The organism is Streptomyces sp. NPDC093109 (assembly GCF_040701725.1).
Lineage (GTDB): Bacteria > Actinomycetota > Actinomycetes > Streptomycetales > Streptomycetaceae > Streptomyces.
The window spans coordinates 1-57,671 of the sequence record NZ_JBFBEZ010000036.1; the positions used below are offsets into that span (position 1 = coordinate 1).

44 protein-coding genes, 3 pseudogenes and 1 riboswitch (1 of these 48 running past the window's edge) are annotated in these 57,671 nt (G+C 71.0%); of the genes and pseudogenes, 26 read left to right on the forward strand and 21 right to left on the reverse strand.

The window, feature by feature from the left end:
- Positions 1 to 185: 185 nt before the first annotated feature.
- The 10 genes from AB0389_RS28420 (at position 186) to AB0389_RS28465 (ending at position 10,340) form a co-directional block, all read left to right on the forward strand.
- Entirely contained in the window at positions 186 to 794 is a 609-nt protein-coding gene (locus tag AB0389_RS28420; RefSeq protein ID WP_366398361.1) for a CDP-alcohol phosphatidyltransferase family protein, read from the forward strand.
- 129 nt (positions 795 to 923) lie between these two features.
- A complete protein-coding gene (locus AB0389_RS28425; RefSeq protein ID WP_366398362.1) occupies positions 924 to 3,419 on the forward strand; it encodes a mannose-1-phosphate guanyltransferase in 2,496 nt (831 codons plus the stop codon).
- A gap of 111 nt (positions 3,420 to 3,530) precedes the next feature.
- Positions 3,531 to 4,463, forward strand: coding sequence for a DUF881 domain-containing protein (locus tag AB0389_RS28430; protein ID WP_366398363.1), 933 nt, complete (start codon positions 3,531 to 3,533; stop codon positions 4,461 to 4,463).
- Positions 4,460 to 4,792, forward strand: coding sequence for a small basic family protein (locus AB0389_RS28435; protein WP_023543062.1), 333 nt, complete (start codon positions 4,460 to 4,462; stop codon positions 4,790 to 4,792). The genes AB0389_RS28430 and AB0389_RS28435 overlap by 4 nt, the downstream gene beginning before the upstream one ends.
- Before the next feature lie 89 nt (positions 4,793 to 4,881).
- Positions 4,882 to 5,739 (forward strand): DUF881 domain-containing protein, encoded by an 858-nt coding sequence (locus tag AB0389_RS28440; protein ID WP_366398364.1) that lies wholly within the window; start codon positions 4,882 to 4,884, stop codon positions 5,737 to 5,739.
- A 130-nt stretch (positions 5,740 to 5,869) separates the two neighbouring features.
- On the forward strand, positions 5,870 to 6,715 hold the full coding sequence (locus tag AB0389_RS28445) for an FHA domain-containing protein (RefSeq protein ID WP_366398424.1): 846 nt from the start codon (positions 5,870 to 5,872) through the stop codon (positions 6,713 to 6,715).
- A gap of 16 nt (positions 6,716 to 6,731) precedes the next feature.
- A complete protein-coding gene (locus AB0389_RS28450) occupies positions 6,732 to 7,469 on the forward strand; it encodes a MerR family transcriptional regulator (RefSeq protein ID WP_366398365.1) in 738 nt (245 codons plus the stop codon).
- A gap of 53 nt (positions 7,470 to 7,522) precedes the next feature.
- A complete protein-coding gene (locus tag AB0389_RS28455) occupies positions 7,523 to 7,996 on the forward strand; it encodes a bifunctional nuclease family protein (protein ID WP_006123076.1) in 474 nt (157 codons plus the stop codon).
- Positions 7,997 to 8,177: 181 nt separating this feature from the next.
- On the forward strand, positions 8,178 to 8,747 hold the full coding sequence (locus AB0389_RS28460) for a MerR family transcriptional regulator (RefSeq protein ID WP_366398366.1): 570 nt from the start codon (positions 8,178 to 8,180) through the stop codon (positions 8,745 to 8,747).
- 60 nt (positions 8,748 to 8,807) lie between these two features.
- Positions 8,808 to 10,340: a DNA polymerase IV gene (locus tag AB0389_RS28465; RefSeq protein WP_366398367.1), complete on the forward strand. Its 1,533-nt coding sequence runs from the start codon at positions 8,808 to 8,810 to the stop codon at positions 10,338 to 10,340.
- Here the strand turns inward: AB0389_RS28465 and AB0389_RS28470 are convergent.
- The gene (locus tag AB0389_RS28470) at positions 10,235 to 10,633 is read right to left on the reverse strand and encodes a PRC-barrel domain-containing protein (RefSeq protein WP_366398368.1); all 399 of its coding nucleotides are present in this window, start codon (positions 10,631 to 10,633) and stop codon (positions 10,235 to 10,237) included. The two genes, AB0389_RS28465 and AB0389_RS28470, sit on opposite strands and share 106 nt — an antisense overlap.
- A 149-nt stretch (positions 10,634 to 10,782) precedes the next feature.
- Positions 10,783 to 10,880: riboswitch (glycine riboswitch) on the forward strand.
- Between the two features lie 178 nt (positions 10,881 to 11,058).
- Here AB0389_RS28470 and gcvP point away from each other — a divergent pair.
- Positions 11,059 to 13,944, forward strand: a complete 2,886-nt coding sequence (gene gcvP / locus AB0389_RS28475; RefSeq protein WP_366398369.1) for an aminomethyl-transferring glycine dehydrogenase — start codon at positions 11,059 to 11,061, stop codon at positions 13,942 to 13,944.
- A 110-nt stretch (positions 13,945 to 14,054) separates the two neighbouring features.
- Here gcvP and AB0389_RS28480 read toward each other — a convergent pair whose 3' ends face one another.
- On the reverse strand, positions 14,055 to 14,261 hold the full coding sequence (locus tag AB0389_RS28480) for a DUF5999 family protein (protein WP_366398370.1): 207 nt from the start codon (positions 14,259 to 14,261) through the stop codon (positions 14,055 to 14,057).
- Positions 14,262 to 14,528: 267 nt separating this feature from the next.
- Positions 14,529 to 15,140 (reverse strand): hypothetical protein, encoded by a 612-nt coding sequence (locus tag AB0389_RS28485; protein ID WP_366398371.1) that lies wholly within the window; start codon positions 15,138 to 15,140, stop codon positions 14,529 to 14,531.
- A 505-nt stretch (positions 15,141 to 15,645) separates the two neighbouring features.
- Between AB0389_RS28485 and AB0389_RS28490 the strand changes: the two genes are divergently transcribed.
- Entirely contained in the window at positions 15,646 to 17,166 is a 1,521-nt protein-coding gene (locus AB0389_RS28490; RefSeq protein ID WP_366398372.1) for a glutamate--cysteine ligase, read from the forward strand.
- Positions 17,167 to 17,267: 101 nt separating this feature from the next.
- Here the strand turns inward: AB0389_RS28490 and AB0389_RS28495 are convergent, their stop codons facing one another.
- Positions 17,268 to 19,067 (reverse strand): substrate-binding domain-containing protein, encoded by a 1,800-nt coding sequence (locus AB0389_RS28495; protein ID WP_366398373.1) that lies wholly within the window; start codon positions 19,065 to 19,067, stop codon positions 17,268 to 17,270.
- A 294-nt stretch (positions 19,068 to 19,361) separates the two neighbouring features.
- Here AB0389_RS28495 and AB0389_RS28500 point away from each other — a divergent pair, with 294 nt between their 5' ends.
- Positions 19,362 to 20,126 carry a CPBP family intramembrane glutamic endopeptidase gene (locus AB0389_RS28500; RefSeq protein WP_366398425.1) on the forward strand — a complete coding sequence of 255 codons (765 nt, stop codon included), beginning with the start codon at positions 19,362 to 19,364 and terminating at the stop codon, positions 20,124 to 20,126.
- 35 nt (positions 20,127 to 20,161) lie between these two features.
- Here AB0389_RS28500 and AB0389_RS28505 read toward each other — a convergent pair whose 3' ends face one another.
- Positions 20,162 to 20,899 (reverse strand): helix-turn-helix domain-containing protein, encoded by a 738-nt coding sequence (locus AB0389_RS28505; RefSeq protein ID WP_366398374.1) that lies wholly within the window; start codon positions 20,897 to 20,899, stop codon positions 20,162 to 20,164.
- Between the two features lie 197 nt (positions 20,900 to 21,096).
- Here AB0389_RS28505 and AB0389_RS28510 point away from each other — a divergent pair.
- Positions 21,097 to 22,617, forward strand: a pseudogene (locus tag AB0389_RS28510) (MDR family MFS transporter); the annotation flags it as partial.
- Positions 22,618 to 22,765: 148 nt separating this feature from the next.
- Here AB0389_RS28510 and AB0389_RS28515 read toward each other — a convergent pair.
- Together AB0389_RS28515 and AB0389_RS28520 are read right to left on the reverse strand one after the other, a co-directional pair.
- Entirely contained in the window at positions 22,766 to 23,467 is a 702-nt protein-coding gene (locus tag AB0389_RS28515; RefSeq protein ID WP_366398375.1) for a hypothetical protein, read from the reverse strand.
- Between the two features lie 11 nt (positions 23,468 to 23,478).
- A complete protein-coding gene (locus tag AB0389_RS28520) occupies positions 23,479 to 24,789 on the reverse strand; it encodes a 2-isopropylmalate synthase (protein WP_366398376.1) in 1,311 nt (436 codons plus the stop codon).
- A gap of 364 nt (positions 24,790 to 25,153) precedes the next feature.
- Between AB0389_RS28520 and AB0389_RS28525 the strand changes: the two genes are divergently transcribed.
- The 3 genes from AB0389_RS28525 to AB0389_RS28535 all read left to right on the forward strand — a co-directional run bounded on the left by AB0389_RS28525 (position 25,154) and on the right by AB0389_RS28535 (position 27,531).
- Positions 25,154 to 25,768 (forward strand): PadR family transcriptional regulator, encoded by a 615-nt coding sequence (locus AB0389_RS28525; RefSeq protein ID WP_366398377.1) that lies wholly within the window; start codon positions 25,154 to 25,156, stop codon positions 25,766 to 25,768.
- Between the two features lie 157 nt (positions 25,769 to 25,925).
- Complete coding sequence (locus tag AB0389_RS28530) at positions 25,926 to 26,468, forward strand: peptidase (RefSeq protein ID WP_366398378.1); 543 nt, start codon at positions 25,926 to 25,928, stop codon at positions 26,466 to 26,468.
- Between the two features lie 31 nt (positions 26,469 to 26,499).
- Positions 26,500 to 27,531 carry an EamA family transporter gene (locus AB0389_RS28535; protein WP_366398379.1) on the forward strand — a complete coding sequence of 344 codons (1,032 nt, stop codon included), beginning with the start codon at positions 26,500 to 26,502 and terminating at the stop codon, positions 27,529 to 27,531.
- An 18-nt stretch (positions 27,532 to 27,549) separates the two neighbouring features.
- Here the strand turns inward: AB0389_RS28535 and AB0389_RS28540 are convergent, their stop codons facing one another.
- Positions 27,550 to 28,278: a pyridoxamine 5'-phosphate oxidase family protein gene (locus AB0389_RS28540; protein WP_366398380.1), complete on the reverse strand. Its 729-nt coding sequence runs from the start codon at positions 28,276 to 28,278 to the stop codon at positions 27,550 to 27,552.
- 35 nt (positions 28,279 to 28,313) lie between these two features.
- Between AB0389_RS28540 and AB0389_RS28545 the strand changes: the two genes are divergently transcribed.
- Positions 28,314 to 29,645, forward strand: coding sequence for an aminotransferase class I/II-fold pyridoxal phosphate-dependent enzyme (locus AB0389_RS28545; RefSeq protein ID WP_366398381.1), 1,332 nt, complete (start codon positions 28,314 to 28,316; stop codon positions 29,643 to 29,645).
- A 186-nt stretch (positions 29,646 to 29,831) separates the two neighbouring features.
- Here AB0389_RS28545 and AB0389_RS28550 read toward each other — a convergent pair whose 3' ends face one another.
- The 7 genes from AB0389_RS28550 to AB0389_RS28580 form a co-directional block, all read right to left on the reverse strand.
- A complete protein-coding gene (locus AB0389_RS28550; RefSeq protein ID WP_366398426.1) occupies positions 29,832 to 30,281 on the reverse strand; it encodes a Rieske (2Fe-2S) protein in 450 nt (149 codons plus the stop codon).
- Positions 30,282 to 30,356: 75 nt separating this feature from the next.
- Positions 30,357 to 32,669 (reverse strand): prolyl oligopeptidase family serine peptidase, encoded by a 2,313-nt coding sequence (locus AB0389_RS28555; RefSeq protein WP_366398382.1) that lies wholly within the window; start codon positions 32,667 to 32,669, stop codon positions 30,357 to 30,359.
- Between the two features lie 67 nt (positions 32,670 to 32,736).
- Positions 32,737 to 33,840 (reverse strand): peptidase C39 family protein, encoded by a 1,104-nt coding sequence (locus AB0389_RS28560; protein WP_366398383.1) that lies wholly within the window; start codon positions 33,838 to 33,840, stop codon positions 32,737 to 32,739.
- Between the two features lie 45 nt (positions 33,841 to 33,885).
- The gene (locus AB0389_RS28565) at positions 33,886 to 35,979 is read right to left on the reverse strand and encodes an iron ABC transporter permease (RefSeq protein WP_366398384.1); all 2,094 of its coding nucleotides are present in this window, start codon (positions 35,977 to 35,979) and stop codon (positions 33,886 to 33,888) included.
- Positions 35,976 to 37,046: an iron-siderophore ABC transporter substrate-binding protein gene (locus AB0389_RS28570; protein ID WP_366398385.1), complete on the reverse strand. Its 1,071-nt coding sequence runs from the start codon at positions 37,044 to 37,046 to the stop codon at positions 35,976 to 35,978. Before AB0389_RS28570 ends, AB0389_RS28565 begins: the two co-directional genes overlap by 4 nt.
- The gene (locus AB0389_RS28575) at positions 37,043 to 38,020 is read right to left on the reverse strand and encodes an ABC transporter ATP-binding protein (protein WP_366398386.1); all 978 of its coding nucleotides are present in this window, start codon (positions 38,018 to 38,020) and stop codon (positions 37,043 to 37,045) included. The genes AB0389_RS28570 and AB0389_RS28575 overlap by 4 nt, the downstream gene beginning before the upstream one ends.
- 78 nt (positions 38,021 to 38,098) lie before the next feature.
- A complete protein-coding gene (locus AB0389_RS28580; RefSeq protein ID WP_366398387.1) occupies positions 38,099 to 38,974 on the reverse strand; it encodes a helix-turn-helix domain-containing protein in 876 nt (291 codons plus the stop codon).
- A gap of 219 nt (positions 38,975 to 39,193) precedes the next feature.
- Between AB0389_RS28580 and AB0389_RS28585 the strand changes: the two genes are divergently transcribed.
- The 5 genes from AB0389_RS28585 to AB0389_RS28605 all read left to right on the forward strand — a co-directional run bounded on the left by AB0389_RS28585 (position 39,194) and on the right by AB0389_RS28605 (position 48,084).
- Positions 39,194 to 39,439 (forward strand): acyl carrier protein, encoded by a 246-nt coding sequence (locus AB0389_RS28585; RefSeq protein WP_366398388.1) that lies wholly within the window; start codon positions 39,194 to 39,196, stop codon positions 39,437 to 39,439.
- A gap of 175 nt (positions 39,440 to 39,614) precedes the next feature.
- Positions 39,615 to 41,207 (forward strand): amino acid adenylation domain-containing protein, encoded by a 1,593-nt coding sequence (locus AB0389_RS28590; protein WP_366398389.1) that lies wholly within the window; start codon positions 39,615 to 39,617, stop codon positions 41,205 to 41,207.
- A 76-nt stretch (positions 41,208 to 41,283) separates the two neighbouring features.
- Positions 41,284 to 45,900, forward strand: coding sequence for an amino acid adenylation domain-containing protein (locus tag AB0389_RS28595; RefSeq protein ID WP_366398390.1), 4,617 nt, complete (start codon positions 41,284 to 41,286; stop codon positions 45,898 to 45,900).
- A 73-nt stretch (positions 45,901 to 45,973) separates the two neighbouring features.
- The gene (locus AB0389_RS28600; RefSeq protein WP_366398391.1) at positions 45,974 to 47,680 is read left to right on the forward strand and encodes a right-handed parallel beta-helix repeat-containing protein; all 1,707 of its coding nucleotides are present in this window, start codon (positions 45,974 to 45,976) and stop codon (positions 47,678 to 47,680) included.
- Positions 47,677 to 48,084, forward strand: a complete 408-nt coding sequence (locus AB0389_RS28605; protein WP_366398392.1) for a hypothetical protein — start codon at positions 47,677 to 47,679, stop codon at positions 48,082 to 48,084. Before AB0389_RS28600 ends, AB0389_RS28605 begins: the two co-directional genes overlap by 4 nt.
- Positions 48,085 to 48,436: 352 nt before the next feature.
- On the opposite strand, the gene AB0389_RS28610 is transcribed toward AB0389_RS28605, so the two are convergent.
- The 6 genes and pseudogenes from AB0389_RS28610 to AB0389_RS28635 form a co-directional block, all read right to left on the reverse strand.
- Positions 48,437 to 49,081, reverse strand: coding sequence for a dihydrofolate reductase family protein (locus tag AB0389_RS28610; protein WP_366398393.1), 645 nt, complete (start codon positions 49,079 to 49,081; stop codon positions 48,437 to 48,439).
- 1,521 nt (positions 49,082 to 50,602) lie between these two features.
- Complete coding sequence (locus tag AB0389_RS28615; protein ID WP_366398394.1) at positions 50,603 to 51,163, reverse strand: GNAT family N-acetyltransferase; 561 nt, start codon at positions 51,161 to 51,163, stop codon at positions 50,603 to 50,605.
- Positions 51,164 to 51,420: 257 nt separating this feature from the next.
- Positions 51,421 to 51,647: pseudogene (locus AB0389_RS28620) on the reverse strand (IS256 family transposase); the annotation flags it as partial.
- Between the two features lie 294 nt (positions 51,648 to 51,941).
- A complete protein-coding gene (locus AB0389_RS28625) occupies positions 51,942 to 52,676 on the reverse strand; it encodes an alpha/beta hydrolase (protein ID WP_366398395.1) in 735 nt (244 codons plus the stop codon).
- A 439-nt stretch (positions 52,677 to 53,115) separates the two neighbouring features.
- Positions 53,116 to 55,155: a KedN5 family methylcobalamin-dependent radical SAM C-methyltransferase gene (locus AB0389_RS28630; protein ID WP_366398396.1), complete on the reverse strand. Its 2,040-nt coding sequence runs from the start codon at positions 55,153 to 55,155 to the stop codon at positions 53,116 to 53,118.
- A 266-nt stretch (positions 55,156 to 55,421) separates the two neighbouring features.
- Positions 55,422 to 55,817: pseudogene (locus tag AB0389_RS28635) on the reverse strand (serine hydrolase domain-containing protein); the annotation flags it as partial.
- A gap of 373 nt (positions 55,818 to 56,190) precedes the next feature.
- Here AB0389_RS28635 and AB0389_RS28640 point away from each other — a divergent pair.
- The 3 genes from AB0389_RS28640 to AB0389_RS28650 form a co-directional block, all read left to right on the forward strand.
- Positions 56,191 to 56,925 (forward strand): translation initiation factor IF-2, encoded by a 735-nt coding sequence (locus tag AB0389_RS28640; RefSeq protein ID WP_366398397.1) that lies wholly within the window; start codon positions 56,191 to 56,193, stop codon positions 56,923 to 56,925.
- A 90-nt stretch (positions 56,926 to 57,015) separates the two neighbouring features.
- Complete coding sequence (locus AB0389_RS28645; RefSeq protein WP_366398398.1) at positions 57,016 to 57,171, forward strand: hypothetical protein; 156 nt, start codon at positions 57,016 to 57,018, stop codon at positions 57,169 to 57,171.
- Between the two features lie 131 nt (positions 57,172 to 57,302).
- A protein-coding gene (locus AB0389_RS28650; protein WP_366398399.1) for a HipA family kinase crosses the window boundary here: on the forward strand, positions 57,303 to 57,671 show its beginning. Its footprint extends 534 nt past the window's final position; the window shows 369 of its 903 coding nt (coding positions 1–369); its start codon is at positions 57,303 to 57,305; its stop codon lies beyond the right edge, outside the window.

Here is a 57,671-nt window from a genome sequence, read left to right on the forward strand (position 1 = left end):
GATGGTACTGCAGGGGGGACCCTGTGGGAGAGTAGGACGCCGCCGAACAATTATTGTGGGAATGCCCCGCACCAGGTATCTGGTGCGGGGCATTTCTGCGTTCAGGACCCCCCTCCCGTCGGCCGGCGGCTCTGAGGGTAAGGTCAGGAGGCATCGTTGGCACGTTCCACACAGGAGGCCCCCGGGTGGAGGTCCAGGAGACTCGCGTTCAGACGGACCGGGTACTCACCATCCCCAACATCCTCAGCATGGCCCGTCTCGTGGGCGTGCCGCTCTTCCTGTGGCTGATTCTTCGCCCCGAGTTCGGCGGGCCCAACAGCGACCTGTGGGCATTGCTCGTCCTGATGCTGAGCGGGATCAGCGACTATCTCGACGGCAAGCTCGCCCGCCGCTGGAACCAGATCAGCAGCCTGGGGCGGCTTCTCGACCCCGCCGCCGACCGGCTGTACATCCTTTCCACCCTGGTTGGCCTCACCTGGCGCGAGATCCTGCCGCTCTGGCTCACAGCCGCGCTTTTGGCCCGTGAGCTGATGCTTCTGGTCATGGTGGCGATCCTCCGGCGGCACGGATATCCGCCGCCCCAGGTGAACTTCCTCGGGAAGGCGGCTACCTTCAACTTGATGTACGCCTTCCCGCTTCTGCTCCTCAGTGACAGAAGTGGATGGCTCGCGTCACTCGCCGAAGTTTTCGGATGGGCGTTCGCAGGATGGGGTACAAGTCTGTATTGGTGGGCAGGAGTCCTCTATGTGGTCCAGGTCCGCCGGCTCGTGAAGGCGGACACAGAGGCCGATTGAGCTCGTCGATGTGGTGCCGCGCAGCGTCGCCCGGCCCGCGCTTGACCGCCAAGGGACCTCGGTCCTGCCCCGGACGCCCCAGACGGGTGAAGTCGGCGAGTCCGTCTCTTCAAGGAGGACGCTTCCGACATGAAGGCCGTCGTGATGGCCGGTGGCGAAGGAACTCGACTTCGCCCCATGACCTCAAGCATGCCCAAGCCGCTCCTGCCGGTCGTGAATCGGCCAATCATGGAGCATGTGCTGCGGTTGCTCAAGCGTCATGGGCTCAATGAGACCGTCGTAACCGTTCAATTCCTGGCCTCCCTCGTCAAGAACTACTTCGGCGACGGTGAAGAGCTCGGCATGGAGCTGAGCTACGCCAACGAGGAGAAGCCGCTCGGAACCGCAGGGAGCGTCAAGAACGCCGAGGAGGCGCTGAAGGACGACACCTTCCTCGTTATTTCCGGCGACGCGCTCACCGACTTCGATCTGACCGACCTCATCGCATTCCACAAGGAGAAGGGCGCACTGGTCACGGTGTGTCTGACCCGGGTGCCGAATCCGCTGGAATTCGGGATCACGATCGTGGACGAGGAAGGAAAGGTCGAGCGCTTCCTGGAGAAGCCCACCTGGGGCCAGGTCTTCTCGGACACCGTGAACACCGGCATCTATGTGATGGAGCCCGAGGTCTTCGACTATGTCGAGGCCGATGTCTCGGTCGACTGGTCCGGCGATGTCTTCCCGCAGCTCATGAAGGAGGGCAAGCCGATCTTCGGCTATATCGCCGAGGGGTACTGGGAGGACGTCGGCACGCACGAGAGCTATGTCAAGGCGCAGGCCGACGTGCTCGAGGGCAAGGTCGACGTGGAGATCGACGGCTTCGAGATGTCGCCCGGGGTATGGGTCGCCGAGGGCGCCGAGGTGCACCCCGACGCCGTACTGCGCGGCCCGCTCTATATCGGTGACTACGCCAAGGTCGAGGCCGACGCGGAGATCCGCGAACACACCGTGGTCGGATCCAATGTGGTCGTCAAGACCGGTGCCTTCCTCCACAAGGCCGTGGTCCACGACAACGTCTACATCGGACAGCACTGCAATCTGCGCGGCTGCGTCATCGGCAAGAACACCGACATCATGCGCGCGGCCAGGATCGAGGACGGCGCGGTCATCGGCGACGAGTGTCTCGTCGGCGAAGAATCGATCATCCAGGGCAATGTGCGGGTCTACCCGTTCAAGACCATCGAGGCCGGCGCGTTCGTCAACACCTCGGTGATCTGGGAATCCCGGGGCCAGGCGCATCTCTTCGGCGCCCGCGGAGTCTCCGGCATCCTCAATGTCGAGATCACACCGGAAGTCGCGGTGCGGCTGGCCGGCGCGTATGCCACCACCCTCAAGAAGGGGTCCACCGTCACCACGGCGCGTGACCACTCGCGAGGGGCGCGCGCGCTCAAGCGGGCCGTGATCTCGTCGCTCCAGTCCAGCGCCATCGACGTACGGGACCTGGAGAACGTCCCGCTGCCGGTGGCCCGCCAGCAGACCGCCAGGGGCAGTGCGGGCGGCATCATGATCCGTACCTCGCCCGGGGTTCCCGACTCCGTCGACATCATGTTCTTCGACGAGCGCGGCGCGGACCTGTCGCAGGGCGGCCAGCGCAAGCTGGACCGGGTGTACGCGCGGCAGGAGTACCGGCGTGCCTTCCCCGGCGAGATCGGGGATCTGCACTTCCCGGCCAGCGTCTTCGACTCGTACACCGGATCGCTGCTCCGCAACGTCGATACGACGGGGATCTCCGAGGCCGGGATGAAGGTCGTGGTCGACGCGTCCAACGGCAGTGCGGGGCTCGTGCTGCCCAGCCTGCTGGGCAGGCTCGGGGTCGACGCGCTGACGATCAACCCCGGTCTCGACGAATCCCGGCCGACGGAAACGGCCGAATCCCGTCGCTCCGGGCTGGTCAGGCTCGGGGAGATCGTCGCCTCGGCGCGTGCCGCGTTCGGCGTGCGGTTCGACCCGGTCGGGGAGCGGCTCTCGCTCGTCGACGAGCGCGGCCGGATCATCGAGGACGACCGGGCCCTGCTGGTCCTGCTCGATCTGGTCGCCGCCGAGCGGCGCAGCGGGCGGGTGGCGCTGCCGGTGACCACCACCAGGATCGCCGAGCAGGTCGCCGCGTACCACGGGACGCAGGTGGAGTGGACGACCACATCGCCCGACGACCTGACCCGGGTGGGCCGTGAGGAGACCACGATCTTCGGCGGTGACGGCCGCGGTGCGTTCATCGTGCCGGAGTTCAGCAGCGTGCTCGACGGTACGGCCGCCTTCGTACGGCTGATCGGCCTTGTCGCGCGTACGCAGCTGACGCTGAGCCAGATCGATGCCCGGATCCCGCGCGCCCATGTGCTACGACGTGATCTGGCCACCCCGTGGGCCGTCAAGGGGCTGGTGATGCGCAGCGTCGTCGAGGCGGCCGGGGACCGGCAGGTGGACACCACCGACGGGGTGCGTGTGGTGGAGGCCGACGGTCGCTGGGTGATGGTCCTGCCCGATCCCGCCGAGGCCGTCACCCATCTGTGGGCGGAGGGTCCTGACGACGCGTCCGCCCAGGCGCTGCTCGACGAGTGGTCGGCGGTGGTGGACGGCGCCGGGCATTAGGGCCGTTCGGAACGTGTGACAGCAGTGTGCCGGACGGTGTCCACGGACGCCGTCCGGCACGCGTGTGGGGCCATTCGGCGGTAGCGCCACCGACGTGCGACGATGTGCGGCATGTCGCAGCAGTCCCCCGATCGGAGCACCGGTTCTCCGCCCCCGCGTCCCGACGCGTCGATGTCGCTGCTGAACAGTGTGATGAACCACAGTCTGGACGAGGGCTACGCGGAGGCGGCGGCCCGCAGGGACGCCGAGGGGGGCGGACTGCCCCGGACGCTCAAGGCGAAGCTGGGGCTCGCGGCAGGACTGGTGCTGGCCGCCCTGGTGGTCACCGTCGGCGCGGCCCAGGCGCGGATCTCGGCGCCGGTCGTGGCGAAGGAGCGCGAGGAGCTCATCGACCGGATCAACTCCGAGACGGCCGCGGCCGACTCGCTGGCGCGCACGGTCGAGAAGCTGCGCGGCGAGGTCGGCGACCGGCAGCGGGCCGCCCTGCGGACGCGGGGCGGCGACCAGGGGGAGCTGGTGGCGCTGCTCGCCGGCGCGACCCCGGTGCGGGGTCCCGGTGTGCGACTCGTGGTGGACGACGCGAAGGACGCCTCGGCGGGCGACGGCGGCGGACCGCGCGAGAGCAGTGGTTTCGCCGACACCGGACGGGTCAGGGACCGGGACATGCAGCGGGTCGTCAACGGCCTCTGGGAGTCGGGCGCGGAAGCGATCGCGATCAACGACCAGCGGCTGACCTCGCTCTCCGCGATCCGGGCCGCGGGCGACGCCATACTGGTCGACAACAGGCCCCTGGTGCCGCCGTACACGGTGCTCGCTGTGGGTGATGCCAAGAAGCTGAGCAGCGCGTTTCAGGCCAGTGCCGACGGTCGCTATCTGCGCTCGCTGCACGAGGACTTCGCCGTCCGTACCAAGATCTCCGAGCAGGCGGAGGTGCGGCTGCCCGCCGCGCCGAGCCTGATCGTACGTACCGCAGAACCGAAGGCCGCCGCCCGTGGGAAGGACAACGGGCAGAGCGCGGCCGACACCGAGAAGGGCACATCGTGATCGCCGTACTGGGCCTCGTCGTGGGAGTCGTGGTCGGACTGTTGGTCCGGCCCGAGGTGCCGGCAGTGGTCGAGCCCTACCTGCCCATCGCCGTCGTCGCCGCGCTCGACGCGGTCTTCGGCGGCCTGCGTGCCATGCTCGACGGGATCTTCGTCGACAAGGTGTTCGTGGTCTCCTTCCTGTCGAACGTGGTCGTCGCCGCGCTCATCGTCTTCCTTGGCGACAAGCTGGGCGTGGGCGCCCAGCTCTCCACCGGAGTGGTCGTCGTGTTCGGCATCCGGATCTTCTCCAACGCTGCCGCGATCCGCCGGCACGTGTTCCGGGCGTGAGGCCGATGAACAGCGAGAACAAGCCGGGCGGAGAGACACCGGGGAGTCCCGACAGTTCCGGGACTCCCGAGACGCCCGAGATTCCTGGGGTGCCGGAGGCTCCTGGGGCGCCGGGGGCGCCGGGGGCGCCGGGGACGCCGCTGGGCGAGCCCTCGGGCGCCACGCCGGGCGAGGAGGCCCCTCAGGCTGCCCCGGAGGCTCCGGAGACCGCCGAGCGGCCCCAACAGCTCACCGGACGCCAGCGGTTGGCGGCGGGGCTGTGGCCGCCCCGGGTGACACGGGCTCAGCTCGTGGTGGCGCTGCTGCTGTTCGGGCTGGGGCTCGGTCTTGCGATCCAGGTCGCGTCCAACAACGACGACACCGCGCTGCGGGGAGCCCGGCAGGAGGACCTGGTGCGGATCCTCGACGAGCTGGACAACCGTACGCAGCGGCTGGAGGACGAGAGACAGCGCCTGGACGACCAGCGCACCGAGCTGGAGAACAGCTCGGACCAGGCGGAGGAGGCGCGCAAGCAGACCCGGGAGAAGGAACAGCAGCTGGGCATCCTGGCGGGCACCGTCGCCGCGCAGGGGCCGGGGATCACGCTGACCGTCGACGACCCGAATGGGACGGTCACGCCCGACATGCTGCTCGACGCCCTCCAGGAGCTGCGCGCAGCGGGCGCCGAGGCCATCCAGGTCAATGACGTCCGGGTGGTCGCCGGTACATTCTTCTCCGGTACGGGGGGTGACGTACAGGTGGACGGCAAGGCGGTCGGCGCGCCGTACAGCTTCAAGGTCATCGGCAAGCCGCAGGATCTGGAACCGGCCCTCAACATCCCCGGCGGAGTGGTTCAGACGCTGGAGAAGGAGCAGGCCACGGCCACCGTGACCCGGGCTGAGAAGATCATTGTGGATGCCTTGCGAGCGGCGAAGCGACCTGACTACGCTCGGTCGTCATCGCGGTGAAGCGGGGGTGCATGGCAGCTGTCGTACGCGGGCATGAGGTTGCGGGGGGTCGGCGCACGATCAGCGTGGTGAGTGGTGGAAACTGTCGGGTGGATACGGACGTTGTCATGATGTCCGCGCCGGCAGGTGTATTCATTCAGGGTTCGTCCTGCCCCACGGGCGGGTCTGTTTCGGTCAAGGGGAATCGCCCGTGAAGTTGTTTGGGAAGTTGTTCGGCAAGAGCGCGCGCGAGGACGGCGGCGCCAACCGCCATCGCGCCTCGCGCCAGGGTGGGAGTGAGGAGTCGAGCGGTGAGCGCCCGCTCTTCCGTGACCAGGTGGGGGGCGGGCCGGCGGAGGGCCACGGCGCGTCGTCTGTTGACCCTGCCGGTTCCGGCCGCATAGGTTTCGGGGAATCATCTGCCCCCGGTGGGCAGTCGCGGCAGGAGGGTCCCACGATGGCGGGCTTGCCGGTCTGTACGAGATGCGGTCACGAGAACACCGCCGCGAGCCGGTTCTGCTCCAACTGCGGTGCGCCGCTGCGGGGCGGGGTTCCCCCGGAGCGTGCTTCGGAGCAGACCTCGACGATCTCCATCTCGGGTCTTGAGGCGTACGACTCCGAGGTGACGGGGCAGACGTCGCTTCCGTCGCTGACCCCGGAGGCGCAGGCGGCGGTCGACGCGCTGCCGTCCGGCTCGGCGCTGCTGGTGGTGCGCCGCGGTCCGAACTCGGGCAGCCGCTTCCTGCTGGACGGTGAGCTGACCACGGCGGGCCGTCACCCGGAGAGCGACATCTTCCTGGACGATGTGACCGTGTCGCGTCGCCATGTCGATTTCCGCCGGGGCGCGGACGGGCACTTCACCGTCTCGGACGTCGGCAGCCTGAACGGTACGTACGTCAATCGTGAGCGGATCGATTCGGTCCTGCTGGCGAACGGCGACGAGGTCCAGATCGGTAAGTACCGGCTGGTCTTCTACGCGAGCCAGCGGGGCGTGTGACCCTCAGGGAAGGTCCATGCCGCGTACATCGAGGGGCGGTGCCGGATCCGGCACCGCCCGGGCACCCGAGCCGCTGATCAGCATCGGCGCGGTGCTGGCCAGGCTGCGGGACGAGTTTCCCGAGGTCTCGATCTCCAAGATCCGCTTTCTGGAGGCCGAGGGGCTCGTCGAACCGCGCAGAACGCCTTCCGGCTACCGCAAATTCAGTCCCGACGACGTGGAGCGGCTGGCGCGGATCCTGCGGATGCAGCGGGACCACTATCTGCCGCTCAAGGTCATCAGGGAGCATCTGGACGCCCTGGGGCGGGGCGAGCACGTCCAGCTGCCCGCGCCGCAGCGGGGGCCGCTGGAGGGCCTTCCCGAGGCGGAATCGGGGGCTCCCACCGTCGCGCGGATCGGCCGGGAGGAGCTGCTCGCCGCCGCCGGGGCCGAGGAGGGCATGCTCGCGGAGTGGGAGTCGTACGGGCTCATCACCCCGATGCCGGACGGCGGATACGACCCGGAGGCCGTCACCGTGGCGAAACTGGTCTCGGATCTCGCCAGATTCGGGCTGGAACCCAGGCACCTCCGGGTGATGAAAGCGGCCGCCGAACGCGAGGCCGGACTGGTCGAACAGGTGGTCGCGCCGCTGCGGCGGCACCGTAACCCGCAGACCAGGGCCCATGCCGAGGCGACCACGAAGGAACTCGCCACGCTCTCCGTACGGCTGCACCAGGCGCTGTTCCACACGGCTCTCGGGGACCGCCGGTACTGATCATGGGGGAGCCCGACTACCCAAACCTGCCGGGCACGTCCTAGGGTTGCTGTGTGAACGAGCTCGACGTTGTGGGTGTCCGGGTGGAAATGCCCTCCAACCAACCGATCGTGCTCCTGCGTGAAGTGGGAGGCGATCGGTACCTCCCCATCTGGATCGGACCGGGGGAGGCGACCGCGATCGCCTTCGCCCAGCAGGGCATGGCCCCGGCCCGGCCGCTGACCCATGATCTCTTCAAGGACGTGCTGGAGGCGGTCGGCCAGGAGCTGACCGAAGTCCGGATCACGGACCTGCGGGAAGGGGTCTTCTACGCGGAGCTGGTCTTCGCGAGCGGGGTCGAGGTGAGCGCCAGGCCGTCGGATGCCATAGCGCTGGCACTGCGCACGGGCACGCCGATCTACGGCAGTGACGGGGTTCTGGACGATGCCGGCATCGCCATCCCGGACGAGCAGGAGGACGAGGTGGAGAAGTTCCGCGAGTTCCTCGACCAGATCTCGCCGGAGGACTTCGGTACCAACAGCCAGTGACCGTCCCGGGGAGCACCGTAAGGTGCTCCCGTCAGGGCATTCGGTCAGCCCTTCCCCGGAACGGGACACGGGAAACCACTCTCAGGGTGATTATCACTCGGCGTGGCGAGTGTGGCGATCGTTGACGCACCCCGGGTGACTGCCTACCTTCGACAGGGCAGGTCAAGGACGGAGGGTCGGCGTGAGAAGCATCGGCGACGGTACGGCGGCGGGCGGTCCGTATCCGCTTCACAGCAGCGCGCCAGGACCCGGTGCGGAGACGGTCGGATACCGGGGTCCGACCGCGTGCGCGGCGGCGGGCATCACGTACCGCCAGTTGGACTACTGGGCGCGTACGGGGCTGGTCGAGCCGTCCGTGCGGCCGGCGCACGGATCGGGCACGCAGCGGCTCTACAGCTTCCGGGACGTGGTCGTCCTCAAGATCGTGAAGCGGTTCCTGGACACCGGCGTCGCGTTGCAGAACATCCGGGCGGCCGTCCAGCATCTGCGGGCCCGGGGCTTCCAGGACCTGGACCGGATGACGCTCATGAGCGACGGCGCGACCGTCCACGAGTGTTCCTCGCCCGACGAGGTCGTGAGCCTGCTCCAGGGCGGGCAGGGAGTCTTCGGGATCGCGGTCGGGGTGGTGTGGCGGGATGTCGAGGCCGCGCTGTCCCAGCTGCACGGGGAGCGCGTCGACACGGGCGAGACGCTGATCGGGCACAATCCGGCCGACGAGCTGGCGCGAAGACGCCGCGACCGGGCCGTCTGACGCGGGCCTCCGGCGGCGCCGGAGAGCCCGTTGTCAGTGGTGTGAGGCAGCATCGGAGAGGTGAGAGCCGCACCGACGATTCTGCATCTCGACATGGACGCGTTCTTCGCCGCCGCAGAGCAGGCGGCGAAGCCGAGCCTGCGCGGAAAACCGGTGGTGGTCGGCGGGCTGGGTCCGCGCGGGGTGGTCTCGACCGCCTCGTACGAGGCCAGGCGGTTCGGGGTGCATTCGGCGATGCCGATGGCGCAGGCGAGACGGCTGGCGCCGAACGCGGCGTATCTGGTGCCGCGCTTCACGGTCTACCGGGAGGTCAGCGACCGGGTGATGGCCCTGCTGCGGGCGCTGTCCCCGCTGGTGGAGCCGCTGAGCCTGGACGAGGCGTTCGTGGACCTGGAGGCGGGCGGCACGGCCCACGACACCGCCTCGGCGCTCGCGGCCGGTGAGCGGCTGCGCGAGGACATCAGGGCGGCCACCGGGCTGGCCGGGTCGGTGGGGCTGGCCGGCTCGAAGATGCTCGCGAAGATCGGCTCCGAGCGGGCCAAGCCCGACGGGCTCGTCCTCATAGAGCCGGGCACGGAGCGTGAGCTGCTGGGGCCCCTGTCCGTACGGACCCTGCCCGGGGTGGGACCCGCCACCGGGGAGCACCTGCGGCGGGCCGGGATGACCACCGTCGCCCATCTGGCCGAGGCGGGCGAGGACGAACTCGTACGGCTGCTGGGGAAGGCGCACGGCGCTTCGCTGTACCGGATGGCGCGGGGGTACGACGACCGGCCCGTGGTGTCCGAGCGCGAGACCAAGTCCGTGTCGGTGGAGGACACCTTCGACGTCGATCTGCACGACCGGGTCCGGGTGCGCGCGGAGGTCGACCGGCTCGCCGAGCGGTGTGTGGAGCGGCTGCGGGCGGCCGGGCACTCGGGGCGCACCGTGGTCCTGAAGGTCCGGCGGTACGACTTCTCGACGTTGACCCGTTCGGAGACGCTGCGCGGGCCCACGGACGATCCAGGGGTGGTGCGGGAGGCCGCCGGGCGGCTGCTGGAGGCGGTGGACACCACCGGCGGGGTACGGCTGCTGGGGGTGGGGGTGACCGGTCTCGCGGACTACACGCAGGAGGACCTGTTCGCGCAGGCGGCCGCCGCGGGCCGCGAGGCTGCCGAGCAGGCCGGCCGGAGCGCCGGGGAGCCGGGCGGCGCGGCGCCGGGGGAGCAGGCGGCCGGGGAGGCGGACGGTGCCGGGGAGACGCCGGTGGCGGCCGTGACGCCGGAGGCACCGGAGCCGACCGAGGACCGGCGGTTCCCGGCCGGGCACGATGTGCGCCACGCCGAGTTCGGGCCGGGCTGGGTGCAGGGCAGCGGGCTGCGGAGAGTGACCGTACGGTTCGAGGAGCCGGGGTCCGCGCCGGGGTGGGTGCGGACGTTCTGGGTCGACGATCCCGATCTGGTGCTCTCCGAGCCGCTGCCCCTGGTGCCGTCCACGGCGTGCGCGCCGGTTCAGTCCTCCTGTCCGGCCAGCCGCCCGAAGTTCCGTTCCGCGTCCCGGTCGGAGAGGGACGCGGGCCGCTCGGGCGGGCCGGGTTCGGGGAGGGCGAGGCCGTAATGGCGGTAGAGCTGGAGCTCCTGGTCGGGCGAGAGATGACGGCCCACCCCGAAGTCGGGCGCGTCCTTGATGAGCGCGCGGTCGAACGGGACCCGCAGCCCGTCGTCGGCCAGGGTGCTGGGGGCGAGGGGGACGAACGCGTCGCGGCTGAACAGGCCGGTGCGTACGGCCGCCCACTCCGGTACGCCGGTGGCGTCGTCGAGATACACCTCGTCCACCGTGCCGAGTCTGTGGCCGTCCCGGTCGAACGCCTTGCGCCCTATCAGGCTGCGCGGATCGATATCGGTCTCCACGGTCCCTCCAACTGGTCGCGGCTGCTCCTGGTGCCCACAGAAGTCCTGGTGCTCACAGAAGTCCTAGTGCCCACAGAAGTGCAGATCCGGGACGGCGGCCACTCGAAAGCCGCCCGAAGAGGGCCGCTGGTAGGCTGGCGAACGGCTGCTGACCCCGTGCGGGAGAGTCCTCCGGAGAGATCTCCGGAGGCGCCGAAGGAGCAACTCCTCCCCGGAATCTCTCAGGCCCCCGTACCGCGCGGACGAGGTCACTCTGGAAAGCAGGTCGGTGCCCGGTGGGCATCCGCCCTCACCGACGGTGAAAGCCGGACCGCCTCGCGGCGGCCCGGTGAAGCTCTCAGGTCAGATGACAGAGGGGGAGGCCGTCCGGGCACCCGCGTCCTGGTGCCCCTCGCAGGTCGTAGCAGACCAGGAGGCCTTCCGTTATGAACGCCCATCGCATTCCGCTCGCCCAGCTGGAGCGAGGCATTCCCTTCGAGCAGCGCCACATAGGCCCCGACGCGGGCGCGCAGGCGAAGATGCTGGCGCAGGTCGGCTACGGCTCGCTCGACGAGCTGACCGCCGCCGCCGTGCCCGACGCGATCAAGAGCGCCGAGGCGCTGCGGCTGCCCGACGCCCGTACGGAGGCCGAGGTACTGGCCGAGCTGCGCGCGCTCGCCGACCGCAACCAGGTGCTGGCGCCGATGATCGGCCTCGGCTACTACGGGACGTTCACCCCGCCGGTGATCCTGCGCAACGTGATGGAGAACCCCGCCTGGTACACGGCGTACACCCCGTACCAGCCGGAGATCTCGCAGGGCCGCCTGGAGGCCCTGCTCAACTTCCAGACCGTGGTGGCCGAGCTGACCGGGCTGCCGACCTCCGGCGCCTCGCTGCTCGACGAGGGCACGGCGGCGGCCGAGGCGATGGCGCTGTCGCGGCGCGTCGGCAAGGTCAAGGGCGGTGTCTTCCTGGTCGACGCCGACAACCTGCCGCAGACCATCGCCGTGATCGAGACCCGCGCCGAGCCCACCGGCGTGGAGGTGGTGGTCGCGGATCTCGGCGAGGGCATCCCGGCGGAGATCGCCGAGCGGGGCGTCTTCGGTGTGCTCCTGCCGTACCCGGGCGCCTCCGGCGATGTCCGGGACCTGCGCGCCGTGATCGAGCGGGCGCACGAGCTGGGCGCGGTCGTCACCGTCGCCGCCGATCTGCTCGCGCTGACCCTGCTCGCCTCCCCCGGCGAACTGGGCGCGGACATCGCCGTCGGCACCACCCAGCGCTTCGGGGTCCCGATGGGCTTCGGCGGACCGCACGCCGGATTCATGGCCGTACGCGAGCAGTTCGCGCGCAGCCTGCCGGGCCGGCTCGTCGGTGTGTCGGTGGACGCCGACGGCAACAAGGCGTACCGGCTGGCGCTCCAGACCCGCGAGCAGCACATCCGGCGCGAGAAGGCCACCAGCAACATCTGCACCGCGCAGGTGCTGCTCGCCGTGATGGCCGGGATGTACGCGGTCTACCACGGTCCTGAGGGGCTGCGGTCCATCGCGCGGCGCACGCACCGGTACGCGGCGCTGCTCGCCGCCGGGCTGCGCGCGGGCGGCGTACGGCTCGCGCACGACACGTACTTCGACACGCTGACCGCGGTGGTGCCCGGCCGGGCCGCCGCCGTCGTGGCCGCCGCCCGCGAGGGCGGGGTCAACCTGCGGCAGGTCGACGCCGACCGGGTCTCCATGGCCTGCGACGAGACCACCGGCCGCGACCAGCTGGCCACGGTGTGGGCCGCGTTCGGCGTCGAGGCCGACGTCGAGGCGCTGGACGCCGGCACGGACGACGCGCTGCCGGGCGCCCTGCTGCGGACCGACGACTATCTGACGCACCCCGTCTTCCACCAGTACCGCTCCGAGACGGCGATGCTGCGCTATCTGCGCCGCCTCGCCGACCGGGACTACGCGCTGGACCGCGGGATGATCCCGCTCGGCTCCTGCACGATGAAGCTGAACGCGACCACCGAGATGGAGCCGGTCACCTGGCCCGAGTTCGGCGCGCTGCACCCGTTCGCCCCGGCGGAGCAGGCGCGGGGCTATCTGACGCTCATCGGGGAGCTGGAGGAGCGGCTCGCCGAGGTCACCGGCTACGACGCGGTCTCCCTCCAGCCCAACGCCGGTTCGCAGGGCGAGCTGGCCGGGCTGCTGGCCGTCCGGGCGTACCACCGGGCCAACGGGGACACCGGGCGTACGGTCTGCCTCATCCCGTCCTCCGCGCACGGCACGAACGCGGCGAGCGCGGTGATGGCAGGGATGAAGGTCGTCGTCGTCAAGACCCGCGAGGACGGCGACGTCGACGTCGAGGATCTGCACGCCAAGATCGACAAGTACGGCGCGGAGCTGGCCGTCCTGATGGTCACCTACCCGTCCACCCACGGGGTGTTCGAGGAGCACATCGGCGACATCTGCGCGGCGGTGCACGACGCGGGCGGCCAGGTGTACGTGGATGGCGCCAACCTCAACGCGCTGGTGGGGCTCGCGAAGCCGGGCAGGTTCGGCTCGGACGTCTCCCATCTGAACCTGCACAAGACGTTCTGCATCCCGCACGGCGGCGGCGGTCCCGGTGTCGGTCCGGTCGGCGTACGGGCCCACCTCGCGCCGTACCTGCCCAACCACCCGCTCCAGCCGGCCGCTGGGCCCGCGACCGGTGTGGGGCCGATCTCGGCCGCTCCCTGGGGCTCGGCCGGCATCCTGCCGATCTCGTGGGCGTACGTACGGCTGATGGGCGGCGCGGGCCTCAAGCGCGCGACGCAGGTCGCCGTGCTCGCCGCGAACTACATCGCCAAGCGGCTGGAGCCGCACTACCCGGTGCTCTACACCGGTCCGAACGGGCTGGTCGCGCACGAGTGCATCGTGGATCTCCGGCCGCTGTCCAAGGCCACCGGCGTCAGCGTCGACGACATCGCGAAGCGGCTGATCGACTACGGCTTCCACGCGCCGACGATGTCGTTCCCGGTGGCGGGCACGCTGATGATCGAACCGACCGAGAGCGAGGATCTCACCGAGATCGACCGCTTCTGCGAGGCGATGATCGCCATTCGTACGGAGATCGAGAAGGTCGCCTCGGGCGAGTGGCCCGCCGACGACAACCCGCTGCGCAACGCCCCGCACACCGCGGCGGCGCTGGGCGGCGAGTGGGAGCACGCGTACACGCGGAACGAGGCGGTCTTCCCCGCCGGTGTCTCCGCCGCGGACAAGTACTGGCCGCCGGTCCGCCGGATCGACGGCGCGTTCGGCGACCGCAACCTGGTCTGCTCCTGCCCGCCGCTGGACGCGTACGACCACTGACCGGAGAGACCGCCGGCCCGAGCGGAAGCGCGTCGGGGCGGAATGTGCGTCGGGGCCGGTGCGGAGGAGGTTCTCCGGGCCGGCCCCAGGTCTTCGGGGTGCGGGCGGTGTCAGGCGGCCGTCACCACGCGCTCGGTACGCTGCGGCCGGTGCGGGGCGATGATCTTCCCGTTCGGCAGCAGTTCACCGGTGTCCTCGAAGACCAGAACGCCATTGCACAGCAGACTCCAGCCCTGCTCCGGGTGGTGCGCCCGCAGTCGGGCGGCGTCGCGGTCGGCGGAGTCGGCTGTCGGGCAGGATGGCTGGTGCTGGCACATGGGCGAGTTCTTTCGCTGTGTCGTCGTGAGTGTCCCGCGGCTCGATGTGGTCACGGCCGCCCCCCGTATCTGTCGTGTCCTGTCACAGTGTTGCCCCACGGAGAGCAATCCGCAGGGATTTCACGGCAGTACTTCCTCTTGCTCAAGGACGCGTCACCCGGCCGGACGGTTCAGGTCAACTGCACCGACTTTTCGGGTGGTTCTGGGTAGCCCCTCCGGACTAGTCCGGACGGGCGGCCGGGGGGCGGCCGGCGAAACCGGGCCGGATCAGGCCGGCGTGCGCAGCAGCGGAGGCGGGGTGAGCCGCAGTCCGATCATCGGCAGCAGCTCGGCGACCCGGTGCGGACGGTGCGCCGCGATGCCCGGCGGCGCGGGCGCCAGCGGCACCAGGATGTCGGCCGGGTCCGGGCTGCCCGTGGCGGCGTCCGCGGACATGTCCCCGTGCAGCCAGAGAGTGAGCATGTACAGCTCGGGCACCGACAGCAGCCGTGGCTGATAGGTGGTCGTCAGGGAGTCGGCCTGCCGCAGCGCGCGCTCCGTGGCGGTGAGGTACGGGCCCTCGAAGAAGCGGGAGAAGGTCCAGCCGTCGGCGGTGAGCATCGTGTCGGCGGCGGCCACGGTGCGCTCACCGCTGCGGATCAGGAAACGCCAGCCCGCCAGCCGGGTGCGGGGCGTGCGGCCGTCGGGTCCTGACGTACGGCCCCCCGAGGGGGTGACGTGGTCGAGGACATGGACGGGGAGAGGGAGTTCCGGGGTCAGAGGTCCCTGGACGGACTGGAGGGCCGGGGTGCGGGCATCGCGCACGGCGGTGGGGGAACTGAGTGCCGCGAGAACGCTGCGCAGAGCGGGCGCCGGGGCCGGGGGTACTTGCAGCGGCATGGTGGGTTGCCTCTCACTCAGGAGACAGGGTGACGCGTGAGGTGGTGCATGACTGTTGCGGACGTCGCTGTCGGCATGCGGGGTCAGAGGTGGGCTTCGGGGTGTACGCCCGGCCGCCGACTCTCTGCCTCGTACGCGGAGTTTATACGACACGTGTTCACGTCATGTTTCTTCTAGCTGTCCCGGATATTGCGGGCAAGGCACTATTAAGTCCATCTCTCCCGGACTTTTCACGGATAAAACCGGAACGAAGGGTGCCTGGCCTGGGATGATTCATCCAGCGGGGACGGCTGAAACCCGACGGCGTTTTTCGCGGACAGTCGGGCAGTGGAAACGGGAGTACCACGCCTTGCCAAAGGAATGTGCCGCACGACCGATGGCCCACACTACCCCTCGCGGCGCGCCGACGGGACGGATGACGTTACGGATCACACGGTGTGGGCATTATCGATCGTGACGCGAGCGGCCGGTGCCGCGGGCTGCCCACTCGAGGAGGGACACTTCGATGGGGGAGAAAGTCGAGTCGGACGGTTCGGAGCTGTCCGATCGGCAGAGATACCGCAGGAAGCTCCAGCAGTGCCTGACGGTGCTGGAGCGGCTCCTGGCGGAGGAGAGGTTCGATCGGCCCAAGAACCTGATGGGCCTGGAGATCGAGCTGAATCTGGCGGGCTCCGACGGGATGCCCCGCATGATGAATGCGGAGGTGCTGAAGCGCATCGCGAGCGGCGATTTCCAGACCGAACTCGGAATGTTCAACCTGGAAGTGAATGTGGCGCCCCACAGGCTGGGGGGACGGGTTCTCGACCAGCTCGTGGAAGAACTGCGCACCGGCCTCGGATATGCGCACCGCAAAGCGACCGAGGTCGACGCCGGGATCGTGATGATCGGAATTCTGCCGACGCTCACCCGGCACGACGTGGTCTCCGCGAACCTCTCCGACGCCGACCGCTACGCACTCCTCAACCAGCAGATGACCGCGGCCAGGGGAGAGGATTTCACCCTCGACATCGAGGGGGTGGAGCGGCTCTCCTGCACCTCGTCGTCGATCACCCCGGAAGCCGCCTGCACCTCCGTACAGCTGCATCTCCAGGTCACCCCCGACCGGTTCGCCGATGTGTGGAACGCGGCCCAGTGCGTGGCCGCGGTGCAGGTGGCACTGGGTGCCAACGCGCCCTTCCTGTTCGGCCACGAGCTGTGGCGGGAGTCCCGGCCGCCGCTCTTCGAACAGGCCACCGACACCAGGCCGCCGGAGCTGAAGGCCCAGGGGGTGCGCCCCCGGACCTGGTTCGGCGAGCGCTGGATCGGCTCCGCGTACGACCTCTTCGAGGAGAACGTCCGCTACTTCCCGCCGCTGCTGCCGATCTGCGGCGACGAGGACCCGCTGGCGGTGCTGGACCGCGGGGGCGTGCCGGACCTCCAGGAGCTGGTGCTGCACAACGGCACGGTCTACCGCTGGAACCGGCCGGTGTACGAGGTGGCCGACGGCGCACCGCATCTGCGCGTGGAGAACCGGGTGCTGCCCGCGGGCCCCACGGTCACCGATGTGATCGCCAACGCCGCCTTCTACTACGGGCTGGTGCGCGCGCTCGCCGAGGACAGCCGGCCGGTGTGGAGCCGGCTGCCCTTCGCCGACGCCGCCGCGAACTTCGACGCCGCCTGCCGCCACGGCATCGACGCCGAGCTGCGCTGGCCGCGCCCGGGGCGGGCGGCGGGCATCACGACGGTGCCGACGGTGAAGCTCGTACGGGACGAGCTGCTGCCGCTCGCCGCGGCCGGGCTCGACGCGTGGCACATCGAGCCCGCGGACCGGGACTTCTACCTCGGAGTGATCGAGGAGCGGTGCAAGCGGCGGGTGAACGGGGCCTCCTGGCAGGTGGACACCTTCCACCGGGCGCTGGAGGCCGGGCTGGAGCGGGACGCGGCCCTGGCGGCCATGACCCGCCGGTACTGCGAGCTGATGCACGAGGGAGAGCCGGTGCACACGTGGCCGGTGGGGTTCCCGGGGCGGTCGCGTGGAGTGGGGTGAGGCGGGGGTGAGGTGACGAGGCGGGCGGTGCGGTGACGGGGTGGGCGATGCGGTGGCGGGCGCCGGTGCCGGGCGTACCGTACCGGCTCGGAACGTACCGTTCAGGGGGTGGTCGACGCGGCCGAGAGCATGATCGCCTTGAGCAGTACGGACTGGATGTCGGCCGGATCGCTCACCTCGTACCCCGCCCCGCCCGTGGCCTTCGCGATCCTGTCGACCTCGGCCCGGTCGGCGTCCGGGCCCACCGCGACCGCGATCAGCGGCACCGGGCGCGCGGGGTCGGCGAGCGCCTTCAGCCGCTCGATCAGATTGGCGCGCGAGATGCTGTCGTCGTCCTTGTTCGAGCCGTCGGTGAGGATGACGAGCGCGTTGAACTTGCCGCTCACATAGGAGGACCGCGCCTCCTTGTAGGCGGCCAGCGTCGTGTCGTACAGCCCGGTGTCACCGTCCGGTACGGGGCGGAGCGCCGCGAAGGCGTCGGACAGCCGCTCGCGGTGGGTGCCGCCGCCCGTGACCCGCTCCCCGAGCCGGGCCGTCCGCTCCAGCACGCGGTAGTCCTTCGAGCCGTCGAGCCGGGTGGCGAACTCCCACAGGCCGATCTCGTCCTCGGCGGTGAACTGGGAGAGCGCCCGCAGCAGCGACGCCTTCGTGACCTCCATCCGGCTCTGGCCGGAGCGGCCGGGCACCGGCGCCGCCATCGATCCGGAGGCGTCGACCACCGTCGTCAGCCGGGCGCTGCGCACCGTCACCGTCCACAGCCCGAGCGCGCGCTGCACCGCCTCCGCCGATGGCGGCCTGGCGTCCTCGCCGCCGTACGGCTGGGGTGAACGGCCGCCCGCCGTCCGCAGCACCTCGTCGGTCGCCGGTGCGTTCGCCGCCCGGAAACCGTACCGCTCCAGCGTGCGGTACGAGCGCTCCTCGCCGAGCAGCGCCATGAAGCGCATCGCGGCGCGGCTCTGGTCCGTGGTCAGTTCGGTCTGATTGACCAGGCTGTACGGATAGTCGAGCGCGGGCGCGCCGTCCGTGGGATAGAAGAGGTTGAGGCCGGCCACGCCGTTGCCCTCGGCGTTGTGGGTGAACGCGGCCTGTTCGGAGATCAGTACCGCCTCGTTGCGGCGCGGATTGCCCTTCTCCGCGCCCGAGTCGTCCTGCGCCAGGGTGTCCAGCAGCTGGAGGTCCGAGTCGGCGACGCGCTCGGAGAGGAGCTTGGCGGTGGCGGCCGTACGTGTGTCGCCCTCGGCGCCGTCCTGCTGCGACGACTCCGCCATGGCGCTCAGCGCGAGCAGCCCGGAGGCGCTGCGCGCCGGATCGGCCGAACCGACGCGCGGCAGGCCGCCGCCGGTCGCGGCCTGCGCCAGATCGGACCAGGTGTACGTCTTCCTGGGCCAGCCCAGGGTCCGCGCGGAGGCGGGTACGGCGGCCAGCGTCACCGGGGAGGACGCCACGTTCCCGGCCGGGGTCAGCGGGATGCCGTCGCCCGCGCCCTTGGCGCGGTCCACCCAGACGCCGGAGTCGGGTATCCATACCTGGTACGTGGGGGCGCCCGAGCCGCTGGTGGTGCCGGCGGCGCCGGTGGCGAGTGCGCGCGCCACCTTGAAGTTGTCGCGGGCGGTGACCCGTACGGCGAGACAGCGGCCGTCGGAGGTCACCTTGTCCCGCCCCGCGCGGTCGGCCGTCTCGCGGAGGGCGGGCGCGATGTCCGGGGACGCGACGATGTCCAGCCGTACGGGATCCCGGTCGCAGGGTGCGCCGAAGGAGAGCAGACCGGCGCGTGCCGCGATTCCGGTGCCTGCAGCCACGGCCAGCACGAGCGCGGCGGCTGTGGCGACGTTGCGACGGCGCGGCGAACGGGCCCTGCCCGCGCTCGCCGGCCGCACATCGGGCAAGCTGTGACGTCCCATGACGGTGACGCCCCTCCTTTGCGGAAGGTGGGAGAGGGGGATGGTGGGGAGTGCTGGAGGTGCGGGTCCGGCGCGATCTTCGTACTCGTATGCGAGACCCTAGCGGCACGGTGCGCGGGATGAGACCCGGATTCCTCACCGGGATGAATTGAACTGGAGGCCGGTGTGCGGGCGGAGGCGGGACAGGTGGACGGTCCGGAGCAGGGGCGGGATCGCGGGCCGGACGAGGGGACCGAGCAGCGGATGGAGCCGGGGCCGAAGCCCGGTCCTGGGACCGAGGCGCGGGGGGCCGTGATGCCGGGGGCCGTCGCGCGCCGGACCCTGCGGTCCGAGACCCTGCTCGTCCTCGCGCTCTCGCTGGGCGCCAGCGGCGTCGGGGCGCTGATCCGGTTCATCGGGTCGCTCACCGCGCCCCAGGCGCTGAACGAGCAGGCGGCCAGGCTCAATTCGTCGGCCGCCCCGGGACGGCCCTGGCTCGACCTCTCCCTTCAGCTCTTCTACATCAGTACGGCCCTGGTGCCGGTCGCGCTGGTCGCGCATCTGCTGCTGCGCGAGGGCAGCGGGATACGGGACATCGGCTTCGACGGCCGGCGGCTCTGGCCGGATCTGGGGCGCGGCACGCTGGTGGCGGCCGGGATCGGCAGCGCCGGGCTCGCGTTCTACCTGGTGATGCAGGCGACCGGCTTCAATCTGACCGTCCAGCCGGAGTCGCTGCCGAATGTGTGGTGGAAGTTCCCGGTGCTGATTCTCTCTGCGGTGCAGAACTCCGTGCTGGAGGAGGTGATCGTCGTCGGATATCTGCTGCGCAGGCTCGGGCAGCTGGGCTGGACGCCGATGGCGGCGCTCGTGGGGAGCTCGGTGCTGCGCGGCTCGTACCACCTCTACCAGGGCATCGGCGGCTTCCTCGGCAACATGGTGATGGGCGTGGTGTTCGTCCTCCTGTACCGGCGCTGGGGGCGGGTCGGACCGCTGGTGGCGGCGCACGCGCTGCTCGACATCGGGGCGTTCGTCGGGTACGCGCTGCTGGCGGGGAAGGTGGACTGGCTGCCCACGGTGTAGCCGGCGCCGGGGCCCGGGTTCTCCGGGGCCGGCGTTCAGGGGACGGGAGCCGCCGGGGGTGACTGCCGCATGCGGGCCCGGTGGGCCTCCGCGGCGCGGCGCAGCTGCATGGCGGTGGGCGCGGTGGGCAGGGGATCGGCCGGGCCGCCAGCCCCGGTCGTACGGAACGCCTCCAGCTGGTACGCGAGCATCCGGCGCCACGCGTGGGGCGCGGCATCGCGGGTGACGCGCAGGATTCCCCCGGTGGCCATCATGAGGATCGTGATGTCCTCCAGGACGAAGTCGTCGCGGAGGGTGCCCTCCTCCTGGGCGCGCTGGATGAGCGCCGCGAGGTTCGAGCGCAGCCGCTCGCGGTGGGCCGGCGCGTCCGTCGCGAGCGGCAGCGCCATGATGACGGCGCTGCTGAAGCCGCGGTTCTCGGCCTGCATCGTGCAGAAGCGCTCGATGCAGTCGCGCAGGCCCGTCCAGGCGTCGGGCGTGCGCAGCGCCTCCTCGGTGATGTCGGCGATCTCGGCCATCTTGGCCTCGTAGGTCGCGGCGACGAGCTCCTCGCGTGTCGGGAAGCGGCGGTAGAGCGTCGCGATACCGACGCCCGCGCGCTCGGCGATGTTCTCCAGCGGGCTGTCGACACCGGTCTCCGCGAAGACGCTCCGCGCCGCCTCGACGAGCCGGGCGCGGTTGCGTTCGGCGTCGGCCCGCAGTGCGCGCGAGGGGGCGGCTCCGGCAGCGGCTCCGACGGATCCCGCGCCGGACTCCTGGTGCTGAGAACTCATCGCTCCATGCTACGTGCCGGAGTGCGCCCTCCGTTTTGCGCCAGGACGGGGGAGGTGAAGCGTCCCGTATTTGGTGATATGCAGGCTTTTCTGGCTATGTCCTGGAGGGTGGCGGTCTTGTATCGGAGGTTATCCTCCACTTATGTTAAGTTGCCTCGGGCAATCAGGTGATTGTCGGGCGAAGCGAGAGGGCCACGATGAGTACGACCTCACCACCACCACCGATGGAACACCGGCAGATCATGTCCGCGCTGGGCGGGCTCCTGCTGGGCATGTTCGTCGCGATGATCTCGTCCACGATCGTCACCAATGCCCTGCCGAAGATCATTTCTGATCTCGACTCCGGGCAGAGCGCGTACACATGGGTGGTCACCGCCGCGCTGCTCGCGATGACCGTCTCCACGCCGCTGTGGGGCAAGCTCGCCGACCTGATCAGCAAGAAGCTGCTCGTCCAGATCGCGCTGGTGGTCTTCCTGGTCGGCTCCCTGGGGGCGGGGCTGTCGCAGAACGTCGCGACGCTGATCGTCTTCCGGGTGTTCCAGGGCATCGGTACGGGCGGTCTGACGGCCCTGGTGCAGATCGTCATGGCCGCGATGATCTCGCCGCGCGAGCGGGGCCGGTACAGCGGCTACATCGGTGCCACCATCGCGGTCTCCACGGTGGCCGGGCCGCTGCTGGGCGGTGCCATCGTGGACACCAGCTGGCTGGGCTGGCGCTGGTGCTTCTACATAGGTGTGCCGTTCGCGGCGATCGCCTTCGCCGTGGTGCAGCGGACCCTGCGGCTGCCCGTGGTCAGGCGGGACGTGAAGGTCGACTGGACGGGCGCGTTCTTCATGAGCGCGGCCGTCAGCCTGCTGCTGATCTGGGTCACCTTCGCGGGCAGCAAGTTCGACTGGGCCTCCTGGCAGACTGCCGCCATGACCGGCGGCGCCCTGCTGCTCGGCGCGGTCTTCGTCCTGGTGGAGAGCAGGGCGAGCGAGCCGATCATCCCGCTGCGGCTGTTCCGCAACAAGACGATCACCCTGGCCTCGGTCGCGAGCCTCTTCGTCGGCGTCGGGATGTTCGCCGGCAGCATCTTCCTGAGCCAGTACTTCCAGATGGCCCGCGGCGAGACGCCGACCATGGCCGGGATCATGACCATTCCGCTGATCGGCGGGCTGGCGGTCTCCTCCACGCTCTCCGGGCAGATCATCACCAAGACCGGCAGCTGGAAGATCTGGCTCGTCTCCGGGGGCGCGCTCGTCACCGCCGGTCTCGGTCTGCTGGGCACCATCCGCGCCGACACGCCGTACTGGCGGACGGCCGTCTTCATGGCGCTGGTGGGGCTCGGCGTCGGCATGATGATGCAGAACCTGGTGCTCGCCACCCAGAACCAGGTCGACCAGCGGGACCTCGGCGCGGCCAGCTCGATGGTCAGCTTCTTCCGCTCGCTCGGTGGCTCCGCCGGTGTCGCCGCCCTGGGCGCGATGCTCGGCACGCGCGTCACGCACTACATGGCGGACGGGCTGAAGCAGCTCGGCGTCACCAGCACCGGCTCCGGCAGCGGCTCCATCCCGGACCTCGCGCTGCTCCCGGCTCCGGTGCGCGCCGTCGTGGAGAGCGCGTACGGGCACGCCGTCGCCGACACCTTCCTGTACGCGGCGCCGCTCGCGCTGGTGGCGTTCCTGATGGTGCTGTTCATCAAGGAGGTGCCGCTGCGGCGCGACACCGGTACCGAGCCGATCGCGACGGGGGCCACGGCCTCGGCACCGGCTTCGGCGTCGGCACCGTCGTCGGCACCTGTCCCGGCTCCGGCCTCGGCGCCGAAGGGGTAGCCGTACCGCGGCATTCGCGTTCGACTTCGCCTTTGTGGCGCGCGGCGGTACGTCAGGACGTGCCTGCCGCGCGCAGCCTTTCGAGGTAGGCGGTGGGGTCGGATCCGTGCGCCCGGTCCTGGGCTCCGTGGCGGATGTGGGTCAGAGTGCCGTCGGGCGCGATCCGCAGTGTGGTGGTGGCGGCGTGCGGGGTGCCGGTGCCGGTGCCGGAGCCGGAGCCGGTGTCGCGCAGGATGTCGGCGTCCGTGACGGGGACATCGGGGCCGAACATCTCCGCGGCCCGGGCGGCGGTGGCCGCCGGGGCCTGTCCTGTGCGGTTGGCGCTGCTGACGTACAGGCGTGGGAAGCGTGCCAGCAGCGGGGCCAGGGGCTCCCAACGGGCGCCGAAGAGCAGGAGGTTGCCGTCGCGCAGCGCGGGGAGGGCCCAGGCCGGTGGCGGGGCGTCGGTGCGTACGGGCACCAGCAGTGTGACCAGTTCGACGCGGAGCAGGGTCACCGCTGTGCTGAGGGCGGCAGGTGTCAGGTCGAGCGCGGTGGTGAGCTCGGTCCATGTGGTGTCGTCGTGGACCCAGAGTGCGACCTCCTGGTTCGCGGGCCGGGCCTTGGCGCTGTTGACGGCCCGCGGGCCGGTGGCGGTGACGACGTAGGTCAGCGGGCTGGGGTTGGGCAGGATCGCGGCCCGTCCGGCGGTCAGGGCGTCGGCTGCGGGGCCGGTGTCGAGGGGGCCGGTGTCGAGCGGGGCGGTGGCCGGCATGGAGTGTCCGTTCAGGAAGCGGGTGCGGGTGCGGGTGCGGGGGCGGATGTTGTTGTGAGTGCAGGGGTGGGTGCGGGTGCGGAGGCCGTGGTGTCGGCGGTGAGGCCGTCCAGGTAGGTGGCGAAGTCGGCGTCGGGGACGACGGCCCGGCCGAGCCGGTAGGCCCGGTCCTTGACCCAGGCCAGGGCGGTACGGGTGCGGGCCGGGTCCAGGTCGTACCCGAGGCGTTCGGCGACCGCGCGCAGGACACGTTGGCTGGCGAGGTGTGTCAGGACCACGGTGGGGGCCAGACCCAGGTGGTGCTGGGGGTCGTACGGCTGGAAGGTCCGCGGGTGGGTGAAGGGGGTCCCGGTGGAGATCGTGGCGACGCCGGTGCCCACGATGGGCGTGGTGACGGTGAGCGGGACACCGGTCTCGGCGGACACCATCCCGGCGATTCCAGGCAGCCGGGTCAGGTCCGGTGCCGTCCACCACAACTCGTTGTCGGAACCGAGGAGTTGCTCGGTCTTGGCCGGGTCGTGGGCGAGCAGGAAGAGCAGTTGCTCGGTGGCCGCCATGCCACTGCGCTCGGCCATGCCGAGCCACGAGCAGGCCGCCACCCGCACTCCGCTCTCCAGCGCGGCCAGGGTGTTGGCCAGGCCGAGGCCGAGGTCGTTGTGCAGGTGTGACACCAGGACCGCCTCCGGTCCCGCCCCGGCCGCGACCCGCTGGAACAGGGCGCGGGCCTGGCCGGGCAGCAGATCGCCGACCGTGTCGGCCAGTACGACCGTCCCCGCGCCCCGTGCCGTCATCGCCCCCGCGTACTCGGCCACCAGCGCGTGGTCCGCGCGGGGCGCGTCCACCAGGCACACGTCCACCGCGACATCGCCGCCCGCCAGTCCCACGGCCTCCTCGACCACGTCCAGGCCGGCGGCCAGGGCCGTACGGGCATCGCTGTGCACCAGGGCGCGCGCGGTCGCCTCCGAAGCCGCCACGATCACCATCACCCGCGCGCCCGCCGCGCCCCGTACCGCACGAAGCGCCAGCCGTACGTCCGCCACCGTGCCCCGGCAGATCGCCGCCGGACTCACCGATTCCTGTGTCTCCAGGGCGACTTGACGCGTCGCCTCGAACTCCTGCGCGCATACCGAGGGGAAACTCGCCGCGAACACCACGTGCCGCGGCCCGTCCGCGCCGAAGATCGCCCCCTGCTCCCGGGCCAGCCGCACCCGGAAACCGGCGCTCATCAACGTCTTGGCCTGGGCCCCGTCCCGCGCCGACTCCTCGAAGAACACCATCCGGCCCGCCCGGGCCGACTCCCGCACCACGTCCACTGCCGACACCGCTCGACCCCCGTCCCGGCGAGGCGGTCGTCCGCCCCATGGACCCAGGGGCGGTACCTCGCTCGCTCGGATCGTAAACGACGTCATCACCAAGGGTGTTGGCAGGGTGACGGAACGGCCCGGGGGTGCACACGCTGCCCACTGCCGCTCGGGCGGCGAGTCGATAGCGTGCGCGGCCATGACGGATCACGCGGAGACCCCGCTGCTCTTCCTGGACCCTCCACCGGGTGGATTCGCCGGCCGGTCTCGCCGATGCGGACTTCGCCGTGCTCGGCCGCTGGCTGCGGGGCTGTTGCCATGCGAAGTATTCCGATATATCGTTGACGCATCGCGACAGATCAACGATAGAAGGAGAAGAGTAGCGATGCGTTCACATGGACACGAGCAAGGACCGGGAGCCGGACGCTGTGGCCCCGGGCAGCGTGAGCGGGGGGACTTCGAGGGGCGGCGTGGGGCCTTCGGGGCCTTCGGGCCGCCGTTCGGCGGTCCCTTCGGTGGGTCGTTCGGCCGCGGGCGGGGGCCCGGCGGTGGCCGGGGGAGGGCGCGGCGCGGTGATGTGCGGGCGTCGATCCTGGCGCTGCTGAAGGACCGGCCGATGCACGGTTACGAGATGATCCAGGAGATCGGCGAGCGCAGCGGCGGGGCCTGGCGACCCAGCCCCGGGTCGGTGTACCCGACGCTCCAGCTGCTGGAGGACGAAGGGCTGATCACCAACCGGAGCGAGGGCGGAAAGAAGCTGTTCACCCTCACCGAGGCCGGTACGGCGGAGGCCGAGGCCGGGGCGGAGGCGCCTTGGGAGGAGGCCGGCCGCGGGTTCGACCGGGAATCCGTGGATGAGATCCGGCAGGCCGGATTCGGACTGATGGAGGCGTTCGGGCAGGTCTGGAAGACCGGTACGCCCGAGCAGCGCGAGAAGGCCCTCGCGGTCATCAACGAATCGCGCAAGAAGCTCTATCTGATCCTCGCCGACGAAGGGTGACGGAAGGTGAGGACGTCCGGGAGGCCCGTGGCAGCTGCCACGGGCCTCTTCTCCTCCGTAAGGAGGAGAAAGTGCGCAGATGTACTACTCTCCGCCGGGTCCCAAGATGCTCCCCCGCGTGGATGTCGCGGACGCCGGGGACTGATGGGGTGAAGGAGTGCGAAACCCTCCATCGCGAGTACCCCACCAGTCGGCGCCGGCCCGGATCGACGAACTCGAGGCCCAGCTCGCTCCCGAGCTGATGTCGGTGGTCGCGGGCGCCCGCAGACGGGCCCACCGCGGCGCCGACGCGCAGATCGACACGGCGCACCTGCTGCACTCCCTGCTGGAGGCGGACCCCGAGGTGCGGGCCGTGTTCGACGGTGAGCCCCAGCTGACCCGGGTGCTCGGCTATCTCGTCCAGCGGAGCATCGGGTACGGGCTGCGCTGGCAGGGGACCGTGGAGGACTCCGGCGCGCTGCCCGTCGTACGGCGGCGCGAGGTGCCGGGCTGGTCGCCGCCCGCCGCGACCGCCATGGCCGCCGCGCTGAACCGGGCGGCGCTGCGCGGCGCTCCCCGGGCCCGCGGGCTCGATCTGCTGGCGGCGCTCGCCGCCGACGCGTCCTGCCGGGCGGTCGAGGTGCTCGAACGGGCCGGGGTCGACACCCTGTCGCTGACCGATCGTGTCTCCGCCGCGTCTCGACAGGTGTCATGGGAATGAGGCTCCTGACGCGAGCTGTCATGATGACGCCATGCAGGTGTCTCGGGAGAGGAGCGGCGGCCTGGGGCTCGCCCTGGTGTCGGCGTTCGCGTTCGGCGGTTCGGGTGTCGCGGCCAAGCCGCTGATCGAGGCGGGGCTCGATCCGCTCCATGTCGTCTGGCTCCGGGTCACCGGCGCCGCCCTTGTCATGCTCCCGGTCGCCTGGCGCCACCGCGCGCTGCTCGTGCGCAGGCCCGCGCTGCTCGTCGGCTTCGGGCTGCTGGCCGTCGCGGGCGTCCAGGCCTTCTACTTCGCCGCGCTCTCCCGTATCCCCGTCGGGGTCGCGCTGCTCATCGAGTACCTCGCGCCCGCGCTCGTGCTGCTCTGGGTCCGGTTCGTACGGCGCCGGCCGGTCACCCGCGCCGCCGCCGTCGGGGTCGTTCTCGCGGTGGGCGGGCTGGCCTGCGTGGTCGAGGTGTGGGCCGGGCTCGGTTTCGATCCCGTCGGGGTGCTTCTCGCGCTCTGCGCGGCCTGCTGCCAGGTCGGCTACTTCGTCCTGTCCGACCCGGACGGTGACGGCGAGGACGCGGCGGATCCGCTGGGCGTGATCGCGTACGGGCTGCTCGTCGGCGCTGTCGTGCTGACCGCCGTCGCCCGCCCCTGGCGGATGGACTGGTCGCTGCTCGGCGGCAGCGCCGTCATGGGCGGGTCGCGCGTCGCGGTCTGGGTGCTGCTGGGCTGGATCGTGCTGATCGCCACCGTCCTCGCGTATGTCACCGGGGTGGTCTCCGTACGCAGGCTCTCCCCGCAGGTCGCGGGTGTCGTCGCCTGTCTGGAGGCGGTCGTGGCGACCGTCCTGGCGTGGGTGCTGCTGCGGGAGCACCTCTCGGCGCCGCAGATCCTCGGCGGGGCGGTGGTGCTGATCGGCGCGTTCATCGCGCAGTCGTCGACCCCGAAGGCGCCGCCCGCCGGGCCGGTGGCCGGTGGCGGGACGGGCGCGGGGACGGGGGCGGGCGAGGGCGAAGGGGGCGCGGCGGGGGACGGCGGTCCGGCGCGGGTTCCGGCCGGACCGGCCGCGTCCTAGCCGCATACGCCCGCAGTTTCAGTGCCTGGCCAGGTAGCCGGGCAGCGGGACGGCCGGGTCCAGGTCGTCCGCCGGTACGGGCGTTCCGTAGCCCGGTGCGAGCGGTACGACCCCCGCCCAGTACGGGAGCGCGAGGTCCTCGGGGTCGTCGTTGGGGCCGCCCGTACGGACCTTGGCGGAGACCTCGCGCAGATCGAGGCCGATCACGGCGGTCGCCGCCAGCTCGCGGTCGTTGGCCGGGCGCGAGTCGCGCGAGCGGCCGGGGGTGACCTGGTCGACGATCGCGTCGAGGGCCGTACGCCGCTCCTCCGGCGAGGTGATCCGGCGGGCGGTGCCGTGCACCACCACGGAGCGGTAGTTCAGCGAGTGGTGGAAGGCGGAGCGCGCCAGCACCAGACCGTCGACATGGGTGACGGTCACACAGACGGCCAGCCCCGGGTCGTTCTCCGTCTCGGGGTGCGCGCCTGTCCCGCCTGTCCCGCCCGTTCCTCCCGTCCCGCCCGCCATGCGCAGCGGGCGCGATCCGGTGGAGCCGTGGAGGTAGAGCCGCTCGCCCACGCGCGCGTAGAGCGTCGGAAGCACCACGGGAGCGCCGTCGCGGACGAAGCCGAGATGGCAGACGTACGCCGCGTCGAGTATCCCGTGCACCAGCTCGCGGTCGTACGAGGCCCGCTCGCGGGCCCGGGTGGGGACGGTACGGGAGGAGGACGGGTAGGCGCTGGGCTCCGGCACGGTGTTCTCCTTCATTGCGTTCTCTTTTGCTCTAGTGCATAATATTCTTTGTGCTAGGAGAGTATCGGATTACGGGACGCGGCGCCGCGGAGATTTCCGCGAGCGTCGAACGGGCGGTTGGCGCCGGAGAGCTGGTTCCTGGGCAACTTCTGCCGCCGATGCGGGAGTTGGCGACGGAACTGGGGGTCAACCCGAATACCGTCGCCGCCGCCTACCGCACCCTGCGCGAGCGCGGGGTGATCGAGACGTCAGGGCGCCGGGGCAGCCGGATCCGGCCGCGTCCCGCCAGTACCGTCCGCGGCTCGATCCGGGTCGAGGTGCCGCCCGGCGTACGGGACGTCTCGGAGGGCAACCCCGATCCCGCCCTGTTGCCTCCGCTGCACGAGGCCCTCGCCGCCGCGGCCCGCCATGGCGCGGAGCGGCCAGGGCTGTACGGGCAGGCGCCCGTCGACCCGGAGTTCGCCCGGCTGGCCCGGGCCGGACTGGACGCCGACGGGGTGCCCCCGGGGCCGGTCGCCGTCACCTCCGGATCGCTGGACGCCATCGAACGCGTACTGGCCGCGCATCTGCGGCCCGGCGACGCCGTCGCCGTCGAGGACCCGGGCTGGGGCGCCCTGCTCGACCTCGTCCCCGCGCTCGGGCTGCGGCCGGTGCCGATGGGGGTGGACGACGACGGGCCGCTGCCCGGCGCGCTGGCGGAGGCCCTGCGCGCGGGCGTACGGGCGGTCGTCGTCACCGACCGCGCGCAGAACCCGACCGGCGCGGCGATCGGTGCCGCGCGCGCCGCCGCCCTGCGCGCCCTGCTCGCCGCGCACCCGGGCGTCCTGCTCATCGAGGACGACCACGGCCACCACATCGTGGATCTGCCGCTGCATCCGCTGGCCGGGGTCACCGACCGCTGGGCACTCGTACGGTCGACGGCGAAGGCGTACGGGCCCGATCTGCGGCTCGCCGTGCTGACCGGCGACGCGCTGACCGTGGACCGGGTGGCGGGACGGCAGCGGCTCGGCCCCGGCTGGGTGAGCCGGATCCTTCAGCACGCCGTCGTTCACCTGTGGACCTCGGGCGCGGTCGACGCGGCGGCCGTGGCCCGGGCGTACGGCGAGCGCCGTGACGCGCTCGTCGCGGCGCTCGCCGACCGGGGCGTCGAGGCGCACGGCCGCAGCGGGATGAACGTCTGGGTGCCGGTCGCGGACGAGACCGGCGCGGTGACGCGGCTGCTGAACGCCGGCTGGGCGGTCGCGCCGGGGGCGCGCTTCCGGCTGGCGGCGCCGCCGGGCGTACGGCTGACGGTGTCCGAGCTGACGGCCGGCGACATCGGGCCGGTCGCGGACGCGCTGGCCTCGGCGGCCGGGCCGGCTCCGGCCCGTACCCACGGCTGATTCGTCGAGGCAACGAGCGCCGGAAGCGAAACGCCGGAAGTGAAACGCCGGAACGAAAGGCCGGAATGAAGGCCGAACAAAGAGGACGGCCGGCCGGTCCCACCTTCTGCCGACGAAGGGTGGGGCCGGCCGGCCGCCGTTCAGGGGGGAGCGGGTCAGCTTGGGACGCCGCTCGTACCGGTCACGTCACGCCAGGCTGATCTCCGTGCCGCTGACCTTGATGGTCTTGGCGGGCAGCGGTGTGGTCGCGGGGCCGGCCTGGACACTGCCGTCCGTCGCGCTGAACTTGCTGCCGTGGCACGGGCAGTTGATGACCCCGTCGGCGATGCCCTTGACGGCGCAGCCCGAGTGGGTGCACACGGACGAGAACGCCTTGAACTCGCCGGCCTGAGGCTGGGTGACGACCACGCCCTGGTCACCGAAGACGACCCCGCCGCCCTCCGGGATGTCGGTCGTCTTGGCGAGCACAGTGCCCGAGCTGCCGCCCGAGCTGCTGCCCGCGCTGTTGTCCGAACTGCTGCCCGAGCTGTCGTCCGAACCGCACGCCACGAGCGCCGCGCCCAGCCCCGCCGCACCGGCCGCCGCGACCACGGTCCGGCGTGTCACGATGCGCGCGTTGCCGTACGTTCCCGTCATACCGAACTCCCGTGTTCCCGCCCGGCGCTCGCTCGGCCGGTTCATGGGGAAGTACGGTACCGGGCGTTCCTGTGTTCAATCGGCCGTGGATTTACCGGCCGGCGGAACCCCGGCGCCGAGCGCTTCCCGGAAGAAGGCGAGCTCCCGCAGCAGCAGGGCGTCGGCCGTCCCCTCCCGGTTGACGAGATGCCCGGTCCCGGGCAGCGGGAGTACGGAGTGCGGCCGGCCGGCCGCGAGCAGCGCGGCGGAGAGCCGCAGGGTGTGCAGCGGAAAGACGTTGTCGTCGAGGAGTCCGTGGACGAGCAGCAGCGGCGGGACGGGCGCGTTCGGGCCGCTCGGGCCGTTCACGTCGTTCGGGCCGTTCAAGTTGCTCGCGCCGTTCACGTCGTTCGGGCCATGCGGGCCGTTCGCTTCGCTCGGGTACGGGAGCAGCGACGAGCGCGCGTAGCCCTCCGGCTGGATGTCCGGGTGCCCGAGATAGCGTTCCTCCCAGTACGTGTCGTACAGCCGCCGGTCGGTGACGGACGCCCCGGCGACCGCCGCGTGGAACACATCGGGCCTGCGCAGTACGGCGCCGGCCGCCAGATAGCCGCTGAACGACCAGCCCCGGATGCCGACCCGCGTCAGGTCCAGGGCGCCGTCGTACCGCTCGGCCGCCGCGTGCAGCGCGTCGATCTGGTCGTCGAGCACGGGTGTCAGCCGGTCGCCGATGATGGCCTGCTGCCAGGCCACCCCGCGTCCGGGCGTGCCGCGGCCGTCCACCACCAGCACCGCGAAGCCCTGTTCGGCGAACCACTGGCGCGCCGCGGAGTGCCAGGAGCCCGCCCGGGTCACGACCTGCATGCCGGGGCCGGCGTACGGGCTGAGCAGCACCGGGAGTCGGCCCGAGCCCGGTTCGTACCAGGACGGCAGATGGAGCTGGCCGCGCGACTCGCGCTCGCCGAGGACGAGGGGGATGGGCGCGGGGGTGACCACGGGCCGCTCGGTGAGGACCGCGATACGGCCGACGGCCTCACCGCCTCGTACCACCGTCACCGTATGGGCGGTCGGAGTCCGGCTGTCGAGGACGAGGGTCTCGCCGCCGGTGGTGTCGCCGCCGACGGTGGCGGTGTGCACACCGGGGAGGTCGGTGAGCCGGACGAAGCGGGGGTCCGGTCCGTCCGACGGCCCGTCCGCAGGTAGGTCCGACGGGGTGTACGACCAGACGTGGGTCTCCGTCGGCTCCTCGGTCGCGGTGAAGAAGACCCGTTCGCCCACCGCCCCCAGCACCGCCCTGACCTGGAGCCCGGCGGGCGAGGGCACGTCCCCGATTCGGATCCCGTACGCGTCGCCGCTTACGTACGGCAGCACGGCCGCGCCGGACGCGGTGTGCAGCGGGGTGCCCGGCGGGAACTCCACCCACGCGTCGTCGGTGTGGCGCGACAGCGGCTGTACGGCGCCGGTCGACGGGTCGACGCGCAGGACCCATACCGTGCGCTGGTCCCGGGTCTGGACGGTGACGACCGGGGCGGCGCCGTCCCAGTCGGCGCGCAGGAGGTAGTCGAAGGCGCCGTCACGCCAGGTGCCGGGCGCGGCCGGCGCGTCGTCCCCGGACTCCGGTGCCGTGCGCGGGAGCGCGACCGGGGTCTGGTCGCCGCCGACGGTGACCAGGCGCAGGGACGTCTCCGTATTGGCCGTGCCGGCCGCCGGGTAGCGGACGGCACGCGGCGGGCGCGCGGGGTCGGCCGGGTCACCGACGTACCAGCGCCGCACCATCGAGGCGTCCACCCGGGCCACCAGCAGCGCGGTCCCGTCCGGTGACCACCAGAAGGCGCGCGTGCGGCCGATGGACTCCCTGGCGACATGGTCGGGCAGCCCGTAGGTGATCTCGGGGGACTCCGGCTCGGCGAGCACCCGGTCGGCCGTGCCGTCGGCCCGTACGACCCGCAGCGCGCCGTCCCGGACGTACGCGATCAGGGTTCCGTCGGGGGAGGGGCGGGGGTCGGTCACCGGGCCGGGGACGGGCAGCCGGCGCGGGGCACCGCCGTCGCCGCCGCCGTCCGTCCCCACGGTCCAGAGCGCGCCGTCGCGCGTGTACGCGGCCACGCGCGCGTGGCGGTCGGTGGCGTACGAGCCGATGCCGGCCCCGGCTCCGATGCCGGCCCCGCTCCTGTCCCCGGTCCCGATCCCGTCCCCGGTCCCGGTCCCTGTTCCGTCCTCGTCCCCGCCCGCGAGCAGCCGTTCCGCGCCGTTCTCGTACAGCCACAGCAGGCTCCGCGCGTCCGTGCCGGACACGGACCGCGTGAACAGCACCCGTTTCCCGTCGGGTGAGACGGTGAAGCGCTGCGGGACCCCGAGCGAGAAGCGGCGGGTCCTGGCGAACTGACGGGGGAAGGAGGCGAGTTCCATGATCTCCGGGTCTCTCCGCGGGTTTCTGTGGGGAACACCGGTCCGCGGCGGCGGCCCGGCCCGCCCCTCAGGATGCGTCAAGCGGCTCCGGATCGCCGATCATTACGGCACCGCGGTAGCCGTCCGACGAGATCGTCGACATCGCGTCGAGCGACGCGTCGGTCACGGGCAACAGGTGGGCGTCGACCCAGGTGTCGCCCGTGGCCGCGTTGGCCCAGGGGTCCTCGATCACGAGGGCGCCGGGTACGGCGCCGTGGCAGAGCACCCAGTGCGGTACGTCGAACCCCTGCATCCCGGCGAGGGAGACCAGGAGCAGCACGTGCTCCCGTCGGCCGATCGCGTCGCGGACGGCGGCCATGGGCAGGTGGTGCGCGTCGATCGGGACGCCGATCAGGCCGGCGTCCGCCCGCGACGCGCGCTGGAGCACCGCACGCCACTCCTGTTCGCTCTCCGGAAGGTGGTCGAGCAGGACGGGCCCTTCCCTATCGAGAAAGACCGTGACCTGCGACGACGGCCATGCCCGGCGCACCGCGACGCCCAGTCCGACGGGCTCGCACGCGGGGAAGTTCGTCGCGTCGCGCCACAGCCGCAGCTCCGCCGTGCGGTCGAACGACTCCGGCGGCAGCCCTCCCGCGTGTGTCCGCGCGATCAGCGCGGTGACGGCGCCGCATGTGAAGTGCGTCGTCTGCCCGTAGTACGGAGGCTCGCTCACCGCCGCGCCGCCGCCCAGCCAGCGCACATAGCCGGAACCGGGACCCGGGGCATCCTCGGCTCCGCCCCGCCCGAGCGGAACGCGCAGCGGGGCGAAGCCGAGCGCGGCGGCTTCCCCGGCGTTCGCCGTCCATCCCTCCCACTTGACCTGCGCGAGCCCCTGCTGACGCGCGGCGGCGACCACGGCGTCGACGGCCGCCGGCACCTCACCGACCGCGTCGACGATCTTCAGATAGGCGGTGTGCGGGCGTGCCGTCACGAGAGCGGCCGCGGTCCACTCCTCGCCGTCGTCCCCGGGGACGGCCACGACGCGGGGGGCGTGGGCGGAACGGTCGACCGCGTACCAGCGCTCCAGTACGTCCTGGTGGACGAGCCGCTTCAGCGACGCCGGCAGCGCGTCGCGCTCGGGTGCGAACGGGACGAGGACGCTCTGTGCGGGCGTTTCCCGGGGGGACGGCATTCCTTTACTCCTGTAGGTCGGTCGGTGCGGGTGCGTCGCTCGGTGTCATGCGCGGGACTGCCGCAGCACCCACACGAAGTACGGCGCGCCGACCAGGGCGATCATGAGGCCCGCCGGTATCTGGGCGGGCGCGGTGAGCGTGCGGCCGAGGGCGTCGGCCACACAGACCAGCAGCGCGCCGAGCAGCATCGCGACGGGGATCACACGGCCGTGGCGAGCGCCCACCAGCGACCGGGCGAGGTGCGGGGCGACGAGACCCACGAAGCCGACGACGCCGATGGCGATCACACTGAGCGCCGCGAGCACCGCGGCGATCGCCAGTGCGGTGAAGCGGGTGCGTGCCGCCCTGACGCCGACGATGCGCGGGGTGTCCTCGTCGACGGCGAGCAGGTCGAGCCGGCCGCGCATCGCGAACAGTGCGGGGAGCGCGAGCGCCACCGCCACCGCGACCGGTACGACATCGGGCAGTGTGCGCCCGTACGTCGTGCCCGAGAGCCAGGTGAAGATCCGGGGCGTGTTCCACGGATCGGCCCTGAGCAGGAGGAACGTGGTGATGGAGCTGAGGCCGTACCCGCAGCCGATGCCGATCAGGACGAGCCGGTCGGGCAGCAGACCGCCGCGCCAGGCCAGCAGGGCGATCACCGCGAACGTGGCGAGCCCCGTCGCGACCGCCGCCGCGACGAGCAGCGGCCGTCCGCCGGGCAGGTCCGACGTCACGACGGCCACCGCGCCCAGCCCGGCGCCCGCCGTGATGCCGAGCACACCAGGCTCCGCCAGCGGGTTGCGCACCGCGCTCTGTACGGCGCAGCCGGCCAGTCCGAGCGCCGCGCCGGCGAGGACCGCGGCGGCCACGCGCGGGACCCGGTCGTCGAGCGCCCGGCCGATCAGGTCCGGGGCGGTTCCCCGGGCCCAGAGCGCGATGTCCCCCGTCCGCAGCCAGAGGCTCCCCGCGAGGACCGCCACGAGGACCGCCGCGGCCAGCAGCGCCACCGCGCCGAGTACGACGAGGAGGAACGCGCGTCGCGACCGTACGCGGAACCGCGCGTGCGGGGGCTGCCGGAGGTGGCCCGTATCGCGGAGGCGGAGGGCGAGGATCACGATCACAACGGCGCCGAGCAGCGCGGTGGGCACCCCCGTGGGAATGGCGGCGGCCCCGTCCGCGCCCTGGATCGCGCGCAGCGTCGCGTCCGCGAGCAGGATGAGCAGCGCGCCGAGCAGCCCGGACGCGGGCACCAGGAAGAGGTGCCGGTGCAGCGCCCTGACCCGTCCCGCGATCAGGCGGGTCAGGACGGGGGCGCCGAGTCCGACGAAGGCGATCGGGCCCGCGAGCGTCACCGCCGTACTGGTCAGAAGTACCGCGCAGAGCACGGCGGTGACGCGGGTGGTCCGGATCGGCACACCGAGGGTGGACGCGGCGTCGTCGCCCAGGTTCATCACGTCCAGCCTGCGCGACAGCGCCAGGGCGACGCACAGCACCGTGGCCACGAGAGGGAAGGCGCGTACCGACGCGTCGATGTTCAGCTGCGCGAGCGAGCCGCTTCCCCAGGCGAAGAGCCCGGTCGTGTTCTGGCCGAACAGGATGAGCAGCATCCCGGTCGCCGCGTCCAGGGCCATCGCCACGGCCGAGCCGGCGAGGATGAGCCGCGTACCCGTGGTGCCGGCGGCCCGGCCCGCGAGGGACAGCACGAGTGCCGCCGCGAGCAGGCCGCCGGCGAAGGCGACGGCGCCCGACGCCCACAGCGGGACGGCGAGGCCGAGGGCCGCGACGAGCGAGAGCGTGAAGTACGCGCCTGCCGTGACCGCCAGGGTGTCGGGGGAGGCGAGGGCGTTGCGGGTGACGGACTGGAGCAGCGCGCCGGCGCAGCCGAGGGCGACTCCCACCGCGACCCCCGCGAGGAGGCGCGGCAGGCGCGAGCCGGTGAGGATCTCGCCGACCGGCTCGCCGCCGCTCTTCTCCGGTTCACCGGCGAGATGGCGCAGCAGATCCCCGACGCCGACGCCCGACGTCCCCTGCGTCAGGTGCCACATGCCCACCAGGGCGGTCATGACGAGGAGAAGTGCCAGGACGGCCACCCCGGACAGCGGCGCGCGTCCGGGGCGTTCGGCTTCCGGTAGTGCCGGTATCAGCGGTGGGTTCACTTCTTGCTGTCGAGTACGTCGACGTACGCGTCGATCGCCTGCGCGCAGGAGCGCGGCCCGCCGGCGCCCCACACGCGCGCCGGGAAGGAGTGCGCACGGCCTTCCTTCACGGCCGGGAGGGACTTCCAGATCGGGTTCTTCTCCAGCGCCTTGACGTATCCGCCGGCGCCTTCGTCGTTGGCGTAGAAGAGGTTGGCGTTCCCCACCCCGGTGAGTCCCTCGACGTCGGTCTGCGCGAGGCCGTAGGAGGGATCGACGCCGCCGCTGCCGTGGGCCTTGTTGACGTCGGTCGTCCAGGCGGGCTTCATGCCGAGCTGTTCGCCTATCTCGGTGAACAGGGCGCCCTTGGCGTACGGGCGGACGGTGAGGTTGCCGCCCTGGAGCCATCCGTCGAAGAACAGGAAGTCCTTGGTCGGCAGGTCCGCGTCGGCCACCCGCTTCTTCGCCGTCGCGAGGTGCTCGTCGAACTCCTTGAGCACCTGGTCGGCCCGCTCGGTACGGCCCGTCGCCTCGCCGATCATGCTGAAGACGTCCCGCATGTTCCCGATCGGGTCGGCGGGGTACGCCCCTCGCGTGGCCATCACGGGGACGCCCCGCTTCTCCAGCTTCTTGATGGTCTCGTCGTCGGCCTTGAACGCCTCCACGACGATGAGGTCGGGCTTCGCCGCGTACAGGGTGTCGAGGTCGGGCTCCTCACGGGTGCCGACGTCCGTCACCCCGGTGGGCAGCTTCTCCGCGCTGACCCAGGTGCGGTATCCCTTCGCGTCGGAGACAGCGGTGGGGGTGACGCACAGCGTCAGCGCGTCCTCGACCTGCTGCCATTCGAGGACCGCGATCCGCTTGGCGGGCTTGTCGAGCTTCACCTGCCGGCCGACACCGTCCTTGAAGGAGACCGGCTCGGTCGACGTCTTCGTGGTGTCCTCGGCGCAGCTCTTCGACGAGGGCGCCGCGCTGCTGCCGGCGTCGGAGGTCTCGGTCTTGTCCACACTGGTCGTTCCGCAAGCCGTTGCGGCGAGGACGACGAGCCCTGCCGAGGCTGACGCGGCCAGACGACGGGCACGGTTCATGAAAGGTCCTCTTTCTTGCGATGATCGCGATTCGTGCGATGTGTGAGATTCGTGGGAGCGGCGGATGCGCCGCTCCGGGCGGAGTGCCGCCCGAGTGGGTCGATGCGCAGACGGCCCGTGCGGGGGTCCACGCCGACCTCGACACGGATGTCGTAGACCGCGCCGATGTTCTCCGCGGTGAGTACGTCGAGGGGCGCGCCCGCGGCGTGCACATGGCCGGAGCGCATCAGGACCAGCGTGTCCGCGACGCGGGCGGCCTGGTCGAGGTCGTGCAGCACGATGCCCACCGCGGCGCCGTGCTCCTCGACGAGATCGCGCACCAGGTCGAGCGTCTCGATCTGATAGCGCAGGTCCAGATGGTTCGTCGGCTCGTCCAGCAGTACGACGCCGGTGTCCTGGGCCAGACAGGCCGCGAGCCAGACACGCTGCATCTCCCCGCCGGAGAGTTCCCCGACCGGCCGGCCCGCCATGTCCCGTACGCCGGTGACCCCCATGGCGTGCTCGATGGCGCTCCGGTCCTGGGCGGACAGGCCGGCGAAACCACGCCGGTAGGGGTGGCGTCCGAACGCCACGACCTCCGCCACCGTCAGTCCCTGGGGCGCGGGGCGCGACTGGGAGAAGAGGGTGACCTCGCGGGCGAACTCGCGGGCGCTGAGCAGGGATGCCTCGCGCTCGGGCTGTCCGTCGCGGGCGCCGAGGGTCACCCGGCCGCCGTCCACCCGGTGCAGCCGGGAGAGCGCGCGCAGCAGCGTGGACTTCCCGCTGCCGTTGGGCCCCACCAGGGCGGTCGCGCGACCGGCCTCCAGGGCCAGCGAGACGCCGTGGACGACCGGGGTCCCGCCGTACCGCAGCACCAGATCGTGCCCGCCGAGGGCGGCCGTAGGGGCGGTCTCGGCGGGCGCCTCGGGGGCGGCCTCGGCCGTGGCCGGTCCGGCCGTACGACGAGCGGCGCGCCGGGATGAGTTCGTGAGCATTGACGGTTCCGGGGGTTGAAACTAAGGATTGCCTTGCCTAACTGGGGGAAGCTTATATTCCGCTCACCTTGGCGACAATCAGGAGTTCTGGACACCCAATACGGGATTCCGGACACCGTCCGGGGCGCCGTCGGCCGCGTCGAAGAACGCCCCCGGCGTGGTTCCCATGATCCGCCGGAAGGCGGCGATGAAGGTGCTGGGCTGCGCGTAGCCCAGCGTCTCGGAGACGGTCCGCACGTCGCGCCCCTCGGACAGCAGCGTCAACGCCCAGTGCACGCGCAGCGCCTGCCGCCACTGCGCGAAGGAGAGCCCCGTCGCGTGGCGGAACGCGCGGGTGATCGTACGGTCGCTGGTCCCCAGCGCACGCGCCCACTCGTCCAGCGAGCGGCGGTCGGCGGGATCGTCCAGCAGGGCTTCGGTGATCGCGCCGATCCGGGCGTCGCCGGGCAGCCGCAGCGTGAACTGGCGCTCCGACGGCTGGAGTACGTCGAACACGACCGCCTCCGCGCGCGCCCTGGCCGCGGCGTCGAGATCCGTACGGGACAGATGGGTCAGCAGCGATTCGAGCACCGGCGTCATCGCGATCGCTATCGGCTCCGCGAACGCGAACGGCGTGCGGTCGGGCGCGAAGAAGGCGTCGTGGAACTCCGCACCCGCCGTCGCCCGGCCGCCGTGCACGACGTCGGCCGGCATCCACAGTCCGTGCCCCTCGGACACGGTGAAGATACGGTCCTGCACGCGCGAGGTCAGCGTTCCCCCGCGTACCCAGACGAGCTCGTGCAGAGGATGCGAGTGCTGCGCCCACTCCGTGGGAACGCGCGGAACCCGGGACCCGGCGAAGATGGCGAAGGGGCCCCCGGCCTGCTCGGGAAGCGCCGCGGCCCGGCGCACCACGGTGCCCGCCTCGCGCCGCCACGTCCCGGGATTCGCACCATCACGGGACGATCGGACCATGCGGACGAGTCTATCCGGGGCCCGCGCCGGCGCCGGGTGCGGTGGCCCCGGACCGTTCGCGCACCGAGTCCATCACTGTCGGTGACCGTTTGATGGGCCGTCCTGCGTCCTGTGGGCCGCTGGTGAGCGGTCACCTGGCGGGCTGTCACACTGGCGGGAGTCCGTGGATGTCACGGAGCGCCACGGGACTGCCGCCCGGGGCGGGACGAGGAGAAGATCTTGACCGAGCAGCAGGAATCCGCGCGGCGGACCGGTAACCGGGAGGCGGTCCTGCGCATCGTCGCCGACGTGCTGAAGGTGCCGCGTATCACGGAGGCGGACAGCTTCTACGACTTCGGCGGTACGTCCCTCCAGGCCATGCGCATCTGTGCGCGGATCCGGAAGGAACTGGGCGCGGGAATCACCCCGGAGACCCTGTTCGAGTGCGACACCTTCGCCGAGGTCATCACCGCGGTCGAGGTCTGAGGAGCGGTCCGGCTCTCACGCCGCCGCCCCCGCTCTCACGCCGCCGCCCCCGCTCTCACGCCCCCGCTCCCGTTCTCACGCCTCCGTTCTCACGCCTCCGCTCCCGCAACCTCACTCCCGCGATCACCTCTCACCTGATGTCCCCGATTTCCCCGGATGTCCTGGAGCAAGTCCCGTGCGCCATCCCGCAGATCCGCAGCTCATCCACGAAGCGGTCTCCCGCCAGGCGCGGTTGCGTCCCGCCGCTGTCGCCGTCGTCCACCGGGGCGAGCGCGTCGACTACGCCACACTCGACGCCGCCGCGGACACCTATGCCGAGGCTCTGGACGCGGCGGGCGTAAGGACCGGAACGACCGTCCCTGTCCTGCTGCCCCGCTCTGCCCGGTTGGTGGCCGTCCTGCTGGCCGTACTGAAACGGGGTGCGGCGTACGCGGCGCTCGACCGGCGCTGGCCGCAGGAGCGGATCCGCCACATCGCCTCCGTACTGCGGGCACCTGTCATGGTGACCGACGACATGGCCGGCGCCGGCGGCATGCCCGACGCGGAGGCGTGGCGGGAGACGCCCCGCTGGATCGTTCCTGACGAGTCGCCGCGGCAGGCCGCGTCCCGCCGTGGCGCGCCCCGGTCCGTCACGGTGGACAGCTCCAGCCCCGCCACGGTCTTCTTCACCTCGGGCAGTACCGGCGTCCCCAAGGGCGTACTCTCCCCGCACCGCGCGACCACCCGGCTCTTCTCAGGCCGTGGGTTCGCGGACTTCGGACCCGGCCGGGTGGTGCTGCAGGCCGCCCCGGCCTCCTGGGACGCGTTCAGCATGGAGCTGTGGGGACCGCTGACCACCGGTGGCACGTGTGTCATCGCGGACACGGACTACCTGCTGCCGGAGACCCTCGGGGAACTCGTCACGGGCGCGGGGGTGGACACCGCCTGGCTGACGGCCTCCCTGTTCAACCTCCTCATCGACGAGGACGACCCCGATCACCCCTGCTTCACCGGCCTGCGCCAGGTCCTCACCGGTGGCGAGCGCCTCTCGCTCACCCATGTGGGCAGGTTCCTGGACCGATACCCGGACATCACGCTGATCAACGGCTACGGGCCGGTGGAGAGTTGTGTCTTCGCCACCACGCACCGGGTCACCGCGGCGGACCGCGCCCGCCCGGACGGAATCCCCGTCGGCGTCCCGGTGCCCGGCACCACCGTGCACATCCTGGACGGGGAACAGGTGCTGCCGCCGGGGACGGTGGGCGAGATCTGCCTCGCCGGAGAGGGGTTGGCCCTCGGATACGTCGGCGACGCCGAGGCCACGGCAGCCGCCTTCACCACCCTCCCGCTCACAGCGGCCCCGGCAGCGGTAACCGCCCCGGCCCCGGGCCCCGCCCCCGCCCCGCCCCCGGTACGCGTGTACCGGACGGGAGACCTCGGCCTCCTGGACTCCGAAGGGACGTTGCACTTCCGCGGCCGGGCCGACCGCCAGATCAAGATCTCCGGACACCGCGTCGAACCGGGAGAGATCGAGAGCGCCGCCCGCCGGATACCCGGGATCCGGGAAGCGGCCGTGGTTCCCGTACCGGCCGCGGGCGGCGGGTACGAGCGGCTGGCGCTGTTCTACACGGCGAAGGGACCTGACACGCCGTCCCCCACCGCCGTACGACGTGCGCTGGCGGCCCGGCTGCCCGGCCATCTGGTGCCCCACCGGGTGCTCCGGCGCGTCGCCCTGCCGACCACGATCACCGGCAAGCTCGACCGCGCCGCCCTTCTCGACGCGCTCTGACCGGCCCCCTCCGATCGCCTTCCTCTGGGCCTCTCCAGTGATCCCTCTCGTTCCCGAAGCAGAAAGCGCTCTCCCCGTGACGCTCGTCAGACTCCCGGCAGCCACCCCGACCCGCAACTACCCGATGTCGTTCGAGCAGGAGTCGATCTGGCTGAACGACCAGCTCCAGGACGGGCCTTCGCGGTATCTGGAATCGTGGGCGTACCGGCTGCGCGGTGCGCGGATCGACGCGGCGGCCGTTCAGCGCGCACTCACCGGGATCGTGGCCCGGCACGAGGCGCTGCGCAGCCGCCTGACCCTGGCCGAGGCCGAAAGCCCGGACGGCGGCGGCAGCGGCAGCGGCGGGGACGGGGACGGAGGCGGGGCGCGGCAGACGGTGATGCCGCCGTCCCAGGTCGAGTTGGACGTGCGCCGGGTGAAGCCGTCCCAACTGCACGCTGCCATGGTGGCGGCGGCCACCCGGCCGGTCTCCCTGGTACGGCCGCCCCTGCTGCGGGCCACCCTGCTGGAGTTGGCCGAGGACGACACCGTCCTGGTGGTGGCGATTCACCACGCGGTGATCGACGGCTGGTGCTTCGCTCTGCTGGACACCGAGTTCAGCGCCCTCTACCGGGCGGCGCTGGACGGTACGCCGTCCCCCCTGCCCGACCTTCCCCTTCAGTTCGGCCCGTATGCGCGGGAGCAGCGCCGGACGGACGCGGGCGGGCGCGGCGGGCGCGAGGAATCCATGGCGTACTGGCGGGAGACGCTGCAAGGGGCCCCGGGGGAGTCCTCGTTCCCCACGGACAGGCCCCGGCCCGCGGTCCTCGGCGCGCGGGGGGACCGCGTCGAGTTCACCCTCGGCGCCGAACTCGGCGCCGGCGTCCGCGGCCTCGCCCGGAGAACGAGGAGCACCCCGTTCACGGTCCTGGCCACGGCGCTGACCGTGCTGCTCTCCCGGCTCTCCGGGCAGGACGACGTGGTGATCGGCACACCTGTCTCCCACCGGGACGAGGAGATCCTCGAACCGATGATCGCCTGCCTGTCCGACATCCTGCCGCTGCGTCAGCGGATACCGGCCGACGTGTCCTTCGCCGGGCTGACGGCCAGGACCAAGGAGCGGGTGTGGGGCGCGGTCGCGCATCGCGACATCCCGTACGCACGGCTGGTCCGCGAGCTGGGGGCGGAGCGCACCCCGGACCGTTTTCCGCTCTTCCAGGTGGTCTTCGGCCTGGACGACGCCCCGGCCCCGGCACTGGACCTGCCGGGCGTGACCGCGGAGCGGCTCTACATCCACTCGGGTACGGCCAAGTACGACGTCTTCCTCCACCTGGTGCCGGCGCGCGGCGGCTTCGACGGCTTCCTGGAGTTCTCCACCGACCTCTTCGACCGCGCCACCGCCCAGCGTCTGACGGAGCGGCTGCGTACCCTGCTGACCGATGCCGTCGCCCACCCCGACCGGCCGGTCCGCGAACTGGACATCCTTCCGGCCGCCGAACGCCGGCTGATCCTCGGGACATGGGCCCACGGGGCCGCCCCGGCCGGGCGTCCCCTCGCGCACGAGGCCTTCGCCGCACAGGCGCTCCGTACACCGCGTGCTCCGGCGGTCGTGTACGGGGACCGCGTCCTGTCGTACGCGGAGCTGGACCGGGCGGCGAACGACGTGGCGGCGCACCTGGTGGCGCGGGGTGCCGCCGGGCGTCCCGTGGGTGTCTGTCTGCGCCGCGGTCCGGAGCTGGCCGTAGCGGTGCTGGGCGTGCTCAAGGCCGGCAGCGGCTGTCTGCCCATCGACCCGGCCCATCCCGCCGGCCGGATCGCCGACATGGCGGCCGACAGCGGGATCGGGATCGCGCTGGTCCAGCGGGATCTGGCCGTACTCCTTCCCGCGACGGTCGAGACGATCTCCTTGGACGACCTGGACGACCTGGACGACTTCAACGACTTCAACGACCTCGACGACCTCAACGACCTCGACGACTTCCCGGCCGCGCCCGAGGCCGACCTGCCCGCCGTGGCCCCCGGCGACCTCGCTTACCTGATCTACACGTCCGGCTCCACCGGCCGCCCCAAGGGCGTCGCCATGCCGCACCGGGCCCTGGCCAACCTGCTGGCGTGGCAGCGGAGCCGCTCCACGGCCGGACCCGGCGCCCGTACGCTGCAATTCGCCGCGCTCGGCTTTGACGTGGCCTTCCAGGAGCTCTTCGCCACCTGGGCCGACGGCGGCACTCTGGTCATGGCCGACGACGAGTCGAGGCGCGACCCGGCCCGCCTCCTCGACCTGCTGGCCGCCGAGCGCGTCGAGCGGCTGTTCCTGCCCTTCGTCGCGCTCCAGCAGCTCGCCGAGTACGCGTGCTCAGCCGGCCGCTCGGCGGGGAGCCTGCGCGAAGTCGTCACCGCGGGCGAGCAGTTGCACGCCACGCCCGCGCTGCGGGAGTTCTTCCGGCAGTGGGCGCCCGGCGCGGTGCTGGAGAACCAGTACGGTCCGTCCGAGACCCATGTGGTCACCTCGGAACGCCTGGGCCACGACCCGGACGCCTGGCCCGACCTGCCGCCCATCGGCCGTCCCGTCGACGGCACCCACGTCCTGCTGCTGGACCGGGACCAGCGGCTCAGCCCCATCGGCGCGGTGGGGGAGATCTGCGTCGGCGGTGACGCCCTCGCCGACGGCTACCTGGGCCAACCGTCTTTGACCGGGCGGAAGTTCATCGAGGACCCCTTCCTCCCTGGGGCCCGCCTCTACCGCACCGGCGACCTGGCCCGGTATCTGGCCGACGGGCGGATCCAGTGGCTGGGCCGCCTGGACGACCAGGTCAAGATCCGCGGACACCGGGTGGAGGTCGGCGAAGTCGCCTCCGCCGTACGGGCCGTGCCCGGAGTGGCCGACGCCGCGGTGGTCGCGCGGGAACCGGCCGCTTCGGAGCACAAGCGGCTGATCGCGTACTACCTTCCGGCCGCCGGATCCGCCCTGCGACCGGACGAGCTGCGCCGCGCGCTGGCGCGACGGCTGCCGGAGTATCTGGTGCCCGCTGTCTGCGTGGCGCTGGCGGAGTTCCCGCGCACGGCGAGCGGCAAGCTGGACCGGGCCGCGCTGCCGCTGCCGGACGCGGTGGGCGGGCAGCCCGCGGACTTGTTCGTGGCGCCGGGGACCCCGACCGAAAGGATCATCGCCGCCGTCTGGCAGGACGTGCTGGGAACGGGCCGGGTCGGTGTCCACGACGACTTCTTCGCCCTCGGCGGATACTCCCTGCCGGCGGTCCGGCTGATCCTGAGGCTCCGTCAGGAACTGGGGGCGCGGATCCCGTTCGGCGCGCTCTCGGTGACACCGACGGTCGCCGGTCTCGCGGCGCTGGTCGACCGAGACGGAGACCGAGACCGAGACCGAGACCGCGACCGGACGGCCGGACGGGACGCCGCCGGGGACCGCGGCTTCGACCCGGCCGCGGAGATCCTGCTGCCGGCCGACATCGTGGCGGCCGGCGCGACGGTCCGGGTCGCGGAGGATCCCGCTCATGTGCTGCTGACGGGCGCCACCGGCTTCCTCGGCGCGTTCACCGTACGGTCCCTGCTGGACCGCACGCGCGCCGTGGTGCACTGCCTGGTCCGCGGCGAGGACGAGGAGCGGGCCGCGGCGCGGCTGCGCGGGGTCATGGAGGGCTACGGAATCCGGCACGAGGGCGACGAGCGGCGGCTGACGATCGTCCTCGGCGATCTGGCGCGGCCCCGCCTGGGCCTCTCCGAGCAGGTCTTCGACGCGCTGGCGCACACCGTGGACGCGGTGTACCACGTGGGCGCGGCGGTGAACCTCGCCTCTCCGTACGGGCAGCTCAAGGCCGCCACGGTGGACGGTACGGCCGAGATACTGCGCCTGGCGGCCCGGCACCGCAGCGTGCCGGTGCACCATGTGTCCACGGTCGGTGTGTACGCGGACAGCGCGGGGCGGCCGGGGCATGCCGGGCAGGCGGGGGAGACCGGGCAGGCGGGCGGGCGGATCGGTCCTGAGCATCCCACCGGTCCCGCGGAGGCTCTGCAACACGGCTACACGCAGAGCAAGTGGGCGGCCGAGAAGCTGATCGAGGCCGCCCGCGCCCGGTCCCTGCCCGCCACCGTCTACCGGCCGACGCGGATCGCGGGGCACAGCCGTACAGGCGCCTGCCAGAGCGGTGACTACCTGTGGCTGATCGTCAAGGGCTGTATCCAGGCCCAGGCCGCGCCCGCCGGAGTGGACACCGCGTTCGACCTGGTGCCCGTGGACTACGCCGGCGACGCCGTCGTCGCCCTGTCCCTGCGGCCTGCGGCGGCGGGCCGCACCTTCCATCTGGCCGCCGGGCGGCTGCTGCGGCTCGACACCGTACTGGGCCGGCTGCGCGCCAAGGGGTACGCGCTGCCCGAGGTCGATCCGCGGGAGTGGCTGGACCGGATCGGCGCGGACGCGGGCAACGCGGCGTTCCCGCTGCTGGGCACGCTGGCCGAGGAGATGACCGGCGGGGGCTCGGAGGGCGGCCTCGTCTTCGACCCCAGCGCCACCGACGCCGCGCTGGCCGGCTCCGGGGTGAACCGTCCGGAGATGGACGAGGAGCTGTTTGCCACCTATATCGGCTACTTCACCCGCACAGGGTGGCTCCTGGAGCCGGAGCCGGAGCCGGACCCGGACCCGGCGCCGGCTCCGGCTCCGGCGAGGCACTCCAGCGGCCACGGCGGGCGGCCACCCGCGTAGCCCGCCTCCGTTCCACCGCTCGGATAACATCGACGGACGGCTCCCATTGAGCAGCCGGAGGGAGAAGGCGGGAATGGTCGCGAGGTATCTCGTCTCGCCGCACGGCGGTCGTCGCGCGTACCCCGACATCACGTCCGCTCTCTTCGCAGCGGCCCGACGGGGCAGAGCGGCGCTGGTCGAGATCGCGCCCGGCCGCTACGAGGAGGCGCTCACGGTCCGGGGCGAGGTCCAGTTGGCCGCGCTCGGCGATCCGGGCTCCGTGGTGGTGAGCCGGCCTCGCGGCGCGGTCCTCGACGCCTTCGGGTCGGTTCGTGTCCACGGCCTTGTGCTGATCGGCCGCGACGCCGAAGTCGTCGGTTGCCACGCGGGGACGCTCACACTTGAGCGCTCGGAGATCCGGGGGCACAACGGTGTCAGTGTGCACGCGAGGCCGAACACCTCGGTGACGTTGCGGGACAGCGTGATTCTGTACGGCCGGACCCTTTTCACCGGGTCCGTCGGGCTCGTCGAACGGTGCCGCTTCACCGACGCCGGTGACAACGCCGTGGCGGTGATCGAAGGTGCTCAGGTCTCGGTCCGCGACAGCTGGATCGGGGGCAGCCGGATCCATGGCGTGCGTGTCAGCGGTGCGCGTGCCCAGGTCACCGGGTGCGAGCTGACCGACACCGGAAAAGCGGCCATCATGGCGGACTCGCAGGCGGAACTCACCGTGACCGGCTGCTCGATCAAGGCCGTGCACGCGGAGGGAATCGCGTTCATCGCACAGTCGAGAGGCTCCGTGGAGAGCACGCGCGTCACCGACGCACAACACGGGATCGCGGTGGCGAGCGGAGCCGACCCGGTGGTGCGTGGCTGCGTGTTCACCGAGTGCCGCGACACCGGTATCAACGTCCACACCTCGGGCCGTGGCAGGTTCGAGGACTGCGAGGTCTTCGACGCGGGCAACATCGCGGTGTTCTCGACCAAGGGCGGCGCTCCTGAGGTGCACGGCTGCCGTGTCTCGCGGGGCAACGTCGGCATAGCCGTCACCGACGCCGGCAGAGGCCGTTTCACCCGGGTCGAGCTGGCGGACCTGACGAGCGTCGCACTGCGGGTCCACGACGAGGCCAGAGCCGTGTTCGAGCACGTCCGTGTCGAGCGCTGCCCGTCGCACGTGGAGACCCGGGGCAATGGCGGCACCACGGCCGACATCTCCGACTCGGTGTTCCGCGATTTCGACATGTCCGCCGTGGAGGTCCTCGGCCAGTCCCGGGTCACGTTGAAAGGCGTGTCGGCGGAGCGCGGAGTGCTGGGCTTCGGTGTCGGCGAGGAGGCTCAGCTGTTCGTGCATGACTGTGACGTCACAGCGGTGAGCTCCTGCGGGGCCATCGGGTTCGGCAAGGGCAGGCTCGTCGCGCGGAACCTCACGGTGACCGGCTCGGAGAGCATCGGCCTCTGCGGGACGGACTCCGCCCGCCTGGATGTCGTGAACAGCGAGTTCGCCGACTGCGCGACAGCGGGCGCGAGCTTCCACGACATGTGCGGCGGACGGCTGGTGGACTGTTCCGTGACCGGAACGCGAGGTGTGGCCGTCCAGGACAACGGCCGCGTCGACCTGGTCTCCCTCCGCACGTCGCTGCCGGTCGTCAAGCAGATCGCCAAGCCGGTCGAGCGCCCGCCGACGATCGTGAACAACTACGCCGGCCCGGTGTTCAACGGCGACGCCCACGGCATTCAGCTGGCGTGGAACAACCACAACGCCATCCAGCGGCAGACCAACGAGGACGGTGCCGGCACATGAACGAGCCACAGAACGTCAACAACTACGACGGTCCGGTGTTCAACGCCGGGGTCTCCGGCGGCCAGTTCGCCTGGAACAACGACACGGTCACCCAGAACCAGCAGAACAACAGCGCTGTGGCCCCGGGCTTCGAGAAGCTCGCCGAGCTGGTCACCGAGCTGCTGCGGCAACTGCCCGAGGCAGGGCTCGCCGATCAGGACCGTGAGGACGCCGATGCGGCGGCCCAAGAGGTCCTCGCGACGATCACCCAGCCGGAACCCCCCGAGCCGGGCAGGCTCCGCCGCGCCATCGCCACCCTCAGGGGAGCGCTGGCCCCGGTCGCGACCGGCGTGGTGGCGGGCACTGCGGCAGGGGCGCAGGAGTGGGCGCGGACGGCGATCGAGGGATTGACCGGCATTGTTTGATCAGCGGCGGCATCAGCGGCTTCTCCGGGGACGGTTCGTGGATCGCAAGGCAGGCACGTTGCGCGATCACCGGGATGAGACGTGCCCGCTACCCCGGTCTCCAGAGGACCCACCTGGAGCACGTCTCTTCCGCCCGTTGCGCTCAACCCCATCCGCCTCGCTGCCTGGTGGAACGGTCACCCGCTCCGACCGCACCCGCGTCGGCCACCTGGCCCGCCTCGGCCTCGCCCGCGCCGCGTGAGAACCCGATTTTGAACCCTTGACCAGGGCGAATCAGCTGAACGGCCGGTCTGAGGTGATCCCCGTCGATTGCCCGGCCGGCCTTTTCAGCGGCCCCGAGTGGGCTCTGGCGTCACCTTCGCCAGAACAGGTGGTGTGTCACGCCGCTCGGGCTGGGCACGACCTCCAGGTGGAACCGGTCGAGCAGCTCATCAGGGGACTCCCACAGCCGTAGTCCGGCCCCGAGCTTCACCGGCGAGACCGCCACATGCATGGTGTCGACGAGGTCGGCATCAAGGAACTGCCGGATGGTGGTAACCCCGCCACCGAGTCGGACGTCCTTGCCCTGCGCCGCTTCCCGCGCCCGTTCGAGGACCGTGCCCGGGCCGGCGTCGACGAAATGGAACGTGGTGTCGGAGAGCGTGAACGACGGACGCTCGTGGTGGGTCATGACGAACACCGGCGTACGGAACGGGGGCTCCTCCCCCCACCAGCCGCGCCACTCATGGTCCGGCCAGGGACCGCGCTGGGGCCCGAACTTGTTGCGGCCCATGATCTCGGCACCGATGTTGCGTGCGAAGTCTCGCGTGAAGTAGTCGTCGAGGCCCCGGCTCCCGCCGGAATCCGTGCGCATGGGCCAGCTCGCCGTGGCTCCGGCCCAGGCGAACAGCCTCTCGGGGTTGTCGAGGCCGAACGGCCGCTCAAGGCTCTGGTGCTCACCGGCACCGATACCGTCACTCGAGACGTTGAAGTTCATGACTCTCAGTAGTTGATTCATGTGTTGCCTCCTCGGATCCTGTCGCGTCATCGTGTGGCCAGGCGCCGCACACTATGACGTCGAACGGGACATGGCCGGATCGACATAGCGGCCCGCGACTTTTTTCCGAGGCGCGTCAGGAAGCAGCCCCGCCGGCCGTGAGGCCGTGACGGACAGGGGACGTTTCGGCGGTTCACATACGGGTTCTGACCGAATGAGCCACGCAGGATCGTCACCAGCCGCAAACAAGGAGGATCCCGCCGCTTACACCCGTACGAGTGAACCTGTGCGAGTGCGCGGGGCGAAGCACGGCCGGCACGACCGGCGATCATGGCACCTCCCCCTCCCGACACCGGTGAACCGGCCGGACCCTGTGGCAGCGGAGGTCATCGCCGCACAGGTGCGGGTCCCCGCAGCCGCATTCGCACGTTCGCGAGGGTCCGGTGGCGTCCTGGGGGCGGGGATCACCCTGCAACGGTCAGGCCCGCGCGCGCCGCGTTCCGCGCATGTCGGGGTCAGGTGCGGTAACCCCCGCCGATCCGATGACCACAGGAACGGCGCATGCGTGGAGAGGCGCCCGGACCCCGCTGCCGCCACTCGAGAAGGAGTAAGACCGACCGGCACATGGGGGGTGGGTGAAGGAGCGGGGCTGGGTGCGTGTGGCTGCAAGGCGGAGGATTGAGTCAACGCGGAGCGTTGGTGAGTGACGACAACGCCGCAGACGCGCGTGCCCGGCCCCGTGACGCCGCCCCCCATGTGCCGGTCGGTCTAAGCATGTCGGATTGGACAGCCACTGTGTACGGAGAGCGCTCCGAGCAGGAGGTCCTTCGCGTAGAGCGCTTCCTGGAAGTCAATCATGTGGAATTCACGCACGTTGACGAGCGGGACCCCGACACGGTCCGCGTCGAACTCACGCCCCCCGACGGCGGTCAGACGATCACAGTGAAGGGGTTCGACCCGGGTGAGCTGGCGGCACACCTGAAGTTGAACAGCTACGCGACATACCTGGGTGGGGCAGATCAACACGGCCGGGGTCGAATGGCTTTCCGGCTACAGGGCCACCGGGATCACGCAGGTCGAGGATCCGAGGAAGACCGGAACAGAGGACTCGTCCCTCTGCCCGACCTACAAGATCACCGTCCGAGGGAGCGACGGCAAGGACTCCATCGACCTCCACGCGGGAATGGTGCTGATCGCCGCGGGCCTCAAGCCCAACCTGCTCGGATGCGCGGGGGAAGAGGAGTACCTGGGGCGAGGTGTGTACTACGCCACCTTGCCCACCGATATCGCAAGGGCCGGGAAACAAGGCGCCATCGGGGTCGTAGGCGCTGGAGACACCGCCTCCGTGGCCGCCGTTCTGCTCGCCGAGGAGAAGGCCAAGGATCCCGCGCACACATCGCAGGTGGTCATGTTCGTCCGGGGAAAACTCGGCAAGGCACCTGGCAGAAGGCCATCAAGGAGGGAACAGCGCTCTACAGGTACTACGAGGCCACCGCACCCAGGAATGAGAAGTCAGCAGGAACAAGCGCCACTTCGAGACGTCTATCGGGTCTGTTCCCACTCGGTCCGGGTGAGTTCGTACTCGACTTCGCCCTGCTCGGAGCCCTCGATCGCCTCCGGCCAGTCCCCGGTGAAGTTCCGGACGAGGGACAGGCCCGACTTCTCCATGACGCGACGGGAACGGGTGTTGACGGCCATCGTGTTCGCCGTGACCCGCTCGACTTCCAGGTCCGTGAAGCCCTTGTGGATCAGGGCCCGGGCTCCTTCGGTGGCGTAACCGCGTCCCCATGCCGCCTGGTTCAACCGGTAGCCGAGTTCGACCACGGCTGTGCTCTGCTCCTGCAACGGCCGGAACTCGAACCAGCCCAGGAAGGTGCCGGTGGTCTTCTCCTGCACGGCCCAGTAACCGTGGCTCTCCCAGCACGGGTATTCGTGCAGGAGCCGGGGCAGGGTCCGCGTCTCGATCGCCTGGCGGCTGGTGGGACGGCCACCGTTGATGAAGCGCATGACCTCGGGGTCGTTGTCCAGGGCGAGCAGGTGGTCGGTGTCGGCCGCCGTGAACGCGCGCAGGACGAGCCGGTCGGTCTCCAGGAAGTTGGTCATGCCGCGATTTTTCACCATGGGCCGGCCGGGCTTGCCACCCATTTTCCGACCTGCGTCAGGTGGTGGTGTTCATGCCGCTCAGGCCGCGGGTCGTTCGACCGGGACGCCCCGTCCGAAGCGGGCGCCGGCTCGGACGAGGGCGACGAGGCGGGGTGCGGTGATCGCCCGCCGGCGGGCCCGGGCGGACTCGGTGAGCTCGAAGACCACCGCCAGCGCGGCGGCCGGGCCGCCCGCGCCGCGGGCACGATGTCCCCGCCCGACAGGCCGTGCAGGCAGAGCAGCGGCAGGACCTCGGTGACCTTCGGGGCTTGCGGCACCACGGGGCCATGATCTTGGAGGAGAACCGCTTGCGCTCCCCGGTGGTCGCCTCGACGCGCTTGTCGTTCACGCGCTGCGCGCTGACCTCGACCGCTCCGGCGGCCGTGGTGACCTGCCGGGTACGGTGGCGGCCGTTGCGGACCACCAGCCGGCGCCCCTGCTCGTCCCGCTCGCACCACACTGGCGAGACCACCCTCAACTGCCCACCGAAGCGGCACAGCAATGCGGCATCCCACCTCACCAATTGCCCTGCCGAAGACTGGAGCGACGGCTTCATCCCCGGAAACGGGCAGAACGACGAGTATCCCGACGAAGACACAGTGCTCCTCGGCGAGGCGTTCCGGATCGTCCGCCACATCATCGTCCATGGCACCCCGCCCCCAGGCGGGGCCTGTTGTCTCGATGAGCAGCTTCCTGGCCGCCAGTGCCTACCGTCTGTGGCCTGCCTGACGGCCCGGTCTCATTTCAGGTGCCGTGTGAAGAACTTGGCCGCGGCGTCCCCGGCGAACTGCGGGACGCCGGTGTGCCCGCCCATGTTGGCGTGCAGGGACTTCTCCTTGGAGCCGAAGGCATCGAACAGGTTCAGGGCCGCCTGCCGGTCGTTCCCTTCGTCGTCCCACTGCAGCAGGACGTGCAGCGGAATGGTGACCTGCCGGGCCTCCTCGAACATGGCGCGAGGAACGAAACTCCCGGCGAAGAAGCCGGCGGCCACGATGCGCGGCTCGACCACCGCAAGCCGGACGCCGATGGAGATCACTCCCCCCGAGTACCCGACTGGGCCGCCGATCTCGGGCAGCGACAGGAGGGCGTCCAGGGCGGCCTGCCATTCCGGGACCGCCTTGTCGACCAGCGGGAGGATGAGGGCGTCGATGATCTCGTCGGTGACCGGCTCGCCGGTCTCCATCGCCCGCCGGAGGTCAGCGCGGGCCCGCTCGGCGGCGGGCCAGCGGGGCCGGTCGCCGCTTCCGGGGAGCTCGACGGTGGCCGTGGCGAAGCCCTCGGCCGCGGAATGCCGGGCCCGGTCCACCAGGCGGGGGTACATCCTGCGCAGCCCGAGGGGAGGGTGACCCAGCAGGATCAGCGGCGTCGGTGCCGGTACGGATGCAGGCGTCCACAGGATGCCGGGAATCTCACCGAGGGTGAATTCGCGTTCGAGGACGCCGCCGTCGAGGCGCTGCTCGGAAGTGAAATGCATGGTCGTGCCTTTCGGGAGTGCACTGGAACGGCGCTCCCGGACGACCTGTCTATCGCCCGACCGTGGCCCCGGAGGGGAGCACCCATGTCGATACCGCGTTCACGGGTACCACCTCCTCGTTCTCTCGCACGGCCTCCGTGGAAAGTAGCAGTGGCCGCCCGTGGGCTGCCAATGATTTTTGCGGAGGCCCCCTCGTAGGACTCCGGACCATGTACTGGGTTTGGCTTCCGAGCCGGAGCCTCAGCTGTTGGCCAGGGTTCGGTCGAGGAGGGGGAGCGGGCGGCCCCAGCGGGATATGACGCCTCCGGATATTCGATCTGACGTATGAGTGCCGCGAGCGGGAACTTGAGCAGCTGGCGGAGCGTCTGACATGCCGTAGGACGGGGACATCGGTGTTTCACAGCCAGTGAAGTGGCTACGGGGCGGATCGGCTGACGGCTTATGAGCAGCCCCCGTTTCCGCTGAGGAGCAGGGAGATGCCCTGGGACCCGCCAAGGGGTGGTTCGGTATCCGCAGCGGTGTGTTGTGCCACTGACGCGGCTCTGCTTGCGGCGTCCTCGATTTCCGAGCGGGTCATGCCGACGAAGTAGACCATCTGCTCGTGGTTCGTGGATCCGATGAAGTTCTCCGCGCCAACCCGGTAATAGAGGTCGACCGTGCGCGCGCCGCCGCGGGCGGTCTGAATCGCGGTTTCACGCTCTCCGAGTCTCAGTGCGTCGAGGACCGCCGGAACGTCGTAGGACAGTGCGACTTGGGGACGTTTGAGGTAGAGGTCGCCGTGGATGTTCTCGATGGGAAGTGATGCGGGTTCTCCGCCGGGGGCCGGATGGGGGCAGTACGGCTGGGTCAGCAGGTCGTAGCGGAAGATCTCCTCCAGGAGGTCCGCGTCGTGGGCGGGCAGGAGCGGACCGAGCGACTCCCGCCACCACCGGGACAGCACCTGCTTGGCCGCCGGTTCGCCGAACAGGTACTTGACCGCGTCCCCGTAAGCCACGTCGCTGTTCCCGGCCTGCGATACGCACGTCCGCAGGGGCACGGCGCCGGGGTCGTCCGTCTCGCGAATCCATGTGTCGAGGTTGATGAGGACCATGGACTGGGTGATGTCGCTCAGCTCCCGGATACCGGTCCAGGTCCCACGCAGGACGACGTTCTCCGCCATGACACGCGTCCAGAACAGGAATCGTTTCATCATCTGGTTGTCGGCGAACGTCATCGTGTTGTGGGCGAGGATGTACTCGAAGTCGTCCGTATCGCCGCGCACCGACACGATTCCGTACTGCGACTTCTTCTCCATGTATTCGGTGTTGGGAAGAAGGTGCAGTGGGTAGACGGCGATGCGGGAAACGTGCCGGGAGAGCCGGTCGTAGCCGGCCATGAAGGAATTGACGGTCTCGCCGGGTGCGCCCCAGATCATTTCCGCGTAGCAGTCCAGACCTTCCTGGTTCAGCCACTTGGCGAGGTCCTCCCACTGGTTGACTTTCATGTTCTTGCGGTTCATCGTCTCCAGGGCGCTTTCGTCCAGCGTCTGGAGTGCGAGGGTGAAGGAACTCCGCATGCCGTGCTTCTTCATCTTGCGAACGATGTCGTAGAAGAACCTCGACTTGTTCTTCGCCCACGATGTCTCCAGCGCGCGGGGGTATCCGTACTGTGCACGCAGGTCGATCAAGTCGTCGACGAATTCCGCGTCGGCGGGAAGAATGCCGAAATTCGCGTCGCACAGGACGATGGTGTGCACCTTGTGCTGCGCGAAGAGCTCCAGCTCCGCTCTCAGGCGTTCACGCGAGAAACTCTGCACGCGCTGTCCGACCGCTCCACCCCAGTAGCAGAAGGAGCATTTGTACGGGCATCCCCGGTTGGTCTCCATGAGCGCTACGTCGTACCGGAACCGGCCCTCGTCGTCCGTGAGCGGCAGCGCGCCGGTCAGGAACGGTGACGGGATGATATCGAGGTTGTCGATACGCCCGCGGGCCACCGTGGTCACCAGCTCCCCACCAGCATCCCGGAAACTCACACCGGCGACCCGCGCGAGGTCATGCCTCGGCACCCCTGCCAGGTAAGCGTCCACCAGGTCCGTGATCACCAGCTCGCCCTCGCCATTGACGACCACGTCGACGTCCGGGAACTGACCGAACGTACGCTGCGCCTGGTGAGCGACATGGGTGCCGCCGAAAATCACCAGGCCCTGGGGGTTGACCTGTTTGAACGTCTCGGCAAGGGAACCGAACTCCCGGAAGTTCCAGCCGAGCACCGAGAAAGCCAGGATGTCGGGCGGGCCATCCGCGAACAGCTCGTTCGCCATCTGCATCAGGGTGACGCCTCCGCGGAAATTGCGGATAGTCACCTCGGTCTTGTCACGGGTCCGTGCGTCGGCCAGGATCGATGCCTTCAGATAGCCGGATGCGAGCGGCATCGATTCCAGAGGCATGTCCCACACGCCCTGCTGGACCAGACAGACCGAAATCCGCTTCGACGTCGCCATGTGTGCGCCTCTCCGTCTCCGGTAACGCGGAAGTCCGCGACCTGGCCTCCCGGCCGCGGGCCGAAATATCCGGAGACAACGTATGTCTGCCGGTCCGGGCACGCATCCCGTCATGCTCTGAATGGCGGTGCAGCCGACCAGGACCGCCTACTCGACATTTCGGCCGACTGCGGCGGGACCGAGGCCACCTTCACCACCGCCTCGTGGGGGCGTGCCCTCACCACGGCCGGGAGCGCGACGTTGAAATCCTTTTTCAGCCACACATGGGAGACGACCGGAACAGTGCGTTGCATCTGCGCCAGCGACGACGGGCTGACGATCTCTCCGGCCAGCAGCATGCCGTAGAAACGGTTGAGGTCCGCGACGGTTGATATCAGCGAGGCCGACGGCCCCACCCATGACATGTCGTAGACGCTGTAGTCGCGCGGTGGGTCGATCATGCCGAACTACGCCTCGTAGAGCTGCGAGTGCGGCCCGTCAACGTACGGTCCGGCGGGGAATTCGGTGTCCCGGAGCCCGGCACGCTCGATGACGTTCCGGGTGATGTACCGCTCGGCCGTAGTGCCGGTCACCCGTTCCAGGAGTTCGCCGAGAAGCAGGTAGTTGGTGTTGGAGTACACCCCCGGCGTACGGCCCGGGGTGCCGACGGCGGGTGCGGTGACCGGCTCGGGTGCGGTGACCGGCTCGGGAGCGCCGGCAAACGATGTCCGCCGACAGGATCGGATCCGTCCTCCTATGGATCAACACCGATCGCACCTATGGGCCTCAGACGTGGAGCTCCTGCGGGAAACCGGCAGCCGGAGTACGGGACCGGGTACGGGCCCGGAGCACCACGACAGGACCGGAGACATCGGCCGAAACCACCGGCACATCCGCCAACTGCGCTAACAGTTAAGACAGTTCAGCAGAACACAGTCATAGGCTGCCCGCTGTGGACCGGCCGGCCCTCGCCCCGAGATGATCTCCGGCTACGAAAATCCTGGCCTGAGTGCGGGAGCGCTTGCCCGACGCGCGCGGCGCCGGAAGGGTGACCACATGCGCCGACTGATGCTGCTCGCCCCGCTGTTGCTGTTCACCGTCGGCTGCGGGGTGGTGCGGTCCTCCGAGGACGTGGCTACGGACGCCGCGCGGGAGGTGGCCAGGCAGGCGGGCGAGCGGCTCTACGGGCAGCGTCCGCGCACGGCGGAGGAAGTCGGGCGCTCCGCCTCCGGGATCGACGGGGTGGAGGTGTTGCGGGTGACGGGTACCTCGACACACGACGGGGACGGTATCGACGTGGTCGTCGCCACGTCCGCCTCCGCGTACAACAGATGGCGCGACCTTGAGGAGGTCACCGTGCGGCGCTGTTTCGCGGTGCGGGTGTCGCCCACGTCGCAGTGGCGTGCCGATCCCCGTGACGTTGACTGCCCGGACGGCCCTCCGCTGACCTTCGCCCCGCCACCCGAACCGCCCCGGCTGCCGTCAGAGGAGCTCCGCGCGAAACTTCCCCGGGTTCCGGAGGGCGGCCGGGCGGACGAGGCCGAGGTGCGCCGTACCCTCGCCGCCCTGGATCTGGATCCGGCGATCCGTACCGAGGTGACGGCGGACGACGGCCGGGTCGGCGTTCTCCTGTCGGTGAAGGGCAACGGCTTCGACGCGCAGGACTGCCTTCTTGCCCGCGTGGGCCCCGGCGCCACCGAGGTGTGGACGCCGCCCCGGATCCAGCGGATGCCCGGAGAAGGCGGCTGCACCGTCGGCAACGCCCTGGACCCGGCACCACCACCACACTGAACGGGATACCTGGCTGCCTCTGGCCACAGGCCCGCCCTCGCGGATGACACCGATCGTCGAATCGTTCCCGCCGGTTGAGGCGGAGCTTCCGTGGGGGAAGCCGGAGGGGGCGAAACCCCGGCGGTGGGCGGCAGCCCCGTACGCCTCGGTCACTCCTCGCCCGCGATCACCCTCGGTTACTATGCTCACTTCATGCCGGAGGCCGGAAGCAAGGGGCGCGCTGTCGTCGACGGGCTGCTCGGGTAAGAAGGGGGAGGGGTATGCCGGTCGAGACTCCCCGGATTCTCCCCAAGGTCACGGGCGGGCGATTCCCGCTGCTGCACCCCTTCGGAACTGGCCGTGGATTGCAAGGCTGAAGAGATGGATGTCCTGGGAAAATGTTGAACGAGGTCACGGCGACCCGCTATGTCACGCCCCTGCGTGAGGGCGGCTCGCTTCCGGGGATCGTCGAGGCCGACGATCTCGGTACGTACGTCATGAAGTTCACCGGCGCCGGGCAGGGCCGCAAGACCCTGGTGGCCGAGGTGATCTGCGGTCAGCTCGCGCGCCGGCTCGGGCTGCGCGTGCCGGAGCTGGCGCGGATGTGGCTCGATCCGGTGATCGGGCTCTCCGAGCCGGACCAGGAGGTGCAGGAACTGCTCAAGGCGAGCGGTGGGCTGAACCTCGGGATGGACTTCCTGCCGGGATCGATCGGCTTCGATCCGCTCGCCTACGAGGTGGATCCGGCCGAGGCCGGGCGCGTCGTC

Excerpts from the sequence above, each read along its gene's own strand:
- AB0389_RS28425 (WP_366398362.1), top strand. The coding sequence starts at position 924 with ATGAAGGCCGTCGTGATGGCCGGTGGCGAAGGAACTCGACTTCGCCCC.
- AB0389_RS28430 (WP_366398363.1), top strand. The coding sequence starts at position 3,531 with ATGTCGCAGCAGTCCCCCGATCGGAGCACCGGTTCTCCGCCCCCGCGT.
- AB0389_RS28450 (WP_366398365.1), top strand. The coding sequence starts at position 6,732 with ATGCCGCGTACATCGAGGGGCGGTGCCGGATCCGGCACCGCCCGGGCA.
- gcvP (WP_366398369.1), top strand. The coding sequence starts at position 11,059 with ATGAACGCCCATCGCATTCCGCTCGCCCAGCTGGAGCGAGGCATTCCC.
- AB0389_RS28480 (WP_366398370.1), bottom strand. The coding sequence starts at position 14,261 with ATGTGCCAGCACCAGCCATCCTGCCCGACAGCCGACTCCGCCGACCGC.
- AB0389_RS28485 (WP_366398371.1), bottom strand. The coding sequence starts at position 15,140 with ATGCCGCTGCAAGTACCCCCGGCCCCGGCGCCCGCTCTGCGCAGCGTT.
- AB0389_RS28490 (WP_366398372.1), top strand. The coding sequence starts at position 15,646 with ATGGGGGAGAAAGTCGAGTCGGACGGTTCGGAGCTGTCCGATCGGCAG.
- AB0389_RS28495 (WP_366398373.1), bottom strand. The coding sequence starts at position 19,067 with ATGGGACGTCACAGCTTGCCCGATGTGCGGCCGGCGAGCGCGGGCAGG.
- AB0389_RS28500 (WP_366398425.1), top strand. The coding sequence starts at position 19,362 with ATGCCGGGGGCCGTCGCGCGCCGGACCCTGCGGTCCGAGACCCTGCTC.
- AB0389_RS28505 (WP_366398374.1), bottom strand. The coding sequence starts at position 20,899 with ATGAGTTCTCAGCACCAGGAGTCCGGCGCGGGATCCGTCGGAGCCGCT.
- AB0389_RS28515 (WP_366398375.1), bottom strand. The coding sequence starts at position 23,467 with ATGCCGGCCACCGCCCCGCTCGACACCGGCCCCCTCGACACCGGCCCC.
- AB0389_RS28525 (WP_366398377.1), top strand. The coding sequence starts at position 25,154 with ATGCGTTCACATGGACACGAGCAAGGACCGGGAGCCGGACGCTGTGGC.
- AB0389_RS28535 (WP_366398379.1), top strand. The coding sequence starts at position 26,500 with ATGCAGGTGTCTCGGGAGAGGAGCGGCGGCCTGGGGCTCGCCCTGGTG.
- AB0389_RS28540 (WP_366398380.1), bottom strand. The coding sequence starts at position 28,278 with ATGAAGGAGAACACCGTGCCGGAGCCCAGCGCCTACCCGTCCTCCTCC.
- AB0389_RS28550 (WP_366398426.1), bottom strand. The coding sequence starts at position 30,281 with ATGACGGGAACGTACGGCAACGCGCGCATCGTGACACGCCGGACCGTG.
- AB0389_RS28555 (WP_366398382.1), bottom strand. The coding sequence starts at position 32,669 with ATGGAACTCGCCTCCTTCCCCCGTCAGTTCGCCAGGACCCGCCGCTTC.
- AB0389_RS28560 (WP_366398383.1), bottom strand. The coding sequence starts at position 33,840 with ATGCCGTCCCCCCGGGAAACGCCCGCACAGAGCGTCCTCGTCCCGTTC.
- AB0389_RS28570 (WP_366398385.1), bottom strand. The coding sequence starts at position 37,046 with ATGAACCGTGCCCGTCGTCTGGCCGCGTCAGCCTCGGCAGGGCTCGTC.
- AB0389_RS28575 (WP_366398386.1), bottom strand. The coding sequence starts at position 38,020 with ATGCTCACGAACTCATCCCGGCGCGCCGCTCGTCGTACGGCCGGACCG.
- AB0389_RS28580 (WP_366398387.1), bottom strand. The coding sequence starts at position 38,974 with ATGGTCCGATCGTCCCGTGATGGTGCGAATCCCGGGACGTGGCGGCGC.
- AB0389_RS28600 (WP_366398391.1), top strand. The coding sequence starts at position 45,974 with ATGGTCGCGAGGTATCTCGTCTCGCCGCACGGCGGTCGTCGCGCGTAC.
- AB0389_RS28605 (WP_366398392.1), top strand. The coding sequence starts at position 47,677 with ATGAACGAGCCACAGAACGTCAACAACTACGACGGTCCGGTGTTCAAC.
- AB0389_RS28610 (WP_366398393.1), bottom strand. The coding sequence starts at position 49,081 with ATGAATCAACTACTGAGAGTCATGAACTTCAACGTCTCGAGTGACGGT.
- AB0389_RS28615 (WP_366398394.1), bottom strand. The coding sequence starts at position 51,163 with ATGACCAACTTCCTGGAGACCGACCGGCTCGTCCTGCGCGCGTTCACG.
- AB0389_RS28625 (WP_366398395.1), bottom strand. The coding sequence starts at position 52,676 with ATGCATTTCACTTCCGAGCAGCGCCTCGACGGCGGCGTCCTCGAACGC.
- AB0389_RS28630 (WP_366398396.1), bottom strand. The coding sequence starts at position 55,155 with ATGGCGACGTCGAAGCGGATTTCGGTCTGTCTGGTCCAGCAGGGCGTG.
- AB0389_RS28640 (WP_366398397.1), top strand. The coding sequence starts at position 56,191 with ATGCGCCGACTGATGCTGCTCGCCCCGCTGTTGCTGTTCACCGTCGGC.